We start from the raw sequence: 57,671 nt of genomic DNA, 5'->3' as shown, positions 1-57,671 counted from the left end.
TTGTTTCATTTGCGGAAAGAAGATTATCGCAAGTGATCGTACACGGTGCAGGAATGTGCACTGGCACTGAGGTCAGGAATGATCTAATTCTGGAAATCTATGGTCACGTTCCCTTTTTCATCATATTTGACTGCGTCCTTATCAAGAGTCAGTGCGTCGATCGCATCGAGGTATGCCTTGATGGATGGATACTGCGGTTTATAGTTTGCGATGATTTCCTTTGCTGCCTTTGCGTCATCGGAGAGCAGGGCATCTGCGAGGAAGAGTTCAACTTTTGCGGCATTCACGCACATCCGGTTCGGATCTGCGATCTGGAAATCGATGCCGTGAAGAGTACCGGTTCCTCCGCCTGCGGAAATCTGAACACCCGGCATTACACATGTGATATCGCCGAAATCGGAGGAGCCTGTGCTCCAGCCGTCATAGTCGAAGACAACCTTCTTTCTTCCGCAGAGTGCCACGCAGCAGTCTTCAGCCAGTTTCATAAATGCCGGATCATGATACTCCGGTGCATATCCCGGGCGGTCACTCAGCTCGACGCCTGCGCCCATAGCTAATGCGGCACCTGTCAGTGCACGGTTCATCTTGATATTTTCACGTTTGATCGCTTCCAGGGATTTTCCGCGAACATAGCTTTCGATCTTCATCTCATCCGGGATGATGTTTACAGCACAGTTTGCACCCATTAAGATCGGATGAAAACGGATGGTATCTTTTTCCTGGAAGGTTTCGCGCAGGTCATTGCAGGCCTGCAGACCGAGCATAGCGGCATATTCTGCATTGACTCCCATATGAGGAGCTCCGCCGGCGTGAGCGGATTTTCCCTTGTAACGGATATTTTTCGCCATGCAGCCGTTCATTCCGAGCTGTGCGTGGAAGTCGAGATCCGTGTCTCCGTCCTCATTGACACCGGTTCCCTTTGTCATTCCGTGGACCATCATTGCCATATCGACACCGTCCAGGAGACCGCGGTACATGAACTCGGTCTTGCCGCCGTTGTATTTTATGATCCCTTTCTGGCGGAGCTCCTCGCGGAAGGCCAGCTGGATCATTTCCTCGGCCGGTACAGCGACGAGACGGATCGATCCGCATAAACCGTCCAGCGCGTGCGGCTGCTTTAATGCGGCAGCGATACCTAAAAGGGCAGCAGACTGTGCATTGTGTCCGCAGCAGTGTGTCATGCCGTTTACGGACTCCGGATGATTGGCGATGTCGAGTGCATCAAGTTCGCCAAAGATCGCAACCTTCGGACCAGGTTTCCCGGTCTCCACATCGGTGTAGAATCCCGGAATATTCCCGGCTTTTACAAGTGTGTATCCAAGTGCCTCATATTTTTCTACAAGATAGTCATGGGCCTGCCATTCGGTGTAACCGGTCTGCGGATGTGCCCAGATCCAGCGCTCTGCGTCGAGAATGAGCTGTCTTACAGTGTCTACGTTGTTTACGATCAGTTGTTGTCTGTCTGTCATGGGAAATACCTCCTGAGTATGTAATATTGAAGGAAAACGGTCACAGATCGGGATGCGAAACCGTTCCTGAATGTAAAATATCGGAAAAACCCGGTCATAGTGCGCGGTGGGAAATATCCGGGTATTGGAACGCCGGAAGATGCCTCCTGCTAAGCACGTGTCTGTTTTAAAAGTGTGATCAGTGCATCGGTGTGTTCCTTTGTGGTTGCCCAGCTTGTGGCGATCCGGATCACTGTGTGCGTATCATCGTATTTTTCCCAGAAACTGAATTCTGCGGATCCTTCAAGGTCGTGGAGGATTTCGTCCTCCAGAATGATAAAGATCTGGTTTGTCGGAGTCTCAAGGAAAAACTGATAACCATTTTCTTTTAATACGTTTTTGATCGAGTCTGCATAGTTGAGAGCAGATTCACCGATATGAAGATAGAGATCATCGGTAAACAGGACATCAAACTGGATCCCCAGGATACGGCCTTTTGCGAACAGGGCACCGTGCTGTTTAACGATCGTAAAAAAATGCGGGATCAGTGCCGGATCGGGGATCACGACAGCTTCGCCAAAGAGAGCACCGCATTTTGTCCCACCGATGTAGAAGACATCGCAGAGTCTTGCGAGATCTTTTAATGAAATGGTATTTTCCGGAGCAGCCAGTGCATATGCCAGTCTTGCACCGTCCACATAAAGCGGAAGATGGTATCTGCGGCAGGCCTCGCTGAGAGCAGTCAGTTCTTCCAGGGAATACAGCGTCCCGTATTCAGTCGGCTGTGAGATATAGACCATGCCGGGCATGACCATGTGCTCATGGTTTTCATCGGATAAGAAGGTATCCATATAAGAGGAGATCTGTGTGGCTGAGATCTTTCCGTATGTATGGGGCAGCGGGAGAACCTTATGTCCGCCAAACTCGATAGCGCCGGCCTCATGGACCGCAATATGTCCGGTCTCCGCACAAAGGACTCCCTGATAGGAACGTAGAAGTGCATCGATTACCGTGGCATTTGTCTGGGTACCGCCGACGAGAAAGTAGACACCTGCATCCGGCGCATCGCAGGCTTTGCGGATCTTATCTCTCGCGGAGGCGGAAAACTCATCGAGACCGTATCCGGAGGTCTGCATCATATTTGTGGAGAGAAGTGCATCCATGATCAAAGGATGAGCCCCCTCCATGTAGTCACAGGTAAATTTTAGTTTTTCATTTGCCATGTCATAAACCTGACCTTTCGCGTTGTCTGACTCTATTATACAGATGACATATTGATGTGTCAATGCAGGAAAGTAAGGGAAAGAATCTGAAAACAGGGACCTCTGGATCACACATAATTCGATGAGGGAGAAAATAGAGTGTTATGAAAAACAAAACTTTGGGAGAACAGTGCATGAAGCGGAATCTGATAGAGCCGGTTCTTGGTTTCTGCCTGCTTGGAATAGTGATCCTGGCAGTAAAATATGGGAGCATTCATGTGACAGGGAGCACCGATGCCTACATAAAAGAGATGCCGGTGGTAGTGATTGATGCCGGACATGGAGGAACAGATCCGGGGAAAGTCGGTGTTGACGGAAGCCTGGAGAAAGACATCAACCTGGCTGTTGCAAAACGGTTAAAAACATATTTAGAGCAGGATGATATCAGGGTTATCATGACAAGGGAAACGGATACAGGACTTTATTCAGATACGGATAGCCGGAAAAAAATGGCAGATATGAAAAAAAGGTGCGAGATCATTGAAGAGAGCGGCGCGGATCTTGTGGTCAGCATCCATCAGAACAGTTATCATGAAGAATCCGTGTCCGGCGGCCAGGTATTTTATTACCGGGATTCAGCAAAAGGCAAAGCGCTGGCGGAAATCCTGCAGAAAAGGTTCAGCTATGTCCTTGGAGAACAGAACCGGAGACTTCCGAAGGCAAATGGCAATTATTATCTTCTTCTGCATGTGAAATGTCCGATCGTGATCGTGGAGTGCGGGTTTCTGAGCAACCGAAAGGAAGCAGGACTTTTGAACAGCGGGGAATATCAGGATAAGCTGGCATATACGATCCATATGGGAGTGGCGGAGTATCTGAATGGCAGAAAATGATCATGGGAAACTGCACAAATAGTGAAATACTGATCAGGACGAAAATATGAAAAGGAACATTTCCGGCGTGCCTCTGCATTGGAAGGATAAAAAACCGCCGGAAATGCGAGAATTTCCGGCGGAGCATTTTTATAAAAATTATTCGAGTACGAGTGTACCGTCACCTTCGGCGCGGATCGCAGATTTGAAGAACTCTTCAAATGCCTTTTCCATGTAAGCCATATCCTTGGAACCGGCAGTCTCATACGGAGAGTGCATCGCTAACTGCGGAAGTCCGATATCCACTGTGTTTAAGGAAACCTGTGCATTGGAGATGTTTCCGAGAGTGGAACCGCCGAGAATATCGGAACGATTTAAGAACTCCTGATACGGAACACCTGCGCGCTCGCAGAGGCAGCGCATAACTGCAGCGGAAACAGCGTCTGTTGTGTATTTCTGGTTTGCACTGTGTTTGATCACAAGACCGCCGTTTAAGTATGTGCGGTTTGTCGGGTCTGTCTTATCCGCGTAGTTCGGATGTACAGCATGTCCGTTATCCGCAGATACCATGAAGCTGGAAGCAAGGGAAGTGAGATACTCTTCTTCTGTTCTTCCAAGGCTGCGGTTAATGCGGCGAAGGATGTCATAAAGGAATGTGGAGCCGGCGCCCTGTTTTGTGCCGCTTCCAACTTCCTCATTATCAAATACGGCAACGACCGGAATGCAGCGGTCGCTCTCACTGTTTAACAGAGCCATCGTGGATGTGAATGCACACTGAAGGTCGTCAAGACGCGGAGCGGAGATGAACTCGCCGTCGCAGCCCCAGATCGTACCTTCCATGCGGTTGTAGAGGAAAAGATCCATTCCCTTGATCTGATCAACGGAAACACCGGCTTCCTCGGCGATCATTTCTTTAAATGCCTTGCCGGAATTGCTCATACGGTATAACGGGAGCATGTCCTTCTGGATGTTGTATTTATAACCGTCGTTTACTTCCCTGTTCATGTGGATCGCGAGGTTCGGGATCATGAGAAGATCGCGGTCAACATTGATCAGCTTTGTTGTGAGACGATTACCATCTTTTACGATGATACGGCCTGCAACGGAGAGTGGTCTGTCAAACCACGGAGCGCAGAGCATTCCGCCGTATTTTTCAACATTTAATTTTACATACTGGTTTTCAACATTCATCTCGGAGGACTCTTTGATCTTTAAAGTCGGGGAGTCGCTGTGGCTTGCCGCGATATGGAAGCCTGAATAATCTTTGCGGGATACCTTGAATGCGATGATCGCGGACTGGTTGCGGGTTACAAAATATTTGCCGCCCTCAGCAAGGTTCCAGGTATTTCCCTCAGCGAGGCACTCAAAGCCTGCTTCAGTCAGGTAGTTTGCCAGCTCATGAACAGCATGGAAACCAGTCGGACTCTTTTTGATAAAAGAAAATAATTCTTCGTTCAGATTCTGAATCATGTTTTTGTTACTCCTTTCGATAATAACCCCTGTAAGTCATACTATCTTATTATACAGGAAAAATACGGGATAGGCAAGTTTGCGCTATGCTGTGCGCAAGTGATGAAACAGGCGGGTACCGTTTTACAGCAGCTGACAGCCGTGTTCGCTATATCGAAAAACCAATTCGAAATAGCCCCGTTCCTGTAACTGTGACGGTGTGAATAGTTAAATTCTGACGATTTTATGAAGATTGAGAAAAAACGCGGAAAAGATACCTTTATTTGTATTTTCATGTTAGAATATGGAAATAGGAAATATGGTGAAAAGCACCAGAGAAACGAGGGGAACAAATGGATTGGAAAAAAATCAGACGGGCAATCTGTGGGGCAGCTGCGGCCGTCGCTGTATGCTTTACGGCAGCAGGAATGAACACAAAACCGGTATATGCGGCAGATATGGGAGCTGTGTACGGAATATTTGAGCATGGAGTCGGCTGGAGCGCATACCACGGAGACCAGACGGCGGAACGTGCCGGAAACGGGACTTATGTGACGGCGATCCGGGCGAGTCTTTCCGGACAGCCGGAGGGAATGAGCGGAACACTTTCTTATCAGGTAAATTTAAGCGGTTCCGGCTGGCTTTCCTGGCAGGAAAATATGGCGGAGACCGGAACGATCGAGACGGGGATGCCGCTCGAGGCGATCCGGATGGAGCTCACAGGGCAGTTAAAAGATCATTATGATGTTTATTACTCAGTATTCCAGAATGGGTCATGGACAGCTCCGGTAAAAAATGGTGAGACTGCCGGAACAGAAGGACAGGGACTTCGCGTGGACGGAATCTGGGTTACTGTGACAGAAAAAGATGCAGCAGCTCCGGAGGGACCGAAGAATGGAGGAATTGATCCAACAAGACCGATGGTGGCGCTGACTTTCGATGACGGACCATCCAAATATACAGAGCGTATTCTGAATTCGCTGGAGGCGAATGGCGGAAGAGCAACGTTCTTTATGGTTGGAAATCGTGTGGCTTCTTATGCATCCACGGTAAAGCGCATGTCGGATCTCGGATGTGAGACGAACAGCCATACCTGGGCGCATACATATCTCACAAATATGTCCGAAGGTCAGATCTTGCAGAGCTTAAACCAGACCCGTGATGCGATCGTTGCAGCAGGCGGAAATGCACCGAAAGGAGTTCGCCCGCCGGGAGGAAAGATCAATGATGCGAGCAAAGCAGTTCTTGCGAAGGCAGGAATGCCGTCGATCGTATGGTCGGTAGATACTCTGGACTGGAAGACGAGAAATGCCCAGAAGACGATCGATACCGTTTTAAGCCAGGTCAAAGATGGAGATATCGTTTTGATGCATGATCTCTATGAGCAGAGCGCGATCGCAGCGGAGACGCTGATCCCGGAGCTTACAAAGAGAGGTTACCAGCTCGTGACTGTCAGCGAGATGGCGGAGCTTCGCGGCGGAATGGCAGCAGGACATTCCTATGGACATTTCCGCTAAGGGGGAACTTGCACGGATAAAAAATGATTGCACAGCAAATAAAAATGTGATATTCTGTTATCGAACAAATAAATATCGTTCTTCGGGGCGGGGTGAAATTCCCCACCGGCGGTATAGTCCGCGACCTGCGCTGAGCAGCTGATTTGGTGAAATTCCAAAACCGACAGTATAGTCTGGATGAGAGAAGAAATTGTATGACAGGAATAGTAGATACAGGTCCCGGACTTTTTTAATTGTCCGGGATCTTTTTTGTATAACAACGAGAACGTGCCGGGGCACATTCCGATGAATTTTTTCCTGCACAGCAATTCCTTGTTACGATACCGTGTCCCTATCCGGTATTTCTGCAGAAGAACAACACGTACAAGGAGGATCATTATGAACCAGAACAAAGTATTAAGTGTCAGAAACATCGTGCTGATCGCCATGTTCAGCGCACTCGCAGCCGTATTGGAGACGATCCAGGTGGCAGTTCCGTTTGCACCGCCGTTTTATAAACTGGATTTCGCAGAGCTCCCGGTACTGATCGGTGGTTTCGCCATGGGACCGGCACAGGCGGCACTCATTGCGATCGTGAAGAATCTTTTAAAACTGCTCTTAAACGGAACAAGCACTTACTATGTCGGTGAGCTTGGAAACATCATCGGAAGCTGTATGTTCTCCGTGCCGGCAGCTCTGATCTACCGCAGACATAAGACGAAAAAGACAGCGATGATCGCTCTTGTTGTCGGTGTATTCTGTGCAGTTATCGGTGCAGTATTTGTAAACTGTGCGATCACTCTTCCGTTCTACGCAAAAGTTGCTTTCGGCGGAATCGAGAATATCATCGCGATGGGAACAAAGATCAACCCGGCGATCACAAACCTTTACACATTCGCTCTTTTCGCAATCATCCCGTTTAACATTGTAAAATGCGGACTGAATGCGATCGTGACGGCGCTTGTATACAAGCATGTCAGTGCGATCATTCATTCCGGGATCCACAGAGAGAAGAAAACTGAAACGATTCAGTAGGTCTGCGCATTTACTGCGCTGACTGTAAGAAAACATTGGTTTGAAGGCACTGAATGGAGAAAAAACAATGGTAAGGTACTATAATGAACTGACAAGACTGGAAATGGAACAGGTCGATAAAGATGAGACGGTAGTCATGATCCCGGTAGGGGCATTGGAGCAGCATGGAAACCAGTGTCCGCTTGGCACGGACGAGATCATTGCAGAGGGAACAGCGAGACGGATCAAGGAAGCGCTGGACCGGGAGATCCCGGACTATCCGATGCTCATTTTCCCGCTGATTCCGGTGGGACTCAGCACGGAACACATCAATTTCTGCGGCTCCGTGACATTGAAACCGGACACATTCTACCACGTTTTGTATGACATCTGCAAAGGGCTGGCTCATCATGGTTTTAAAAAGATCGCGATCTTAAACTGCCACGGCGGAAATTCTCCGATCATCCAGGTGCTGAGCAGAGAACTTCGAAGTGAGCTTGGAATTGCCGTATTTATCATCAACTGCGGTGCATTTTTTGGCAATCAGGCGGTGAAAGATACTGTGACACCTGGAAATGTCTGGGATTTCCATGGAGGAGAGATGGAGACATCGATGGTCCTCGCGGAACGGCCGGAGACGGTAAAACTGGAGACCTCTGAGGCGGGGATCCCGAAGAAATTTATGGGAAACAAGACGTTCACTGTTTACGGACCGATCACACTCGGCTGGGTATCGGAAGAGTGGGAAACCGAGGATGGAAAGCCGATCGGGATCGGCGGAGACCCGAGCGGGGCAACGGCAGAGAAAGGCAATCAGATCTACGACAGTTTTGTGGAGTCGATCCTTTCCGGACTGAAAGAGATAAGAAGATGGAAGGATGTTACTTTTCACGGATAGGAATTTTCTGAACTGAAAATTCCGTATGATACCGTTATGGTCGCGGATTTTGCCGATTTGGAATGCGAAGCATCGGTAAAATCCTGTTACAGTGCGCGGGCATGGAGTGCCCGTGTACTGTAACGGAAAGATTGACGGAGAGCCAGTAAATCCGCCGGAAATCTGTTGCAACCATAACATCCATGTGCTAAACTGAATACGCAATTAAACAAAGTAAGGTGCTGCGTTTTGTGCAGCACCTTTATCATTAGAAAAAACTGGGATCATGCAGAAATACTGCGAATTTCAAGGCGCAGGGCAGTTCTGAGAGCGTGGGGAAAGAGACTCCGGCTCCAAACATTATTGATAAGAGAATCGAGAGTGCATAATATGAATACAAAAGTAGTTCGCATCAGAGAAGAAGAAAAGACAAGAGAAGCACTGGAAAAAAATCCGGGGCTTCTGGAGGCGGCAGAGATCTTAAGAAACGGCGGTCTTGTAGCATTTCCAACCGAGACTGTTTACGGTCTCGGCGCGAATGCGTTAAATGAGGAAGCGGCAAAGAAAATCTATGCGGCAAAAGGACGTCCATCCGACAATCCGCTGATCGCCCATATTTCCTGTATGGAGGAACTCCCGGCGATCGTAAAGGAAATCCCGGAAGCCGGGCGGAAACTGGCGGAAAAATACTGGCCGGGCCCGCTGACCATGATCTTTCCGAAAAAAGACATTGTGCCTTACGGAACGACCGGCGGTCTTGACACCGTTGCGGTCCGCATGCCGTCTGACCCGGTGGCAAACTGCCTGATCCATCTGGCGGGAGTTCCGGTCGCGGCGCCGAGTGCCAATACATCCGGAAGACCGAGCCCGACAAAGGCGGAACATGTCATCGAAGATATGGACGGAAAGATCGAGATGGTGATCGACGGCGGTGCCGTCGGGATCGGCGTGGAGTCCACGATCGTGGATGTGTCGAGTGAGGTTCCGACACTTTTAAGACCGGGTGCGATCACGATCGAGATGCTCCGTGAGACACTGGGGCAGGTCGATATCGATCCGGTGATCCTGGGACCGGTGAGCGGAGATATTAAGCCGAAAGCGCCGGGAATGAAGTATCGCCATTATGCCCCGAAGGCGGACATGACGCTGGTTGAGGGCGATATGGACAAGGTCGTGGCTTATATCAATGAGCAGACAAAGAAGGCGGAGGCCGAGGGAAAGAAAGTCGGCATCATCTGCACCGAGGAGAGCCGGGATCTGTATCCGGATGGAAATCTTGAGGTGATCGGAAGCAGAGAACATGAGGAGACAGTTGCCCACAACCTGTTTGCGGTGCTGCGTGACTTTGATGCGCGCAAGGTAGACTGCATCTTCTCAGAGAGCTTTTCCAAGGACCAGCTTGGCCAGGCGATCATGAACCGCCTGTGCAAGGCAGCGGGATATCATATTATAAATGTGTAAAAATCCATGGAACAGTTACATCGTGATACAATAACAGATCATCACAGAGATGGAGGAGAAACCATGTCAGAGAAGAGAGACGGATATATTACCTGGGACGAATATTTCATGGGAGTTGCGAAGCTTTCCGCAATGCGATCCAAAGATCCGAATACGCAGGTAGGTGCCTGCATCGTGAGTCAGGACAATAAGATCCTGTCCATGGGCTACAACGGATTTCCGAAAGGCTGTTCCGATGATGAATTCCCGTGGGATAAGATGGATGAGGACCCGTACAACAGAAAGTATTTCTATGTGACGCACAGTGAACTGAACGCGATCTTAAATTACCGCGGCGGCAGTCTGGAAGGAAGCAAACTCTATGTGACCCTGTTCCCGTGCAATGAGTGTGCGAAAGCGATCATCCAGGCCGGTATCCAGACGATCGTTTACGAGAGCGACAAGTACGCGAACGATGCGTCCACACGGGCGTCCAAGAGAATGTTAAATGCAGCTGGCGTGCGGTATTATCAGTATAACCCGACAGGACGCAAGATTGAGTACCGGGTATAACGGAGGAATCAATGAAATTTTTGCTGGCGGCGATCAACGCCAAATATATCCACTCAAATCCTGGTGTATACAGTCTGCGCGCGTTTGCGCGGACAAAGATCCCGGGAGCGGATATCGAGATCGGAGAATATACCATCAACCATCAGATGGATTTAATTTTACAGGATATCTACAGGAGAAAGCCGGATTTTATCGGCTTTTCCTGCTATATATGGAACATTTCCTATATCATGGAGATCGTCCGGGACGTAAAGAAAGTGCTGCCGGAGGCGGAGATCTGGCTTGGCGGTCCGGAGGTGTCCTATGATGCGAAAAAAGTGCTGACGCGTGAGCCGGATGTTCGCGGTATCATGCGCGGGGAAGGCGAGCTGACGTTCACAGAGCTTGTGCGTGCTTATCTTCAGAGAGAAAAAACGTCCGTACCGGACGGATATACAGGTGAAAGCTTTAGGGGACAGGCAAAGGAGAAAACTTCCGGCTGTGCGGAAAATACCCGGATGCCGGAGAATGCCGAAGGAGAAAATGCGCATTCAGATCGTCTGGACTTAAGTCAGATTCCGGGAATTACTTATCGCGCAGCAAATGGCGAGATCGAGGGACATGGTCCGCAGCGTCTTCTCAGTCTCGATGAGATCCCATTCTACTATGATGATATGGCAGGATTCGAGAACAGGATCGTCTACTATGAGAGCAGCCGCGGGTGTCCGTTTTCCTGCAGTTACTGTCTTTCTTCCATCGATAAGACGGTGCGCTTCCGGAGTCTCGATCTGGTACTCCCGGAACTGCAGTTTTTCCTGGACCATAAGGTCCCTCAGGTCAAGTTTGTGGACCGCACCTTCAACTGCAAAAGAGAACACACGCTGGGGATCTGGCGGTACCTTGTGGAGCATGATAACGGGGTCACGAACTTCCACTTCGAGGTTTCCGCGGATATATTTGACGAGGAGGAGCTGGAACTGATCGGAAAGATGCGCCCGGGTCTGATCCAGCTGGAGATCGGTGTCCAGTCTACAAATCCGGACACGATCCGGGAGATCCACAGGCACATGGATCTGGTAAAACTGAAACGGGCGGTGGACCGTGTTTACGATTACCGGAATACCCACCAGCACCTTGATCTGATCGCGGGACTTCCCTATGAGAACTATGAATCGTTTATGCGCTCATTTGACGACGTTTACCGGATGCGTCCGGATCAGCTCCAGATGGGGTTCTTAAAGGTGTTAAAAGGATCCTACATGGAGGAGCAGGTTGCGGCATATGATCTGAAATACCGGGGAATCCCGCCATATGAAGTGCTTTCCACAAAGTGGCTTCCTTACAGCGATGTGATCCGTCTGAAAGGCGTGGAGGACATGGTCGAGGTCTACTATAACAGCGGCCAGTTCCCGGCGACGATGAAGCTGCTGGAGAAAAGATTCCAGAGACCATCGGAGATTTTTGTGAATCTGGCGGAATACTATGAGAAGAACGGCCTTACCGGGATCAGCCACAGCAGACTGGCCAGGTATGAGATCCTGTACCGGTTCCTGGAAGAGGATATGAGGGAAGAAGAGCGGGATCATGTTACGGCTGCAAAGGTCCCGGAAACCGGACAGCCGTCCTTAGCGGACTTCCGTGACAGTTTAATGTATGACCTCTATGTCCGCGAAAACATCAAGAGCCGTCCGTCCTTTGCCAGCGACCAGTCTCCGTACAAAAAGGAAGTCCGCGAATTCTTCATGGCGGAGGAAGAAAATCCAAAATGGCTCACGGATTACGCTGGCTTTGATTCGAGGCAGATGGCGAAAATGGCTCATCTGGAACATATGGAAGATGGGACGTTTGTACTGTTTGATTATAAAAAGCGGGATCCGCTGTCTGGGAATGCGGGAGCGGTGCGTTTTGTATACAAGGATGGAGAAGAGACATGGCAGATGAAATGATAAATTCTTATGTCGCACTGGATCTTGAGACGACAGGGATCGGTGCACGCCATGAAAAGATCACGGAGATCGGTATGGTGAAGGTGATAGATGGCGAGGCAGTGGACACCTATCATACGATGGTAAACCCGCACCGGGAGATCCCGGGGAGGATCGTGGAGCTGACGGGGATCACGGATGATATGGTGAAGGATGCACCGGGGATCGATGAGATCCTGGATGAGGTCTTAAACTTCACGGAAGATCTCCCGCTCCTTGGTCATCAGATCATTTTCGACTACGGTTTCCTTGTTCAGGCTGCGGTAAACCAGAAGCGGAAATTCGAGAAATATGGGGTTGATACGCTGAAGCTCTGCCGCTATCTGATGCCGGGAGCGGAAAAGAAAAATCTGGGTGCTGCCTGCGCATATTTTGGCGTTCATCAGGACACGGCACACCGTGCGCTTTCCGACGCTTATGCCGCCCATGATCTCTACCAGGAATTAAAAAGAAGGTTCGGAAAAGAGCGCCCGGAACTCTTCACCGCAAAAATGCTGCAATATAAGGCAAAAAAGGAACGGACGGCGTCTAAAAGGCAAAAAGAACACTTGCAGGATTTACTAAAATATCATAGAATAGACATAACTGTCGAGATCGATCACATGTCCGGAAATGAAATCTCCCGGATGATCGACAAGATCATTTTCCAGTATGGAAGAATACCGGAAAATGCGAAAAAACAGGGATAGATTTCGGGAACGCTGGAAGAATGACTATTAAACGGCATGACAGCTGATGAGAGCTGTGAGATGCGGACCGGAATGGAAAGCAAGAAGAGGTGAATGGTTTGTTTAACATGAATAATAAAAAAACAAGAAAGATTTTCTCTACCATCGTGATCGTGCTGGTCGTACTTGCAATGGTAGTGCCGATGATTCTCGGTTCCCTTCTTTCTATCTTTTAATATGATGAGAAAAGACCTGGGATATATCAGGCAGCAGAAAGATATCAGCGAGGAAAAAAGAATGAAAAAAAATGTGTGGATCGCAGGTGTGACGGCGTTACTGAGCGCCGGACTTGTCTGGATCGCCCCGGTTTCCACACTGGCAGATGAGCGGATCCCGGATGGGGTCACCGTTGGAGCCGTCAGCCTTTCCGGACTTACGGAAGCGGAAGCCGAAAAGCAGATCGAAAGTTATGTAAATGAAAAACTAAATCAGGATATCACACTTGTGGTAAATGGCGCGGAGGCGAAATCCGATGCGAAGACGCTTGGCGTTGCCTGGGATAATCAGGATGAGGTGGCGAAAGCGATCCAGGGGACAGAGCTGAAGGGAAATCTTGTAAAAAGGTATATGAAAAAGAAAGACCTTGAGGTAAATCCGCTGAAGATCGAGCTGGATCTCTCAGTGGATCAGGATAAGATCTCTTCTTTCGTATCCGCGAACTGTGATTCTGCGGTGGCGGATGCTGTCGACGCAACGATCACGAGAAAGAACGGAAAGTTTGAGATCACACCTTCAAAAGAAGGTGTGACAGTAGATATGGACGCAACGAGAGCGGCCCTTAATGAGGCGCTGAACAGTGAGGACACAGGCGCGATCCGTGTGGAGGCGTCCGTTACTGTGGATAAGCCGAAGGTGACGGAGGAAGATCTCGCAACGATCAAGGATGTTCTCGGAACTTTTTCCACGAGCTTTGCGACCAGCGGTGCTTCCCGATCCACAAACCTTGCAGTAGGTTCGGGAAAGATCAACGGACATGTGCTGATGCCGGGAGAGGTTCTTTCCGGGTATGAGTGTATGCATCCGTTCACACTGGAAAACGGATATAAGACGGCGACTGCTTATGAGAATGGCCGGTCTGTTGACAGTATCGGCGGCGGTGTCTGCCAGATCTCTACAACTCTCTACAACGCGGCTTTATACGCGGAGCTGGAGATCGTTCAGCGCCAGAATCATTCCATGTCGGTCAGCTATGTAAAACCGTCTATGGATGCGGCGATTGCCGGAACTTACAAAGACCTGAAGGTGAAGAATCCTTATGATACCCCGATCTATATCGAGGGATACACACAGGGAAAGACACTGACGTTCATGATCTACGGAAAAGAGACGAGACCGTCGAACCGCACTCTGGCATTTGAGTCAGAGACACTTCAGACTGTGCCGTCACCAACCCAGGAGATCCAGGATCCGAGCCTTCCGGCCGGAAAGCGCGTGAAAGTGGAATCCGGGCATACGGGATTAAAGTCGAAATTATATAAGTGCGTATATGTGGATGGACAGCTGCAGGAACGTACCCTGTTGAACTCTGACACATACAATGCGTCAAAAACAGTTTACCGTGTAGGAACGGGAGCTGCTGAGACAGCAGCACCGGCACCGACCGAGACGGCAGCGCCAACTGAGACGGCAGCGCCGACCGAGACAGGGGCGCCGGCACCGGTTGAGACAGAGGCGCCGGAAACACAGGCACCTGCTGAAACTGCCGGACTGCAGCCGGGCGAAAATTATGGCCCTGGAATGGGTGAGAACGCGGCTTAGGCCGCATAGAAGAGAGACCGGAATCATGAGAAAAATTGAGCGCGAACCCAACGGAGCGGGGATCTTCAGACCGGGACAGGATCTGGTAGTCGCAGGGACGATCGGAAAAAACGGTGTGAAGGCGGCTCTGTCGGCAAAAGAAAAAGAGATATCGGCCCGATTCCCGGAATGGTTTGTCAAGCGGATCCGGGAGCAGGCAGATAAAAAGTTAGAACTGACTCCGGAGATGTTCGATGCCTGCGGCGCAGGAGAATGGGAAGAAATTTCGGAGGGCGGCATACTGGCCGCCCTTTGGACTATCTCAGGAGCGTATGAGCAGGGAATTTCCTTTGAACTGAGGAAAATCCCGGTCGCACAGGAAACAATCGAGATCTGTGAACTTTTTGACCTGAATCCATACCGGCTCGCATCGGGAGAATGCCTTCTGATGGCGGTGGAAAACGGTGGGGATGCCGTGAGGAGCTTAAGCGAGGCGGGGATCCCGTCCGCAGTGATCGGAAAAGTGGAAAAAGGTATCGCGAGAAAGATGACCGGGATCGGAACAACAGGATTTCTGGAACGCCCGGCACAGGATGAAATCTATAAGATCACAGGAGAATGTGTATGACAGTGATCTGACTGGGAGAAAGCTTTCCTGCCTGGACAGCCGGTCGGAATATGGATTTACCTGTAATCGCTGCTATGACTTTGTAAGAAACTGCTGCCCATAAGAGAATGCCGGCGGCAGATTTCTCAGGTGAAAGTACTGAACAGATATGTAACAAGGAGGATTTATCATGCGTGAAAAAATTTTGGCGATCATTGAAAAGAACAGCCGAATTGATCTGAAAGATCTGGCCGCCCTTTTGGGCGAGAGTGAAGCAGCCGTCGCGAATGAGATCGCGGACATGGAAAAAGAAAATATTATCTGTGGATATCACACCATGATCAACTGGGATAACACCGGAAACGAGAAAGTGATCGCATTGATCGAAGTGAAAGTAACTCCGCAGAGAGGAATGGGATTTGACAAGATCGCGGAGCGTATTTACCAGTACAGCGAAGTGAATTCCGTATATCTGATGTCCGGTGCGTTTGATTTCACCGTGATCATCGAAGGAAAGACCATGCGTGAGGTCGCTCAGTTTGTATCTGAAAAACTGTCCCCGATGGATTCCGTCCTCAGCACAGCGACCCATTTTGTACTCAAGAAATATAAGGACCACGGCACGATCATGTATGAGAAGCCGGGGGATGAAAGGATGATGATTACACCGTGAGAAACCCGTTATCTGATAAAATCGTAACGATCCCGCCGTCCGGGATCCGTAAATTCTTTGATATTGTAAGTGAGATGAAAGATGCAATCTCCTTAGGCGTCGGCGAGCCGGATTTTGATACTCCGTGGCATATCCGTGAAGAGGGCATTTATTCTCTGGAAAAAGGACGTACCTTCTATACATCCAACGCAGGCTTAAAAGATCTGAAGATCGAGATCTGCAACTATTTAAAGAGACGTTTTGACGTAGAATATGACTATAACAAAGAGGTCATGGTAACCGTCGGCGGAAGTGAAGCGATCGATATCGCGCTTCGCGCGATGTTAAATCCGGGAGACGAAGTTCTGATCCCGCAGCCGAGCTATGTGTCCTACACTCCGTGTACGATCCTGGCGGACGGTGTTCCGGTTACGATCCAGCTTGAGGAGAAGGACAAGTTCCGCCTGACAAAAGAAAAACTCCTGGAAAAGATCACACCGAAGACGAAAGTCCTGGTGCTTCCGTTCCCGAACAACCCGACCGGTTCCATTATGGAGGCGGAAGATCTGGCGGAGATCGCGAAGGTCTGCGTGGAGAAAGACCTGTTTGTTATCTCCGATGAGATCTACTCCGAGCTTACCTACAAGGGACAGCACTGCACGATCGCCGCATTCCCGGGAATGAAGGAGCGTACCGTTCTGATCAACGGTTTCTCGAAATCCTTCGCGATGACCGGATGGCGTCTCGGCTATGCATGTGCGCCGGAGATCATCCTGAAACAGATGTTAAAGATCCACCAGTTTGCGATCATGTGTGCGCCGACAACAAGCCAGTATGCTGCGGTTGAGGCGCTGAGAAACGGTGACCATGATGTGATCGAGATGCGTGAGGCATATGACCAGAGAAGACGTTACCTTGTAAAGGCACTTCGCGATATGGGATTTGACTGCTATGAGCCGCAGGGCGCGTTCTATGTATTCCCGAGCATCAAGAAATTCGGTATGACCTCCGATGAGTTTGCTTTAAAGCTTCTTGAGGAGGAGAAGGTTGCCGTTGTTCCGGGTACTGCGTTCGGCGACTGCGGAGAAGGATATCTGAGAATCTCTTATGCGTACTCCTTAAATGATCTGAAACGTGCGCTTGAGAGAATGGAGCGTTTCGTAAAGAGACACCTGAACGAAGAGAAATAAAAAGAATTGTGACTGTGCGGATACTGGACAGTCATGGAAAACGGAGCTTCCCCGGCTTGATCATGAAGGTGGTCGGGCCGGGAAATTTCTTGTTTACGCGAATAACGAGCCGAAGCACATTCTTTTTATATGACAGGAGACCACAACATGAACATCGTATTATACGAGCCGGAAATGCCGGCCAACACAGGAAATATCGGGCGAACCTGCGTGGCGACGAACACGAAGCTGCACCTGATTGAGCCGCTGGGATTTAAGCTCAGCGAAAAACATCTGGTCCGTGCCGGACTGGACTACTGGGACAAGCTGGATGTGACGGTGTACAGTGATTATCAGGATTTCTTAAAGAAGAATCCGGGAGCAAAGATCTACATGGCGACCACCAAAGGCGAACATGTATACACGGATGTTCCGTATGATCCGGACGCCTATATCATGTTCGGACCGGAGAGCCGCGGGATCCCGGAGGAGATCCTTGTGGAGAACCGTGAAAACTGTATCCGGATCCCGATGTGGGGAGATATCAGGTCCTTAAATCTTTCAAATTCCGTGGCGATCGTGCTCTATGAGGCGCTCAGACAGAACGGGTTTGAGAAGATGACGATGGAAGGACATCTGCATCATCTGCACTGGAAAGAGTAGAAATTCTGCGGATTCCGTCGGAAGGTGAGACACCGGAAGGATCCGTACAGCCTGGAAAAGGAAAAAGGGGAAAGAGGAAAACAATCATGATGAATGAAAAATGGGAAGAACAGTTTCGCGAACAGATCCATGATTTCGTGGAGACAATTGAAAAATTTGACAAAGGCGAGATCGACCGGAAGGCATACAAGGGAATCTCCGGAGGATTCGGAAGCTATGCGCAGCGGGATCCTTCCAAACATATGCTGCGTCTCAGAATGGCAGGCGGAAACCTGACGGAAAAGCGCCTGGAATTCCTTACAGAGGCGGTAAAGGATTACGGTGTGGAGCTCATGAAGCTTACGACATGTGAGACTGTCCAGCTTCACAATTTAAAGGCGGAGCAGGTTCCGGTCCTCATGGAAAAAGCAATTGATGCCGAGATCTACAGCCGGGGCGGCGGCGGAGACAATCCGAGAAATATCATGATGAGCCCGCTCTCCGGAGTACAGAAAGGGGAAGCTTTCGATGTAAAGCCGTATGCGGAGGCAGCGGCAGAGTATCTGCTCTCCATCGCTGGTGAAATCCATATGCCGAGAAAGATGAAAGTGGCGTTCTGCAACGGCGCTGACGATTCTGTACACAGTGCATTCCGTGATATGGGATTCATGGCAAATCCGGACGGAACATTCACACTCCGGATCGCCGGCGGACTCGGCGGCGGCTATAAGATGGGAGTCCTCGTAGATGAACATGTCCAGGCGACAGAGATCCTTTACTATATCCGCGCCATGATCGAGACATTCTGCCAGCACGGCAATTATGAGAACCGCGCGAAAGCCCGCACCCGTTTCATGCAGGAGACACTGGGAGTTGACGGATTAAAGACGGCGTTTCTTGAGAACGTGCAGAAAATGAAAGAAAAAGGCGGTCTGGACCTCCATGTGGAAGAAAAAACGGTTACGAAAAAAGGTTCCGGAGAAATCTCTGATAAGCGCGTCATTGCCCAGAAACAGCCGGGGCTCTACGCAGTCGCTTATCATCCGATCGGAGGATGTCTCCCGGCTGGAAAACCGGCAGAGCTTCTCGCACTTTTAAAGGAGATCCCGGATGCAGAGTGCCGGATCGCACCGCATGAGACGATCTATATCATCAACCTGACTGCAGACGAGGCAAAGAAGGTTCTCGCAGCAACGGCTGACGGAGCCCAGACAGCCTTTGAGAACAGTGTTGCATGTATCGGCGCATCAATCTGCCAGCAGGGCGTCAGAGACAGCCAGGCGGCGCTCAGCGCGGCTGTAGCGGCTGTCAGAGAGGCAGGAATCCCGGACGGCGCTCTTCCGAAGATCTGTATTTCCGGATGTCCGTCCAGCTGTTCCGCGCATCAGGCGGCGGCGCTCGGTTTCCAGGGCGCAGCAAAGACCGTAGACGGAAAGCCGGAGTCTGCGTTTAAGATGTTCGTCGGTGGAAGCGATAAACTCGGTGCGGCAAAATTCGGCGAGGCCGGAGCCGTGATCCTGGAGCGTGATCTTCCGAAGCTTCTCGTGGAGCTTGGAAAAGCAGCGGCAGCATCTAACATGAACTGGGAGACCTGGATCGCTGGTCATGGGGATGAATTCCGGGCGATTGTGGAAAAGTACGCGTAAAAGACTGCGTGCTGTGGAAAGACGGAATCCTTATAAATATAAAAATGTCGGCAGTTTTAATCTACTGCCGACATTTTTTGCAGAAAACGTGGATTTTTGTTCGCAGCCGGGAAGGCTCTGAACAATTATGGATCGGTCAGGACAGGCTCTTACATCTCGATCAACTGAAACGGCACCTGTCTTGCGCGCAGCATCTGCGCTTCGCGGCGATGGCAGGTGAAGATGATGATCTGACCGCCGTAGGCGGAGGCAAGCCATTCGAGAGCTGTTTTCAGGCGATCATCATCGTACTGGGTAAAGCTGTCGTCGAAGATCAGCGGAAAACCTCCGGATTCGGAGCCGGACCCCGTGAGAAGCTTTGCGGCGGCAAGGCGCAGGGCGAGATAGACCTGGTCCATGGTTCCGCTACTGACGTTTTCGAGCGGGACGAGCTTTGTCTTCGTGTTCAGGAAGACGTTCAGATTCTCGTCGATGCTCATGCTGTCGTAGATCCCGCCGGTGATGCCGGTGATATACTGGGACGCCTCTTTGTTCAGATAGAGTCCGAAAGAATCCCGGATCGTGGAGGAGAGGTCTGCCATGGTTTCCTGGGCGAGGTCGATGGCGACGATCTCATCGTGGATGCGGTCATTCTCCGCGAGAGTCCGCTTTAACGCTTTCGCTTTATTTTTGCAGTTGCTCAAGTGTTCCAGCTTTTTTTCCAACTCCCACTGGGTCCGCTGCTGTTTCTCGATCATCTCGCTGCAGCCGGCCTGTTTTGTCTGGAGATTACTCAGATCTTCCAGAAATTTCCGGATCTCCGCCTCGGACTGGGCGACCATATCACAGAGCTTCGAAAATTCGCCCATCCGCGCGCGGAATGCGTTCATGGCATCTTCGGACACTGCGGAATCTCCGAGATGTCTCGCAAGAAGAGCGCCAAGTTCCGCCGAGGTGCTGTCGCACATTTTGTGATATTCTTTATCTTTCTGACGGAAGATCAGGGAGATGATAAAAAAGATCACAGCCGCCGCCACAGAAGCTCCGCAGACAGGGAGATATGCGGTGAGATTGAAATATCCAAGAGCCGCCGCTGCCCCGAGTCCTGCGATCCCGAGAACGGCCGTAAGCGCGGACAGGACTTTTCTGGACTTCTTGCTGCACTCCATATTCAGCATATTGTATTCACTGTATAATTTTTCTGCATTGGAGGACATCGCATCCACGGAAGCCTGGTCTGTAAAACCATTGTCTGCCAGGACTTTCTTTCCGTTTGCGAGTTTCTCGTCCAGATCCTTTTTCTGTGTCTGGGTATTTTCGATCAGTCCATTGACCTGGGTCCGCATATTCTGGTAGGAGGCGAGCTGGTTCTCGTATTCCGGGCCGGCGATCTCAGATTCAATATTCCGGATCTCAGCGAGAAGAGAGGTGAATTCCCGGCTTGCCTCCGGGATCAGCCCGGCTTCGAGTGAACGTTTCTGGTTCCGCAGAAATGCGGTGGCTTTTGTGATATTTAAGGAAATATTGCCGGTGGTGTTCATGTTGGCAATATAATTCTTAAGTTCCGTCACCATTCCGTCCTCGGTGGCGCTCTTCAGCTGGCCGATGCTGATCGTGTTATTGTACATGGTCTCAGTGAGCCCGTTTAAGAGCCTGGAGATAAACTCCGGACTTGCGTTCTCCTCAAGACCTTTTGTCTCATTGATGATCTTTAAAGACTTATTTTCTTTCCGGAACCGCCGCTCGATGCGGTAGATGGTCCCATCTTTTTCCAGTCTCAGCCAGCCTTCGTAGGTCCCGCTGTTTTCCCACGGTTCGTACTTTGTATACAGGTCATTCTTTGCCGCCCGTCCCCGCCCGCGCTCGATCCCGAAGAGTATGCCGCGGATAAAGGTGTGGAGCGTGGATTTTCCGGCTTCGTTCTTTCCGTAGATAATGTTGATCCCGTCGTTGAAGGAGATGGTCCGGTCATGAAATTTTCCGAACCCGTCGATATGTAATTCGAGTAATCTCATGGCTGACTCCTTTCGTCTTTTGTCATAAGCAGGGCGTGGATCCCGTAATAAAGCGCTTTTTTCTCCACAGGACTCATATCTTCCTTCATGAGCGCCTGGATATAAAAGCCGATCATGTCGCTCGGATGTTCCGCGAACAATGCGTGGAAATCATACTGCGGTTCCGATTCATCCAGGATCTCGATGATATTCCACTGACCGGAGAGAAGATCCAGGTCAAAACTGATATCAGGATCCCGCATGCCGCGGATGCGGAAACGATAGATATTGCCCGCGCCGCGCTTGCGGATCTCGTCGGCGATGATCTGGGAGAGCTCGGTGTTGGTCGTCTGAGGAGTTACATTGACCACTAACGGGATATACTGGGCCTGGCAGACTTCCTTAAACTGCAGGGAGGTCACATGACCGCTCGCGTTGTCGATTTCCCCGACAAAATATCCGTGCGGTCCGGTCTCCGTCATGTCGAGCGGTTCCGGGGAACCTGCGTAGGCCATGCGGTTTTCCAGGAGAACCTCCGGCTTGTGGATATGCCCAAGGGCGATATAGGAGAACGGGGATGCAGCCAGTGCATTCCGGTCAAAAGGAACATGCTTTGCATCACCGCCATGGAGCATGAGGATCCGGGTACGTCGGGATGCCGGAAGAGAGATGTTGTCGGCCTTTGCCTCGGTGATCTCGGCAGTGTGATAGCTGAATCCGTAAACTTCTGTGTTCAGCTCCTCAAAATAGACGGAAGAGAGGTCCTCGTCCATCAGAAATGTCACGTTCGGCGCCCAGGTAAAGCTGAGGAGTGCGGAACTCTTCCGGATCCGGTCATGGTTTCCGGCAATGATGACAACTCTGGTCCCGGGGATCGTAGAGAACAGATAGTTGACTTCCTTTAAGTCGCGGGCCAGCGGCTGGCGGTGGAACAGATCGCCGGAGATCAGAAGGAGATCGGCGCGGGAGTCTCTCGCGTCCTCAATGATTCCCTGGAATGTCAGTCGGATCGCCTGTTCCCGCTTTTTGCCCCAGGGCTTATCACTGTCCGGGATCATGCCCCAGTGGATATCGGCGGTGTGGATAAATTTCATAGGTTCCTCCCAGTGTAAAAGATCAGGAAAAATCGAAAAGGAGCGCAACAGATCGTCTGTGCGCTCCCTGCGGCTGCCATGCATCGAAAGGACGCGGCGGGCTGCTGTTTTTCCTTATAACTCGCAGTTATTAACGGTACGCGGGAACGGGATCACGTCACGGATATTGCCCATTCCTGTGAGGTACATCACGCAGCGCTCGAAGCCGAGACCGAAACCGGAGTGGCGGACACTGCCGTATTTTCTGAGGTCGAGATAGAAGCCGTAGTCTTCCGGTTTTAATCCGAGCTCATTCATGCGGGCGAGAAGCTTGTCGTAATCGTCCTCACGCTGGCTTCCGCCGATGATCTCGCCGATACCCGGAACGAGGCAGTCCACAGCGGCAACTGTCTTTCCATCCGGATTTAACTTCATGTAGAACGCCTTGATCTCCTTCGGGTAGTCGGTAACGAATACCGGTTTCTTGAAGATCTTCTCAGTCAGATAGCGCTCATGCTCTGTCTGGAGATCGCAGCCCCAGAATACCTTGTAATCGAACTCGTCGTTGTGCTCTTCGAGGAGCTTGACAGCCTCTGTGTAGGTAACACGGCCGAATTCGGAATTTAATACGTTGTTTAAACGGTCGAGAAGTCCCTTGTCGACGAACTGGTTGAAGAAGTTCATCTCAGACGGAGCGTTCTCAAGAACGTAGCGGATGACATATTTTAACATGCCCTCTGCGACAGTCATATTGTCGTCAAGATCAGCAAATGCCATCTCCGGCTCGATCATCCAGAACTCGGCAGCATGACGGGTCGTGTTGGAATTCTCAGCACGGAAGGTCGGTCCGAAGGTATAAACATTGCGGAATGCCATTGCGTAGGTCTCAGCGTTTAACTGTCCGCTTACGGTAAGGCTTGTATGCTTTCCAAAAAAGTCCTCGCTGTAATCAACTGCGCCGTCCTCAGTCTTCGGGACGTTATCGAGATCGAGAGTTGTTACCTGGAACATCTCGCCTGCGCCTTCACAGTCACTGGATGTGATCAGAGGTGTGTGGACATAGACGAAGCCCTGCTCCTGGAAGTACTGGTGGATCGCGTAGGCGATCAGGGAACGCACACGGAATACAGCCTGGAAGGTGTTGGTACGCGCACGAAGGTGCGGGATCGTACGAAGGTATTCGAAGGTGTGACGCTTTTTCTGGAGCGGGTAATCCGCGCTGGAAGCGCCTTCAACAACAACCTCTGTCGCCTGGATCTCGAACGGCTGCTTTGCCTCCGGTGTTGCAACGAGAGTACCTTTTACGATGATGGAAGCGCCGACGTTTAACTTGGAAACTTCAGCGAAGTTTGCCATTGTATCATGGTAAACGATCTGTAAGGTATCGAAGCTTGTACCATCGTTTAATACGATAAAGCCGAATGCCTTGGAGTCACGGATGCTGCGGATCCAGCCACCGACGGTGATCTCCTTGTCTAAATATTTCTCACGCTCTTTAAAGAGCTCTTTGACTGTTGTCAACTGCATGATTGTTTCTCCTTCTAAATACATCTCCTGTAACAGTGTGTTACATAGTCTCTTCTTTTTAAATGCAATCTGCTACTAGTATAGCGTATTTTGTGTGTGGATTCAAGGAAAAATGGGCATAAGACGGTTTTTTATCGCTTTTATTGTCTGGTAGGGGAAGAATTTTGGAGTGGAAATTTGTGACAAGACATCATCAGAATGATGGGTACTGCTGGAATTGGATCAAATGAAACGAAAAGATACTGCATGACAGGAAAAACATGGTCATACAGTATCTTTGGCGTTCAATATGATATTTGTGTAAGGAAATCCGGATTATTTACGAGAATTGATCCGGAATTACACTTTTTGCTTTTTCCAACATTTCCTGCAACATCGTTTGCCATCCTGTTGGATCCAGATAAATGTCACCGCTACCGTCATCATTTTTATAGCGGGATAGCAGATCGTAATTATGGTTATGAGAAGGGATGACGATATCGACATGAAGCTTCATCATTTCACGAAGCTGATTTACATAATCAGCCTGGAGATGAGCAGGAAGCCGGTTTTCTTCCAATTCTTCATAAGTAAGGCCATTTAATCCGAGTCCTCCGTGCATTGCAGCGATCACTGGTTTTCCATGGTGGGAGGTATGGATCACAAAAGTCGTTGTTCCAGGGGTGTGTCCTGCACAAAGCTTAAACTCGATCTTTACATTTCCCATTTCAAATGGTTTGGAATAATCATAATATTCGCTGATCGTAAACGGCGGGATCTCTCCACAGATGAGGTCGGGACGTTCGGTAAAGAAGAATGCATCGTTTTCGCTGATCCACACCTTTGCTTTCGTGTATTCCTGAAGAAATCTGGTAGCAGCCACATGATCGAAATGGCCATGGGAAAGAAAAATATGTTTGATATCTTCCGGATGAAATCCCAGTTTTCGAATTCCGTCAAAAACAAGATAGACACTTTCTTTGAAGGCCGGATCGATCAGGATCAGACCATCGCCGGTGTCGATCAGATAGGTGGAGACATAGGTGTTTCCGACAAAATAAATATTGTCAGTAACCTGAAATGGCTCATGGTAGAGGATCCATGGATTGCTTGTAAAATAAGCAGCTTTTTCAGCGAGCGCCTTCATGCGAGCAGCGCGTTCAGCAGTAGATTCAATCATAATTTAAAGTCCTTTCAAGTAATTTTTTTTAGTAGATCATATTGAGAACAAATGGTGCCCATACGGCAAATGCAATTGTCATGATTACACAAGGAATCCAGCCAATCTTGATAAAATCTTTCATGTTAAAATCGCAGACACCGTATACATATCCCTCTGCAGTTCCAGCCATCGGTGTTCCAAAGCAGATAATGGAGCCACAGGCAACGCCGGCAACAAGGAGACGGGGATCAATCCCCAGATTGATCGCCATGGTTGCTGCGATCGGGGAGAAGATCGCGATAACAGCAGCATTGCTCATGAATTGTGTAATAAACATAGAAACAAAGCAGAAGATTGTCGCGAGGATGATCGGGTTTGTCAGGTTCGGGAATGCGTTGCTGAACAGATTGGAGATCCATTCACCGGTACCTGAAGCAGTGATTGCGTTGGAGAGCGGAAGTGTTCCGGCAACAAGAAAGATTACCCCCCAGCTTACAGAATTAAATGCGTCTTTCTGAGAAATTAATTTTAGGCCGACAGCCAGAGCTGCGAATGTTGTGGATACGAGATATACCGGAACGATCTTTGTTGCAGTGGCAATGACCATCAGGACAACGTTTGCAAGGAAAATGAATGTAGCCAGTTTTTCTTGAAGAGGGGTATATGGAGTTTTGGTCGAGTAATCAATTTCTTCTGTAAGCGTTTCCTGAGCACGAGCAGAGGCCTCTTTATCAACGACAAACTTCTTACAGATGACGATATAGTAAACAAGCAGGAAGAAGAACATTGGAAGCTTGATCCATGTAAAATCCATAAGACCGTACTGGACTTCAGAACCTGCGTCTGTAATGTACTGATTAAAAAGAAGCAGGTAGGTAATGGAACTTCCGATCGGAAAACATTGTACACAGACCCAGGTGCAGAGATCAGCAGCGGATTTGAATACACGTTTTTCGCTGAGTCCGGAATCTTTGCAGAGTTCCATGATGATCGGAGTTAATGCTGCAATCGTAGCAGTAGCGGTTGTTGCAAGTCCCATAACGGTGATTCCTGCAATGATCATAAGAAAGACCTTTAACGGACTTCCTTTTGTGTTTTTCTGAATAAATACGCGGATGCGGTAGGTGAAACTTGTTTTTGCAAAAACAGCGCCGATAATGAAAAGACCAATCCATGTGATAACTGTTGTGTTGGACAGGCCGGACCATGCAGTCTTTGCGTCGAGGATGCCGGTTCCCTGAAGAAGAACAGGTACCATTAAAGCTGTGAAGCCAAGTGGCAGCAATTCAAAAAAGAATGAAATACTCATAAGGGCAATGATCCCCAATACAATAGCAATTTGCGTTGTCATACAATTCCCTCCTGTATGAAAAGTAGAAACATTTGTTTTTCGCCTTGCTCCTGTCTGCAGCCAGAGATAAGGTCTTTGGTTCATCATTATGCACAGAATGATCATGGAAATATCGTAGCATCAAAACAAAATAAATAAAAGAATATATTTTTTTATACTATAAGAAAAAACTTATGGTACAATAAAAAGAGAAATACAAACTGAAAATTTGAAAACAAAAAATCAGGAGAGAATAAAAACAATGACGATGACACAACTTGTATATTTTGTTGCAGTTGCGGAAGAACTGAATATTACGAGAATCGCAGAGCAGTTTCATGTGTCCCAACCGGCAGTTTCATCGGCAATCCGGGATCTGGAAAAAGAATTCCGCGTTTCGCTCTTTGAAAGACATCACAATGATCTGTTCCTGACATCGACAGGAAATATCGCTTATCAACAGGCGAAACGTCTGGTGGAGCATTATGAAGAGTTTCGGACAAGTATTGAGAAGCTGCAGATGGACAAGTCTGTTTCCCTTGCAATCGCTCCGAATGTTGCAGCCATTCATTTGTCGAAATTGTTTCCCTATATGCAGGAGCAGCTTCCGGGTGTGACGATCAACATGCAGGAAAATTTTATCGTAAATATGACACAGCTTCTGAAAAATAATCTGTTGGATGCGGCCTGTTTTTCCTGCCGGGAGGAGATGAGGGATCCGGCTCTCACATATATCCCTGTTGGAAAACTTTCATTGGCGTTATGTGCATCATCGACATTTTTCAAACTGGATAGTCAAATTATATCACCGAAGAAACTGGAAGGAATTCCGATGGTCTTTCAATTTAAATCCTCTCAGCTGAATACTTTTATCCTGGAATACTTCGCTGGATATCATGTAATCCCAAATGTGATTTTTTATGCGAATCAGCTTACAACAATAACTTCTTTTGTGCGAGAGGGGCTTGCAGTCGGATTTTTGCCTCCGGAAATTATTGAGAAGGATCCAGACATTGTACAGTATCATCTTCCGGAAGCAGAAAATCTGGAGAATGTGGAAATAAATTTTGTTTACAAGAAAAAAACTCTGATGGTGGAAGAGCTTCTTCGCATCTTCCGCACATACTTTAATATGGTTCAAAAGAACAGAAAAATGGAGAAAGATAAATAAAAAGTACATCAATCGCCCATAAAATAAAATGTTTTTGTGGAATTTTGGCTGCGAGCCCATTATAATAGAGAAAAACATCACACGGGAGGGCAAATGAATGAATATTTATGATCAGATCAAAACGATGACCGATGAGATGGCCGGGGATCTTGTGGCACAGAGACGTGACTTTCATAAGTACGCGGAGCCGGGCTGGTTTGAGATGAGGACATCGTCCATTATTGCACGGAAACTGACAGAGCTCGGATATGAAGTGCTTGTCGGAGATCAGGTCTGCAAAAAGGATTCCAGAATGGGCGTTCCGTCTGAGGAAAAGTTAGAGGAACAATATGAGCGTGCCGTTGCCCAGGGAGCGGATCCGGAGTTTGTTAAGTACACAAAGGGAGGAATGACCGGTGTGATCGGAATCCTGCGCTGCGGCGAGGGCCCGACGGTTGCCATGCGGTTTGATATCGATGCCCTCGGCGTATTCGAGGAGCATGATCCGAGCCACAGACCGGCGAAAGAGGGATTTAACTCCGTAAATGAAGGCTTCATGCATGCCTGCGGACATGATGGACATGCCACCATTGGTCTTGGTGTGGCGAAAGTCCTGATGTCTATTAAGGATCAGCTCCATGGAACCGTGAAACTGATCTTCCAGCCGGCGGAAGAGGGTGTCCGCGGCGCGAAATCCATCGTTGATAACGGACATCTTGACGGTGTGGATTACCTGATCGGCTCTCATGTGACAAATAAGAAAGAGGACGATCCGGCAGTGGTAATTCCGGGAAGCTATGGCTCTCTCGCAACGACAAAATATGATGTGATCTTCCACGGAAAATCTGCCCATGCGGGCGGATCACCGGAGGTTGGACGGAATGTCATGCTGGCAGTGGGAACGGCGATCTTAAACCTTTATGCGATTCCGCGTCACTCCGGCGGCGTGTCCAGAGTAAATGTGGGAACCGTTGTTGCCGGAAGCGGACGGAATGTTATCGCGGACGAGGCGAAGATGGAGATCGAGGTTCGCGGTGAGACCACCGAGATCAACGAGTACATGAAAAATTACGCAGTGAACATTATCGAGAGCGCGGCAAAAATGCACGGATGCACCTGCGAGATGAAGCTTATGGGCGCGGCAAACTCCCTGACGAGCAGTGAGGCGCTGATGGAGCGGGTGAAGAGAGTCTGCGAGGAAGATCTCCATCTGCCAGTTGCGAAGGAAATGAGCAGCAAAAACGGCGGCAGCGAGGATGTCTCCTATATGATGAACCGCGTCCAGGAACAGGGCGGACAGGCGACCTTCATGCGAGTCCTCACCCACGAAGCCGGCCCGGGTCACAGCCGTATCTTCGATATCGACGAACAGGTTCTTCCGAATGCAGTAAAGATCTTCTGCGGTGTGGTTTATGACATTATGCACTAATGGGTGAGAGTCCCGAACACGCCCGGATAATGGGAAGTGTAGAGCCGAACAGCAAGGGTGTCCATTGTGAGGTGGAATCTGAAGGAAGCTGTCGGCAAATCTCCGGTCCGACGGACAAAAATCACATATGAGGCTAGGCTATGAGAGATAAGTTGGCTGAAAGTAACGAAGTCTAATAACTATCCTCATCGGGAAGCGTTCAAAAAAACTCCGTCTCATCCGCATGACTCGATCGCGGATGAGACGGAGTTTTTGTTATGCCTGAATGAGCTTTGGATGGCTGATACCGAAGGCAGACCGGTTTTTATGAGAGACCGATCACAACGGCAAGGATTACAGCGATGGATCCGAATGCAAACAGGACAGCCTGGAATTTGATCTGGAATTTTGCCCATTTGCCCCAGTCGAGCTTTGCCGCAGCCAGCGCGCCTAAGAGACAGCCGGAGGTCGGAACGATGAAGTTTGTGAAGGCGTCACCAAGCTGGTACGCAACAACAGCAACCTGTCTCTCGACACCGACAAGATCGGCGAGAGGAGCCATGATCGGCATGGTAAGGGCAGCCTGTCCGGAACCGGATACAACGAAGAAGTTGAACACGGACTGGAAGATATACATAAACCATGCGGAGATCACCGGCGGGAAATTCTGCATTCCGTCACTGATGCTGTGAAGGATCGTATTTAAGACTGTACCGTCGGTTGCGCTTGTGCCGCCAAGGATGATGATGATACCCTGCGCCATTCCGACACACATTGCAGCGCCTAAAAGATCGGCAGCACCGTGGTCGAAGGATTTTGCGATATCATTTACTTTCATGTCATTCAGCTTGAATACAACGCCGATGATACCGGAAACGAGACCCATCACGAAGAACTGGGAAGCGATCTCCGGGATATAGTAGCCCTTGCTTACAACGCCCCAGATCGTCCATACCATGCAGGCAGCGACCGTGAAGAGAACAAGCTTGTGGCCGAGAGTGAACGGCGGCATCTCTTTGCCGTTCTTTGCGAATTCTTTTCTGTATTCTTCGTCAGATTCATACGCAACGGAGAGCTGCGGATCTTTCTTGATCTTTACTGCGTAGCGCATTGTGAAGACGATCGTAAGTCCTGTGAAGAAGATCCATAACGGGATACGGAACCATGCACCGGACATGACCGGAATACCGGCAACACCCTGGGCAACAGCCAGTCCGAACGGATTCTGCCAGGAAGAACCGAAGCCGATCTGTGTAGATACGTAGGAGCACATAATTCCGACAACTGCGTCATATCCCATTGCGATAAACATCGGTACGAGGATCATAACGAACGGGATTGCCTCCTCACCCATACCGAAGACTGCGCCTCCGAGGGAGAACAGGACTACGAGGATCGGGATCAGAAGGATCTCTCGTCCGTTTGTCAAAGCGATGACCCGCATAATGCCGCTTTCTATCGCTCCTGTCCGGAGAACGATACCGAAGGCACCGCCTACGACCAGAATGAAGGCGATGATTCCGACAGCGGTACCATTCTTATCGCCGACGGTCATACCTTCGAATACATAGTTTAAAATTCCCTGACCGCCAAAGTCTTCGGTTCCGAAGATCGGAGCTGCTTTGGTCACCTTGTTTCCGTTTTCATCCAGAATATACTGGAAGCTTTCTGGATCCAGAACGGTTCTTGTTTTTTCCACGCCGTTCTGCATATACGTGATTTCTTTTGTGTCGTATTTACCCAACGGGATAAATACGGTGAGCAGAGCCGCGAACAGAATGACACCAAAAATGATGATGTAAGTGTGCGGCATCTGGAAGCCCTTTTTTTTCTCCATGGCTTATCCCCCCATAATTGTATTCTCTACCTGTGAAATCCCCCGCACAGGTAGTGTATCTACTATATTAACATAGATTCTGTGATACGTCATCACTCTTTTCCTTTAATCCTGCATATTAATAGGTTTATACAATTTTGAATCGGCATTTTTGGTACTTATGTAACCAAGCAGAAACATAGGTATTGTATTGCTTATCGTACAAAAAGAAAAAAATGTCAGAATATACACAAAATTGGGATTGAAAGGATGAAAAGTTTGTTCACATCTTCTAAAAAGTATGCTATAATAGAGTCACCATCTAAGAAACTAGTGTATGGGACAAAAAGAGCAGCAAGAGGTGATATCATGGTAAAAAAAGAGATGATAGCGATGCTGTTGGCAGGAGGACAGGGAAGCCGTCTCGGTGTGTTAACACAGAAAGTGGCAAAACCGGCCGTCTCCTTCGGCGGAAAGTACAGAATTATTGATTTCCCGCTCAGCAACTGCATCAACTCTGGTGTTGATACTGTGGGAGTATTGACCCAGTACCAGCCCTTACGTTTAAACGCGCACATTGGAATTGGTATTCCGTGGGACTTAGACCGCAACGTCGGCGGCGTTACGGTTCTTCCACCTTACGAGAGAAGCAAAGGCAGCGACTGGTATACTGGAACCGCAAATGCGATCTACCAGAATCTGGAGTACATGGAGTCCTACAATCCGGAATACGTTCTGATCCTTTCCGGTGACCACATCTACAAAATGGATTATGAGGTCATGCTGGAATATCACAAAGCGAATAATGCGGATGTCACGATTGCCGCTATGCCGGTACCGATCGAGGAAGCAAGCCGTTTCGGAATCCTGATCACGGATGACAACAACCGGATCACGGAATTTGAGGAAAAACCGAAGAATCCGAGAAGCAACCTCGCTTCCATGGGTATTTATATCTTCAGCTGGAAGGCATTAAAGGAAGCTCTTATCAAGCTTTCGGAAGAGCCGGGCTGTGACTTTGGAAAGCATGTGATCCCGTACTGCTTCGAGCAGGGCAAACGGATCTTTGCATATGAGTACAATGGCTACTGGAAAGATGTCGGAACTCTCGGTTCCTACTGGGAAGCAAATATGGAGCTCATCGACATTATTCCGGAATTCAACCTGTATGAGGAATACTGGAAGATCTACACAAAGAGTGACCGTATCCCGCCGCAGTATATCTCTTCTGACGCGAAGATCACAAAATGTATCATCGGAGAGGGTTCTGAGATCTACGGTGAGGTGACGAATTCCGTTATCGGATCCGGAGTTGTGATCGAGGAGGGCGCCGTGGTCAAGGATTCGATCATCATGCAGGACAGTGTGATCGGAAAAGGTGCTGTGGTCGAAAAGTCCATCATTGCAGAGGACGTAAAGGTCGGAGCTGGGGCACACCTTGGCGTCGGCGAATACGCACCGAGCAAATACGACCAGAAGGTTTACCAGTTTGATCTTGTTACGGTCGGCGAACATTCCGTAATTCCGGAAAACGTAAAGATCGGCAAGAATACAGCAATTTCAGGCGCGACGGCTGCGGAAGATTATCCGAATGGCGAGCTTGAGAGTGGCGGCTACATTATAAAGGCAGGTGGAATCGTATGAGAGCAATCGGTATTGTTTTAGCAGGCGGAAACAGCAAGCGGATGCGCGAACTTTCCAATAAGAGAGCGATCGCGGCGATGCCGATCGCGGGCAGTTTCCGAAGCGTGGATTTTGCGTTAAGCAATATGAGCAACTCTCATATCCAGAGCGTTGCCGTACTGACACAGTATAATTCCCGCTCCTTAAATGAACATTTAAGCTCTTCCAAATGGTGGGATTTCGGAAGAAAACAGGGCGGAATGTATGTATTCACTCCGACGATCACGGCGGAGCACAGCGACTGGTACCGCGGAACAGCAGACGCGCTCTACCAGAATCTGGACTTTTTAAAGAGAAGCCACGAACCATATGTAGTGATCGCTGCCGGAGACGGTATCTATAAGCTGGACTACAATAAGGTTCTGGAATATCATATCGAAAAGAAAGCCGATATCACGGTTGTCTGCAAGGACATGCCGGGCGATGTGGATGTGACCCGCTTCGGTATGGTGAAGACGAACGCGGACGGACGGATCGTTGAGTTTGAGGAGAAGCCGATGGTGGCTGATTCCCACACGATCTCCTGCGGTATTTATGTTGTCCGCCGCCGTCAGCTGATCGAGCTTATCGAGCGCTGCGCGAACGAGGACAGATATGACTTCGTACAGGACATTCTGGTACGCTACAAGGGCCTCAAGCGGATCTATGCGTACAAGCTGAATACATACTGGAACAACATCGCATCCGTCGATGCTTACTACCAGACCAATATGGACTTCTTAAAACCGGAAGTGCGCAGCTACTTCTTTAAGGAGTATCCGGATATCTATTCCAAGGTGGATGATCTTCCGCCGGCAAAATACAATCCGGGTGCGTCCGTGAAGAACAGCCTGGTATCCAGCGGCTGTATCTTAAACGGAACGGTAGAGAATTCAGTTCTGTTTAAGAAGGTCTATATCGGAAACAACTGTATCATCAAGAATTCGATCATCTTAAATGACGTGTATATTGGGGATAATACCGTTATCGAGAACTGCATCGTTGAGAGCCGTGATACGATCCGGGCGAATACGACGTATATCGGAAAGCCGGACGATGTGAAGATCGTGATCGAGAAGAACGAGAGATATACCCTGTAAAAAGGGTGCCGCAGTTCGGAGACGGGATATTCCGGACGGTGCGGCAAAGGCAGAAAGACAGGCATTCAAATATTGACTGGCCGGTGATTACATAAAATCTGCGGGGAGCGCAGATGGGGGAGGTTATTATGCAGGTAACAGATGTACGTGTGAGAAGAATTGAGAAAGAGGGAAAGATGAAGGCGATCGTGTCCATCACACTGGACAACGAGTTCGTGATCCACGATATCAAGGTCATTGAAGGGGAGAAAGGCCTGTTTATCGCGATGCCGAGCAGAAAAGCTGCTGACGGCGAATACCGCGATATCGCCCATCCGATCAATTCCGGAACACGGGACATGATCCAGAGAGTGATCCTCGACAAGTACGAGACAACCACACTGGAGGAAGCGCAGGCAGTTTAGTTCTTCGGGAAACTTGTCCGGAGTGATTTCCTGGCGCAGGTCCTGCAAAAAAATATAGCCGCAGAGAGCGGCTTGTGAATGGGGAAATAGAAAGTCCGCCGAATCGTGAAAAGGTTCGGCGGACTTTTTTCGCGTATTATGATTTCTTATACAATTACATAAGTCCCGGGATCAGAAGCGGAACATATACGATCATGAAGAATACGATGATCAGTCCGATCAGGTACGGGATAACAGATTTGGAGATCCGCTCGATCGGAAGTCCCGTGATACCGGAAGCAACGAACAGGTTGATGGCAACCGGCGGTGTGATCATACCGATGGCGATACCAACTACGAACAGGATCCCGAAATGTACGGTGCTGATGCCCATGGCCTTGACAAGCGGCAGGAACACCGGGGAAAGAATGATGATCGCGGAGGAGGTCTCCATGAAGACTCCGGCGAGCAGGATGATCAGGGAGATCAGGAACATGATCACATACTTGTTTGTGGAGATTCCCAATACTCCGCTTGCGATCGCCTCCGGGATCTTGTAGTTTGCGAGAACCCAGCCGAACGGACCGCTGCATGCGATGATGATCATGATGACTGCGGATGTTTTTGCACTTCCCTTCATGATCTCAACGAGACCCTTGAAATCAAGGTCGCGGTAGATAAAGAAGGAGACGAAGATCGCGTAGATAACCGCTACGGCAGCCGCCTCAGACGGTGTGAAGTAACCGGAGAAGATTCCGCCGAGAATGATGAGCGGCATTAAGATTCCCCAGATCGCTTCCTTGAAGGTGCGGAGCACATTTCCTACGGAGAAAGGCTTTCCCTTCGGGTAGTTAAACTTGCGTGCCTGGTAGAGGGAGATCGCAACGAGGATCACACCCATCAAAGCACCCGGGATGAAACCGTTGCGGAACAGGGTGTTGACACTGTCCTCAGAGATAACGGCGTAAAGGACCATCGGAACGGACGGCGGGATAACGACACCAATCGTTCCGGCAGCTGCGATCAGGGCAGCCGCGGAGTCTTCACGATAACCACGTTTCTTTAACTCCGGGATCAGAGTCGCGCCGACAGCTGCTGTTGTAGCGGCACCGGAACCGGAGATCGCTGCGAAGAACATACCTGCAAGGACGGATACGATGGAAAGACCGCCCTTTAACATACCGAGCAGAGACTCAGCAAACTCAACGAGCACCTTGGAAACCTTACCTTTTGCGAGAAGATCACCGGCAAAGATGAAGAACGGAACCGCGATCAGGGAGAAGGAATCGGTGCTGGCGAACATACGCTGCACGAGGATCAGGAGCTTTACATCGCCTTTTAAGAGAACGAGGAGAGCTGCGGCTGCGATCGCGAATGCGACCGGAACACCGATCAGGAGCAGAACGATAAAGGAAATAAATAATAATGCTGCCATTTTATGCCTCCTCCTTTCCGAATAAGAGTCCGAGAACTGCATCTACTGCATGGACGAACATGAGGCCGCATCCGACCGGGATGCAGAGGTAAATGTATTTCATGGGAAGACGCATCGCTGCGGACAGCTGATTTCCCTGTTTTCCGAAGTATTTCATTCCATAGATGATCACAACAACGAAGAGGATGCAGCAGATCACATGGACGAGAAGTTTTAAGATCTTACTGAATGCGGCCGGAACCATATCCTGGATGAAGGTGATGGAGATATGGCCGCTGTGTTTGTATACACAGCTTGCACCTAAGAATGAGGACCAGACTAAAAGATAACGGGTTGCTTCCTCACTCCAGGAGAGAGCGGTAAATGCCATACGGCAGACGATCTGGGCGCCGGTGATGATGACCATGGCGCCGAGCATGACAACGATGATGTAGGAACATAAGGTGTCCAGGACATCGCTGAGTTTATGAAAACCTTTAACGAAAGCCAATGGTGTTTCCTCCTTTTTAAATCCTGAGCGGTTACTGCTCACGACAGGCGTTTTCCGCAGCCATGCGTCTGTAAGGGGACGCCGGCGGCAGGTCCTGCAGGTGTGGAAAATGCTTATCGTGAACAGTAACCATGAAATGTGTTTAAGATGGGACCGGCTGCACAGGAGATCCTGGGCAGCCGGGTCAGATCACATGCTGAAATTCCGACTGCGAAAGCAGTGCCAGCGGATATCAGCACAAAAAGTTACGATCCAGAAACCGGGATTACTTTAAAGCATCCTGGATTCTTGTGATGTAGTCAGCGTAATCCGGATATGCATCGTATACGCTCTGAACAGCAGCACGGAAGCTGTCAACATCCGGGTTTTCTACGACTTCCATACCATGATCCTTGATCTCCTGGAGCTGGTCAGCTTCCTGATCAGCAACCCACTGACGCTCGTACTCAGCAGCTTCCTGAGCGGATTCCTCGAAGATCGTCTGAACATCTTCCGGTAAGGATTTGAAGAGGTCATTGCTCATTGTGATGATCGCTGTGGAGTAGGAATGACGGTCAAGTGTTACATATTTCTGGGACTCCCAGAGTTTGTAGGAGTAGATAACGTTGATCGGGTTCTCCTCGCCGTCGATGGTGCCCTGCTGAAGAGCTGTTAAAGCGTCGGACCATGCCATCGGAACTGCGTTTACACCAAGAGCTTTGAATGTTGCTGTGTAAACATCGTTCTCCATGACACGGAGCTTTAAGCCTGCAACGTCTGCTGCGTTTGTGATCGGTTTCTTGCTGTTTGTGATGTTACGGAAACCACGCTCTGCGTAAGCAAGTCCCTTTAAGTCTGCATCTTCAAGAGTTGCAAGGAGCTCTTTACCGATCTCGCCGTCCAGGATCTTGTAAGCTTCTTCGTTGTTTGCGAACAGGAACGGCATATCAAGAACGCCCATAGCGCTGGAGAAGTTTACGAACGGACCGCTTGTGATGATACCCATATCAAGAGTACCCATCTGCATGCTCTCAAGCATGGTACGCTCATCGCCGAGAGCTCCGTTCGGATGGATCTCGATCTCGTAGGCGCCGTTTGTGCGCTCTTTTACGAGCTCAGCGAATTTCTCAGCACATACCTGGAAACTGTCCTGCTCGTTTACGGTCGTACCAAGCTTTATTACGGTTGCGTCTGTGTTTGAAGTCGCTTCCTTGCTTTCAGCAGCGGAAGAATCAGCGGCAGCGGCTGTTGTCTCAGCGGCAGCAGCAGTTGTCTCTGTGGAATTGCTGGAAGAGCCACAGCCTACCATGGAAAGAACCATAGCGCCTGCCATAACGGCGGATAATAATTTTGCACTTTTTTTCATAATGACCTCCTGAAATCTTTTAAGAATAGATTGATTATAAGTATATATCTTAACTGCCCCTCGCAGATAAGAAACTAAGGAATTGATGGTGGTGTTGGCAAAGTGCGCGAAAGGAAATTGCTCCGCACTGCGTGCTCCCGCAATCTCCGCCGGCATTCGTAATCTGGGCTTTCGCCCTGCTTACTCATGCTGGCTTGGTTGTCAAATGTCTGAACATCCTTGCGTGCGAGCACGCAGTCTGTTCAGCCGCTTGACAACGCTTTCGGGGCAAAAAAAAACTCCTGTCTCTTATTTTTTAAGAGACAGAAGCGAAACTTCTGCGGTACCACTCTTATTGCTGTCAAAAAAACAGCCTCTCGATCCCGTCGTTTTTCAAATATGAAAAATTAACAGGCAACACGTTAACGGGTGTAAACCGAACCAGCCTACTTGGAACACTTTCAGTGGTTAGCTCCGGGAGGATTGTCTGTAACGCGGTGTCTGCAGCTTTTCACCAGCCAGCTGCTCTCTGAAAGGCCTTCGTTAAGAGCGTTCCCATCATCGCAGGAAATATTTGAAACTGACCTTTATTATAGTCACAGATTTTCAAAAGTCAAGAGAATTAAAAAAAATAAATCGCGTATTGTGAGAAAAATATGATATGATAGATCGTATAGTAAATTTATTTCATAGGAGATATTCCAACAGGTTATTATAAAGAATGGAGGAGGAGAATGAAACCGACCGTCAGTATAATTGTTCCTGTCTACAATGCGGAAAAATTTCTGAACCGCTGTGTGGACAGTATTCTCGGACAGGAATATAGAGATTTTGAACTGATCCTCGTAGATGATGGGAGCAGAGATATGTCAGGCTCGATCTGTGATGCGTATGCGAAGACGGATGAGCGTGTGGTGGTGATCCACAAAGAAAATTCCGGGGTTTCAGACACGAGAAATCAGGGAATTGAAAGGGCAAAGGGAACATATCTCCAGTTTGTGGACAGTGATGACTGGCTGACGCCGGATGCGACAAAGCTTATGGTCCGGGCGGCAGAGGAACATGGCTGTGATATGGTGATCTCCGATTTTTACCGCGTCGTTGGGGATATGGTATCCAGAAAAGGGGACATCGAGTCAGACTGCGTGATCGACCGGGAGGAATTCGCGTCCTTTATGATGGAGAATCCGGCGGATTATTACTATGGAGTGCTGTGGAATAAGCTGTACCGGCGCGATCTCGTAAACCGCTTCGGGATCCGGATGGATGCGGAGATCAGCTGGTGTGAGGATTTCATGTTCAATCTGGAATATGTCCGCTATGCAGAGACATTCTATGCGCTGAGGACACCGGTGTATTATTATGTAAAGACAAAAGGTTCGCTGGTGAACCAGAAGATCAGCATCACGAAGACTGTGAAGATGAAGCTTATGATGTTTGAGTACTACAACAACTTTTATAAGCATGTGCTGGACGAAGAGGATTATGAGAAAAACCGGCTTCAGGTGTACCATTTTCTGGTGGACGCAGCGAAGGACGGCTTTGTTTTTCCGGCATCGATCCCCGGAAACCGGAAGCTCGGAGAGGAGCGGAGCAGTGCGCTGCAGGAGGTGATCTCCGATGATGGGATCATTGTGGATAAATACCGGGACCGGAAACTTCTGGAGAGATATCTGGAGTCGGCGGCATTGAAGCATGATATGACAATGGAGGAACTTTCCCTGCTTTTATATCTGAAGGATGCAAGCCATGAACTGAGCAGAAAGAATCTTGCGGATCTTATGGATCTTAGCCGCGGAGACCTCGCGGTGGCGGTCCAGCGGTTGTCCGCGAAAAAGATGGTGGAGGTAACGGAGCTTCCGAGAAGGCGGGGAACAGAACGAAAGATCCGACTGGAACTTCTTCCGGCATCAGAAGTTGTGATCCCGGATCTTGAGGCGGCGGAGAACGATTACTATCAGGCGAAGTTTGGAAATTTTACAGAGGAAGAGATCAGACAGTATACGCTGCTGGCACGGAAAGTGCGGGAGAACGAGAGGAGTATTTTGCAGCGGGGATAGGAGAAGGCGCATTCGCGAGAAGCTGCGGACTGCGTCAGGCGGTCGTATTGGTGTGGAAATACAACGGATAAACATCAAAAATATGGAGATAAAGATGGAAAAAGAAAAAACTTGCAAAATCGTATTCAGTGACATCGACGGCACGCTGCTGACGTCGGACGGACAGATCACGGAGGGGACGAAGGAGATGATCCTGAATCTTGAGAAGAAGGGAATCCCGTTTATCCTGACTTCCGCGCGGTCACCGGAAGGCGTGCGGGTCATTAAGAGAATGCTGGGGAATCATGCACCGATCATTGCGTTCTGCGGTGGACTGATCCTCGATAACGACGGAAATGAGATCTACAGTAAGATGATTCCGTTAAAACGGGCACTGGAACTGAAGGCGATGCTGGATAAGGATTTTCCGGCTGTTGCCTGCAATACCTTCGGCGGCGAGAAGTGGATCGTGGATGACCGGGACGATTGGAGAGAGCAGCGGGAAGAGAAAATCGTGGGATTTCCGGCTGAAATTGGAGCTATTAAAGATATATTTGAAAAAGAAGGCGGAATTCATAAATTTCTTCTCATGGGAGATCCGGACGTGATGACAAAGCTGGCGGCGGTTCTGGCGAGAGATTTCTCCGACCTCCAGTCTGCGGCCTCCAACCCGGAATATCTGGAGATCACGGCAGCGGGCGTGGAAAAGTCGGAAGGTTTGAAGACGCTCTGTGGAAAACTCGGAATTTCCCCGGAAGAGGCAGCGGCCTTCGGTGACGGCGAGAGTGATCTTTCCATGATGCGTGCGGCAGGATTTGGCGCGGCGATGGGAAATGCGCCGGAGAATGTGCGGAGACGGGCACCGATGGTGATCGGGAAGAATGATGAGGAAGGGCTGCTGAAGAGGCTGAAGGAGATATTTAAGGACTGAGAAAAATTGAAGAAATAATTAAAAAAACAGACCCATTTGATACAAATCCAGAAATCAAATGAGCCTGTTTTTTAACCGAATCAAGTAAGTCCCCTGCTTCAATTGCGAAAAGCAATAAGTAGTGGGTGGGGACTTGCTTGTATCAGGAGGAGTGCAAGCTCCTTCTGATAAACTGCGGAGCAGTTATTCGGTTATGAGCAAGTAGCGAAGCGGATTGCGAATATCCGCTTGACTTACCAATATCCGAGCGACAGAAGATGTTTCAAAAACTCAACCGTATTACTTCTGTTTCTTCACCGCATTCCTCACCGCATCCGTTGTCCACTGACAAAGCTCAGCGATCTTGAAATCCTGATACCGTCTCATAGTCGTGAGGATCCTATCCCCGATGGGCTTGATATAGCTGTCATCAATGACATCCAGACCGATCATGATCGCCAGTGCGTTCAGTACCGGGGCTGCGGTACAGTCCGCATCCTGACCTTCCATGGCGATGATGTGGCAGGTCTCCTTAAAGTCCATATTTCCGAACCAGAGGGCAATAACTTCGGCGGCTGCGTTCGGATAGGCGTGAATCCAGTTGTACTCTTTGTAGCGCTCCTCACAGGCCGCCCATACCGGCTCCCAGGAAGAATTTTCCTTGCAGAGATCCAGCGCATGCTTTACGACTGCGTAGTATTCGCTCTTATGCGGGATCATGTCCACCGCTTTCTCAACAACGGTCCGGATATGGTCCTCCGTGAAAGCGAGGGAGGTGAGCAGGGCGTTGAAGATCCCGCCCAGCATGCCATTGTTGGAGTGGGAGACGATCGAATCGTCCGCGGCGAGTCTCGCTGCGAGTTTCGGGTTTCCGGGTGCTAACATTCCGTGAAGCGGAGTGCGCATCTGTGCACCGATCCAGTCGTAGAAGTAGTTGTTTATTGTGCCGCTCTCCGGCGGAAGAAGCCCGCGGCGGAGATTTTCGATGGCCGTCTTCTCGGCGGAATATCCGTCGGAGATCAGCTCCAGCCATTTGTAGGCAACGTCGGCAGGCGTGATATCATAGCCTTTTTCGATGAATCCGTCGAGATAGGCGATCTCGTAGGTGATATCATCATTGTATGTCTCCGGACGGCGGAGATATCCGTAGACCTCGCCGAAGCGTTTGCGGATCTGTTCCGTGGTATAACCTTCGATCTGGGTTCCAAGGCAGCCGCCGATGAGCTGTCCCATCCATCCTGCGGTGACTTTCTTTGCAAAGTCATCGGAAAAGACGTCATAGGGCGCTGCAGGGCCGAAATCAGCCTCTTTTTCTACATCCGCGAAGGTGCAGTAGGTGTTGTAGTTCCAGTAAGGGGAGGTGGGATCCTTCGGCGCTTCATTCAGTGCGTGGAAGATCTTCGCGGTAGCCACCTGAATCGCGGCTCCGTCCTTTTCCTCGGACGCCTTCAGGCCTTCCTCCATGAATTTCTCAGCTTCCGTCACATCATATCCCCGGTTGTGCATGCTCTGCACCGCGGCGATCACCACGTCGCAGGGGGCTTTGGATCCCGGAACCTTATTGTCCCAGTCGTGGAAAAGCTGTTTGTCGGAGGCGCGGCCGGCTTCCGTGTAGGCCATCCAGTCCGCCTCATTGTCGTCGTGAAGCTCCGGCGGAACGGCGTCCGCCGTCAGCTTATGTTCAAATTCCCATGCTTTCATAAAGAATCTCCTTCATTTCAGCTGTAAATGTTCCTTCCCGGTTCTGTCGCAGATAAGAAGTGCGGCACGGCAGGGAAGAAAACACAGTGTTAAAAATGATTTATATAGAAATGTTTTGCCTGTAATTATAACAGTTCAGAATTTCAAAATAATTCCATCAACTTTTCTTTTTCCCCGACATACTTCTCTTCGAATAAATTCCGATCGCGATCATCGTAACCACGTAAGGAATCGTCTGAATAAGCTGGGATGGCAGATTTAACATCTGAAGCCGTACGGCCAGTGAATCTGCCATACCGAAGATCAGTACCGAGCAGGCGATCTTCCATGGAATACCGAGACCCATGGATTCCGCCGCCATTCCGATCCATCCGCGTCCGGCGATCATGTCTCTTGAGAAGAAGGAAACATAACCCATGGACATGTATGCTCCGCCGATCCCGGCGAGACAGCCGGCGATGAGAAGGGCGATGTACTTATATTTCATGACGTTTAAGCCTACGGATTTTGCGGCACTCTCATTCTCACCGACAGCGCGGATCCGCAGCCCGATGGTAGTCTTCCAGAAAAAGACTGTGAGGACGACCACGAGGATCAGCCCGAGATAAGTCAGAACATTATGTCCGGAGATAATGGCACCGAGAACCGGGATGTCTTTGATAAGCGGAATCCTGATCTCCGGCATCACCGGACTCTTTAAACTCTGGGTGGAACCTTTATTTGCGGTCAGATAGTAGGTCGTAAAGACCGTGAGACCGCCGGATAAGGTATTCAGGGCGATTCCGGCGAGAACCGGGTTTGTATTCAGGATCAGCGTAAAGTAACCGAACACGAAAGCCAGCACCACGCCGACTGCCATTGCGAATATCACGCCGCCAAGAGCGCTGTGGGTAAAGTAACCGCCGACAGGTCCCGCAAGGGCACAGCTTAACATGATTCCCTCAGTTCCGATGGGATCGATGCCGCCTTTCACGAAGACCATGCAGGCCATGGCCGCGAACAGGATCGGAGTCATCACACGGATCGAGGTAAAGAGGAAGTCAGGGGAAAGAATCACACTCCAGATATTCATGCCTGTACCTCCTTTTTCGCTGCAGCTTCGAATTCTTTTGTCTCTTTGATGATGAGTTTCTTCTTATATCCGCTGAGGATCGCGGTGGCGGAGATCAGAAGGACCATGACTGCCTGAATGATGTTTACGATCTCAAACGGGATATCGGAATTTCTGGACATGATATCCGCGCCGATCCGCAGGTAAGATAAAAACAGTGCTGCGAACGGGACATACTGTACCTTCCGTCTGGCGACGATGGCGATCAGAACACCGTCCCAGCCATAGCCCGGGAGTGCGGAATACTGGAAGCGCTGGTACATGCCGAAAAGCTCCGCAGCGCCGCCGAGTCCCGCCAGCATACCACCCAGAATCTGGGTCAGGATGATTATGAGGCCGGAGTTGATGCCCGCGTAGTTTGCCATATTGAAGTTTTCGCCCACAAGGTTTGCCTTAAAGCCGAAGGGTGTCCGGTTTACGATGACCCAGATCACAAGGACAGTCACAAGGGCGATGATCGTACCGGAGTTGATACGCGTGCCGGTGATGATCTTGCTTAAAGCGCATCCTTCCGGAAATTTGTAGGAATAGTTGGAGTTCTGGGTCGGATCATAGAAGAAGGTGGTGATGATCCAGAGCCCGACGTACAGGCAGGTGTAATTGAGCATCAGGGAAGTTACAAGCTCATTGGAGCCGGTCTTTACTTTCATGATGCCCGGGATAAAGCAGATAAATCCGCCTGCGACCGCCGCAGCCGCCATGGCCACGATCAGTGCCGTTTTTCCGGAAAGTCCAAGTCCCAGGGAAGCCGCACAGGCAGCAACGGCGCCGATAAAGAACGCGCCTTCCATGGACAGATTGAAAAGCCCCGGTTTGAAGAGGATGATGACCGCAAGTCCTGTAAACATTAACGGTGTCATACCTTCGATGACGTTTCCGAAACGGCGGACGGAGGTCAGCGGTCCGAAAATAAAGTCTCCGAGAGCGGAGAGGGGCTGGCTGCTGATCAGGAGAATGATCGCGAAGACGATGATCAGGGAGATCAGGATGGCGATCATGGTCCGCAGCATTTCTACATAAGATGAGAGAGGTTTTTTCTGTTTCATGATTCCGATACCTCCTGATGTTTCAGCCCGAGCATGTAGTTTCCGAGCTCGAACTCATCTACTTTTTTCGCGTCCTCGAAGTAGGCGGCAGCCTGTCCGCCGCACATGACGAGAATGCTGTCGGAGAGCTCCATGATCTCGTTTAAGTCCGCGGAGATCAGGATAACGCCCTTTCCGGCATCGCGCTGTTCAATGATCTTTTTCCAGATAAACTCGTTGGCACCCACATCGATGCCCCGGGTCGGCTGGTTGGCGATCAGAAGCTTCGGGTCAGAGGAAAATTCCCTTGCGACTACGACCTTCTGCATATTTCCGCCGGACAGCATACCGATCGGCTGATCGTCATTCTGGCAGAGGACGCCGAAGTCGCTGATAAGTTTATCTGCCCGTTCATGGATATTTTTATAATTGAGAAGTCCGTGTTTTTTTAACAGCGGGCTGTCGATGATGTCTGCGATCATGTTGCCCCAGAGGCTGATGTTTCCGGCCGCTCCGGTTTTGATACGGTCCTCGGGGATATAGGAAATTCCGTCATCGCGGATCGTGCGGATGGATTTTCCAAGGATTTCTTTCCCGTCAAAGAGGATACTGCCTTTGACACCGGAGTAGAAACCGAAGATCGCCTCGGCGAGTTCATTCTGTCCGTTTCCCTCAACTCCCGCGATACCTAAGATCTGGCCCTTTTTCAGTGAAAAGGAGACATGGTCCAGGAGCTTTCGTCCTTCTTTATTTTCATAGGTCAGATCAGTGACTTTTAAGAGCGTGTCACCGAATTCTGCCGGCTTTTTATTCATTTTCAGGATGACATCGCGGCCCACCATGAAGCGGGAGATGTCTTCTTCTGTCGCGTTGGCGACCGGAATCGATCCCACTGTCCGTCCGTTGCGGAGGACTGTGATATTGTCGCAGATCTGCATGACTTCGCGGATCTTGTGGGAGATGAAGATGATCGTGTGATCATTTTTCTTTAGTAAAAGAAGCTGTTCAAAGAGTTCGTCTGTCTCCTGTGGCGTCAAAACTGCGGTCGGCTCATCTAAGATCAGGAGCTTCGCCCCGCGGAGCAGGACTTTTAAGATCTCGACCTTCTGTTTCTGGCTGACGGAGAGCTCTCCAACGACAGCCATCGGATCGATCTTTAAGTTGTACTTTTTGGCGGTTTCCTCCACCGCCCGGATCGCTTTTTCCTTGTCGATCATGATCCCGTTTTTCGGTTCCATGCCGAGGATCACGTTCTCATATACCCGTAGAGAATCCACGAGCATGAAGTGCTGATGCACCATTCCAATTCCGAGACGGATCGTGTCAGCGGCACTTTTTGGCTGGATCTTGTTTCCCTCGAAGATGATATCGCCCTCAGTGGCGTCCTCGTCACCGAACAGGATCTTCATCAGGGTACTTTTTCCGGCACCGTTCTCACCCATCAGGGCATGGATCTCACCTTCCCGGACAGAAAAGCTGACATCCCTGTTGGCCATGACACCGTTGGGGTAGATCTTTGTGATATGTTCCATTTTCAGGATCTCTTTGCCCATACGGATCCTCCTTTCTTATAAAAGCCAAGGGGACTTGTTGACAAGTCCCCTGATGTACTCGATATTCTGGGAAAATCAATGGCCTTGGAAAGATTCCCCAGATGGTTTACATAAAATATCGCAGCAGGTTTTGAGTGGATCTGCCGGATAAAATTACGGAGCTACAGAGTCGATGAGAACCTGAACTTCGTTCTGGTCAGCATCGCCGAGAGCAGTCGGGATCTCGATTTTTCCGTCGAGAACTTCCTGTTTCTTCTCCTCGATCGTCTTTTTGATCTCGTCCGGAACGTTCTTCTGGAAGTACTCGTTGTCAGCAAGACCCGCACCGTTTTCCTTTAAACCAAGGAATTCACATTTGCCGTAAGGAACCGTTCCCTCTTCTTCCATTTCAGCCATTCTCACGAGGGAATCGCCGACATTCTTTAATACGGAAGAAAGGATCACGTTTGCCTTTGCCTCATCGGAACCGGAGAACAGCATTGCCTGATCAGAGTCAACGCCGATGATGTATTTGCCCATCTCAGCAGCAGCCTCTACGCAGCCAAGTCCGGCCTGCTCAGCAGCCGGGAAGATAATATCAACGCCCTGATTGTACTGGGCGATAGCTGTCTCTTTACCCTTTGCGGTATCATCCCAGGAACCGATGTAGGAAACGTATACCTTGATATCCGGGTCAACAGATTTTGCGCCTGCGATGTATCCAACAAGGAAGTCAGTAATGATCGGGTGCTCGGAACCGCCGACGAAACCGATCTTCTTGTCTTCATTTGCGTTTGGCATGTCTTTGGATTCTGTTACAAGTGCTGCGAGAACGCCGGCAAGGTAGCTGCCCTCGTTCTGTTTGTAGCTGATCGCGTAAAGGTTCGGCCACTTGCCCTCTTCCATATCAGAGTCGAACATAACGAATTTCTGATCCGGGAATTCTTCCGCAACCTGCTCGATGACCTCAGCGGAGGAAGATCCGTTGGAAATGATAACATCGTATTTTCCTTCCTCAGCGAGATCCTGGAATGTCGGCTCCCACTTTGTCTGGTCACGGCCGATCTCGATCACCTTTACTTCGCAGCCAAGATCAGATGCGATCTTTTCCATACCTGCGTTTGCGGAGTCGTTGAAGGACTTGTCTCCTAACTGACCGGTGCAGACGAATACGAAGGACGGCTTCTTTGCGTCTGTTTCTGCGGCAGCAGCGGTTGTCTCAGCACCAGCGGCATCTCCTGCGGCGGCAGTTGTTGCAGCTGTCTCGGTCTTTCCACCGCACGCGGTGAGCAGCAGTCCGGCTGCTAAGAATAATGCGGTAGCTTTCATTGTTCTTTTCATGATATCCTCCTGTTTTCCGTTCTCTGCGGAGTAGATTCTCGCCTGAGAACATTGCAGCGGCGATCATCTGACAAGTCCGCGGATCCATGAAAATAAGCTGCGATTCGCCGGTAAGGCGTTGCCGCTGAAGGATCGCACAGAGAGAAAAGTCCGAAATCGTCACCATTTGTAATTTTTTATGGGTATACTATACCAAAATTGTACATTTCAGACAATGAATATGAGAAAAAAAGTGAAAGATTGTTAAAAAAAAGACAAAAATGATCCGGGTTGTGGGTATTAACAAGATTGACAAAATCTCAGACGGCTATACAATGGTAAAAAAGGAGCTGAGAAGGACAATGAAAAGTAAGATCCTGATGGGCGGAGGGCTGCTGTTAGTTGTAGCGGCTCTTCTTCTCACAATTTACAACATAAGAGAATCGGACCAGGCCGGAAAGGCAGCAGAGGAGATGGTGGTTCAGATGGAATCGCTGGAGGCCGGTCTTCCGGAGCGGCTGGAACCGGAGAGCGAGGAACTTGTTCCGGAGTATAAAAAGCATCCGGAGATGGAGATGCCGGTCGTGGAGGTAAACGGCCAGGAATGCATCGGGACGATCGAGATCCCGCTGCTTGACCTGAAACTGCCGGTGATCAGTGAGTGGAGTTATGCGAAGCTGAAAAAAGCGCCGTGCCGCTACAGTGGATCCGCGTACCAGAATAACCTGATTATTGCCGGACATAATTACCGCACGCATTTTTCCGGCATCAAGCGCCTGGATCCGGGCGATGAGGTGATCTTTACAGATGCGGACGGCAATGTATTTTCTTATGAAGTGGATACGATCGAGACAGTCGGCGGAACCGACATCGAAAAAATGGAATCCGGCGACTGGGACCTGACGCTGTTTACGTGTACGACAGGAGGAAAGGCGCGGGCGGCGGTGAGATGTAAGGAGAAATAGAAGAATCATTCGAAAAACAGGGAAAGTCTCTTGAGAAAAAGAGTATTTTCCCTGTTTTTATCGGATGAATCGGCCTATTTTTTGTAGAAACAGTTCCCACCAACGATCTTATAGGACGAATAGCTGCTGACGGAGGCCCGCTTCGCCGATTTAAAATAGAGATAATCTCCAATATTGTTGGAGCCGGACAGAGCGTCTTTTGCGGCTTTCAGAGCCGTTTTTGACGGACTTTTTGAGAGGTAACGGTCCAGAAGTCCGGACGTTGCTCCCGGAAACTGACCATCAGCGTAGATCACACTGGAGATCGTTTTGCCCCATTCTTTTGTTTTGACACGGTTGACGATACAGCTTGCAACAGCGAGCTGTGCGTCGTAGGAACCATCTCCCGTTTCCATTGCGGTACAGGCTGCCAGCAGATAGACCTCATCATCTGTTGCAGGGATCACATAAGATGGCGCTGCGGCGGACTGGCCGGAGGAATTTAATGCAGCAGATTCCTCCTTCGCATCAACAGCAGCTCCCGGGATCGGAATGATCGATACATATTTTCCGGAAAGATAGCCGGTCGTGTCAGCGGACAGCTGGATCTGCACCCAGCCATTATCTTCGCTTAAAACCGGAAAGGTATCTCCGGCAGCGGCCTGTTTGAGAATATCGGACGTCGTGGATGGAGTTTCCCGGATATTTAAGGTCGTTGCGGTGATCTTTGCGTTTATGAGACCGAGCTCTTTTGCAAGTGGTTCAATATCATTTCCATAGAGAAGATAGTCATCTTTCATCCAGCCCTCAAGCTTTCCGGAACGTACTTTTGTCCAGCCGCTTTTTCGCTCGAGAACAGTTCCGCCAGCTCCGCGGTAGCACTTTCCGATAATGTCCCCTTCTGTGGACGGTTTTGTGCGCATATTTAACGGGTCGCTGTTTACATTTGCGACAGCCATATTGTCATAGGCGGATGCGGCGTGGGATGGAAAAGCAGAGTGGGAGACGGAAAACAATAAAACGGACGCGGCAATGGCCGCTTTGATAAAGACTGCTTTTGAAATAGATGGAATCAATTGCTGTAATTTTTTCATGCCGGTTTCCTCATAGTTGTCAGATGCATCGCAGTAATTGCGAAATATGTTTCAAATATTACAAAAATATTACAGAAATAATATAGCAAAAATGAAGAAAAATGTCAAGTTTTCGAGAAATCCGGGCAAGATCCGCGATCACAATGGTATTATACGGAAATTCCTATCCATGAAAAGTAATATAAAAAATTATGTTTCACAGGGAGAAAGTCTGCCGGTCCGAAAAAACGTATAATAAAAAACTGCCGGGGCGAGATGCCTCAGCAGTTCCATTGATATTTTTTCAGATCTACATGCATGGGATCTTTAAGTTCCACGCCCTCCTGTTGCAGGAGAAATCCCTGTTCCAGCCAGCCGGGGACAAGGCGGCCGGCATGGTTGACAACACGGTGGCAGGGAAAATCACCATAGTTTGACGCGTGAGAGAGAACTCTCGCCACAAGCCGCGAATTTTTGTCCCGGCCGATCAGGCGGGCAATCTGTCCGTAAGTAGCGACATTTCCCTCGGGGATTTCTTCCACAACGGACAGAACTTCATATGCAAAATCTTCGGTAAAACGAGTCGATGATAGCATAAGAACCTCCAGATGGCAAAACATTATCGGAGTCGGTTTCTCAAGCAGCGAAGATATTCCGAAGGCTATGCTTCCGGCGCCTCCTTCTGCTCCTCCCACATCTTCACAGGCATGCCGTTGACTTCCACGTTGTCCTCGACCGCTATCACAAGGCAGCGGCGGCCGCTGATGAATTTTGTCTCGACAAGATCAAGGCGGTCCGGGTTGACTTTGATGTCAACGTCCGGTGTCTTTACGGCAAATTTTCCGGTTCCTGTGATCGCAGGAACGAGGATCGCGGTGTTTTCCCCGGCGGCATCCTCATAGACCTTATCGAAATGTTCCAGACGTTCCGGCTCCACGCCGCTCTTTTCGAGGAGATCTTTGACCTCCGGCTTTGTGAGAGTCAGCGGGACCTCGTCCTCCTTATGTTCCTCCGCAAGCTCCGTGAGATTTTCATGGATCTGTCGGACAGTCTCGTAGTCACATTCCTCGCCGAGCGTATCAGTTAAGATCTCCTGGAATGCCTCTTTCTGTGATTTGAAGGAGATCGGAGTCGGAGCGCCGAGGCAGGCGTCAATGAACTCGGAGTGGAGTTCTTCCGGATTTTTGGAGAAATACAGAACTCCATGGATATCGCTGCTGCGGTCATTGAAAGCCGGGAACAGGAATCCGGTCATCGGAGCCTGGACCCACCAGTCACGCGGGCGCTCCTCGATCGCATTTGTCGCCTCATTGTAGGAAAGTCCCGGTTCTGAGAGCTTTACCGGGCAGATGCAGCAGAGAATGTGGTTGTAGACTTCCTCGGATGCATCGAACATTTCCTCATTGTCGGAAGCTTTTCCCGGAACATCGTAGGCACTGTGGATCAGGATGATGTAATAATTCTCTCCGTACTCGTAATTCTCGATCACTTTGTTATAGAAAGCATCTACAGTCTCATCATCAGCGATCTTTTCGTCGCGAAGCTTCATGAGAAGCGCGTGGGCGCTGTCCGGGCCTTCATCGTGGATCGAGTATTCCAGGTTGTGGAGATTCTTGCCGATCCCGCCGGAGAGTGCCTTCTTGAAGATCTCATAATATTTGAAGATCTCTTCCTCGGAGAGTGCAAAGAATGCCTCTTTCAAGGTTGTCTTGATCTGTTTTTCAGCGTCAACATAGCATCCGCAGATGCGGGTGATCGCATTATTGTCTTTTTTAAATTGCTTTTTAATTTCTGAAATTTCACGTTTATTCATAATGTATACCCTTTTCAATTCAAATTGAATTTGTGCAGAAACTGCTCCGAACTGAGAAATATACCGGATGCTCATCGCTCTCAATCAGTGGAAATTGTATCCGACATAAATCCCCGGTTAAAGTGTAAACCGGGGAGAAACATGAGCCAAAAGGGCAGTATCCCTTTTGGTATTAAAATTTTCTGTTCTGTGGCAATCCCTGCGCTTATTTATTCAGGAGCTTTTCCGCATAATACATTGCCGCCACATGCACCGCCTGCACGAGTCCGCCTTCCGCCATCAGCTTTTTCGTTTCCTCAGCGGACATGACAACGATCTCGAGATCCTCGGTGGCGTCCAGATGCTGGCTGCTGACTTTTTTGCAGTCCGTGATCAGATAGCAGTGGGCGAAATTGCTGATGCATGCCGCATTTGGTGCGACCTTGCATAGAAATACCGGTTTGCTCCCGGCGTAGCCTGTCTCCTCGAAGAGTTCTCTCACGGCTCCGGCGCCCGGATCGGCGTCCGTCGGCTCCATACAGCCTGCCGGAAGTTCCAGAAGGATCTGTCTTGTTCCATGGCGGTACTGGCGCACGAAAACGAAATCCCCGTCCACAGTGACAGCGACCACAACGACAAAATCCGGCACAGTATTTACATAAAACGGAGAGATCTTTGTACCGTCCGGCAGTGCACAGTCATCGGCATGAAGATCGATCCAGCGGTCTTTTACGATCGTCCGTGATCCGTTGCAGATCCATGGTTTGATAGACATAGCTTTTTCCTCCATTATAATGCGATCAGGCTCTCATCATCCGGGACATAGATATTTCCGCTGTAATAGCGTTTTCCCTCACTCTTATAAAGACGTTCCCTTCCGGCAACATTGCTGTCCTCCGTGTGCCAGAGAACGAGGTTCGGGATCCCGAGAGACTCCGCAAGTTCACAGGCGTCCTTCACGGTGCTGTGATGCTTTTCATACGGCTTCCAGATATCGCGCTCCGCATAGAGGCAGAACGCCTCGTGGAGCAGCCAGTCACTGCCGCGCACATACTGTTCACAGTCCGGATTGTACGGCTCATCTCCGACGCAGGTGAGTTTTCTTCCATTATTTAATGTCAGCGTAAAGCCGAACTGTTTTAATTTCGTGGAGTGGATATCGAAGAACGTCACATCATAGCTTAAAATATGGCGCGTCTCCCCGTCCTTCACTTCCTCCAGATGGATCCGGTCACCGATCATGTTGTAAAACTTATCCTGGATCGTCAGGCGGCAGAGTGTTTTGATCGTCTCGATCAACTCTGCGTGGCAGTAAATGTGGGCGTCCCCGATATACTGGTCCTTTTTCATCTTTGTTGCGATCATGCGGATCATCCAGACGATGCCGAGTACATGGTCTGTGTGGGCGTGGGTCACGAAAATGTGGTGGATCCGCTCTAAGGGAACCTGCATGTTGTCCAGGATCTTTAAGATCCCGTTTCCGCCGCCGGCATCCACCATAAAATATTCGTCCCCGTCGCGGAGCGCAAAGCATGTATTATAAAGGTTGGTAACCGTGGCATTTCCGGTACCAAAAACGTAGAGAAGCTCGCTGTCCATGAAAATCTCCTTTTCTTCCTGCTCATAAGTGCCGTGCCGTCCAGATCGGCGATCATCACTGTCTGCATCGGCCGGACACCAGATTCTTTGGTTGAGTTTTGAATATGAATATGTTACTATAAAATAAATGGAAAAGCAATTCCCGGGCGGTTAAATTTTTAACCTGTAAGGTGGAAGAAGAGTATGAAAAGCTCCGCAAAAACCAGAAAAAAGCTGTTGTTTTTCATGGCCGAAAGTTTCTAAAATGAAAATTCTCTACCATACAGTAATTAGTGCAGAGTTGGCCGATTTGGAATGCGAATCATCGGCAAAATTCCGCTGCGGAGCACAGACGGAGGTGCTGTGTACTGTAACAGGATTTAAATATCCGGGAAATTGCAGGGAGGAAAACAGAGACAATGAGAGATTTGGACTATCTGAAGCTGCTTGCAAAAGAGTATCCGACCGTGAAAGCGGCCTCCAGTGAGATCATCAACCTGATGGCGATCCGCGGACTTCCGAAAGGAACCGAGTATTTCTTTAGCGACCTGCACGGGGAATACGAAGCGTTTATTCACCTGCTCCGCAGTGCGTCCGGTATTATCCGCGAGAAGATCTCGGAGACCTTCGGGTATGTGATCTCGGACGAAGAGGAGATCGCTCTTGCAAACCTGATCTACTATCCGGAGCGGAATATCCGGAAGATCCAGAAAGCGGGAAAATTTACAGAAGACTGGCAGAGAATTACGATCTACCGTCTGGTGCGCATCTGTAAAGAGGTTTCCTCGAAATTTACGAGATCGAAAGTTCGTAAAAAAATGCCGCCGGCATTCGCTTATATCATCGATGAGCTCCTTCATGTGGACTACAATGATGATAATAAGAAAGTTTACTATGACGAGATCATCCACTCCATCATCGACATCGAGATGGGTGACCAGTTCATCATGGCACTCTGCAACCTGATCCAGAACCTGACAGTGGACAGCCTTCACATTATCGGTGATATCTTTGACCGTGGACCGCGCGCGGACATTATCATGAATGAGCTCATGCACTTCCACGACGTGGATATCCAGTGGGGCAACCATGATATCTCCTGGATGGGTGCGGCGACCGGCAACCTGGCGTGCATCTGCAACGTGCTCCGGATTGCGATCCGTTACAATGGATTCGATGTCCTGGAGGATGGATATGGGATCAACCTTCGCCCCTTATCCATGTTTGCGGCGAAAGTTTATAAGGATGATCCGTGTGAGCGGTTCATGCCGAAGATCCTGGATGAAAATATCTACGACGCAGTAGATCCGGGTCTTGCTGCGAAGATGCACAAAGCGATCACAGTGATCCAGTTCAAGGTGGAAGGTCAGATCACGAAACGCCATCCGGACTATCAGATCAATGACCGGATCCATCTGGAACATATCAACTTTGAAAAAGGAACAGTAAATATCCGCGGAAAAGATTACAAGATGCTGGATATGAACTTCCCGACGATCGATCCGAAGGATCCGTTAAAATTCACAAAGGAAGAGCAGGAGCTGATCTACAATCTGGCGCTCTCGTTCCACCACAGTGAGACACTTCACCGTCATATCCGTTTCGTATATTCCCATGGCGCAATGTACAAGAGGTGCAACGGAAACCTGCTGTACCATGGCTGCATCCCGATGAAAGAGGACGGTACCTTCGAGGAGCTGAAGCTGAAAGGGATCATCTATTCCGGAAAACGTCTGCTCGACTATATCGAGGACGCGGTGAAGATGGCATATTTCCTGCCAGAGGATGACCCGACGAAAGACTGGTACCGTGACTTTATGTGGTATTTATGGTGCGGTCCGAAGTCCCCGGTATACGGAAAGGACAATATGGCAACCTTTGAGAACTACTTTGTCGCTGACAAGGCAGCTGCAAAGGAAAATATGAACCCGTATTATAAACTGAGTGAAAAAGAGGAATTCTGTAATAAGATTCTCAAGGAGTTCGGACTTCCGGTGGAAGGTTCCCACATTATCAATGGACATGTACCGGTAAAATTAAAGGATGGTGAGAGCCCGATCAAGGGAAACGGAAAACTCTTCGTCATCGACGGCGGACTTTCCAAGTCCTACCAGCCAAAGACGGGGATCGCAGGTTATACCCTGATCTTCAATTCCCATCATCTGGCGCTTGCGGAGCACAAACCGTTTGACAGGGATCATGAAAATACACCGAAGGTCACGATCGTAGAGAAAATGAAAAAACGTGTGATGGTCGCGGATACCGATACCGGAAAAGAACTTGCGGCAAAGATCGCGGACCTGAAGGAACTTGTGGCAGCATACAGAGGCGGCATCATTAAAGAAAAACTGGAGTAGAATTGCATGAACAAGGACGAATTTTTAAGACGCTTAGAGGACGCGCTTTCGGGTGAAGTCCCGGCGTCCGTGATCCGCGAGAACCTAAATTATTATGCGGATTATCTTTCCCAGGAACTCGGGAAAGGACGTACCATGGACGAGATCATAGAGGAGATCGGCGAGCCGAATATCGTGGCGCGCACGATCATCAATTCCGCGGAGGCTGCGGGAGAGACCGGAGATGGTCATGGAAGCTTTGAGGATGCGTCCCCGCGGGACGATGACAGAAGAAGCACTTATAGCCAGGGAAGTTATCAGAACGGCTCCGCGCCGAATATCCATTATTTCGATCTGAATAAGTGGTACTGGAAATTGGCCCTTGTTGTGATCCTGTTTCTTGTGATCTCCGTGGTGTTCAGCATTATGGGCGGCGTGTTCTATCTCCTGATCCGGTTTTCAGGACCGATCCTGATGTGCCTGATCATTTACTGGATCGTTAAGAATTTCCGGGGAAGATAGCAAAGTAAATATAATGAACAGGCAGTCGGAGCTGTGAGCTGCAGATGCAGGCACGGAAAACGGTGGACCGATTCATGAATTTAAAGCCGGAAATGTCTGAAAAGCCTTGATTTTACTGAAAGAATCAACAGATTACAGGATGTTACAATTGAAATAAGTTATGTAAACAGGTGCGGCGTTCTCTGTTGGGAGCGCCGCATTTTTGCCACAAAACTGGTGATTTTCGCCTAAATTATTAAGAGTTTATGAATTCCTTTGTTTTTATTGACAAAAGAGGCCATAGGAAATATAATTTGTTTGTAACAAAACGTAACATATTTGTAACAAACCTTACAAACTATGAAAGCTTTAAAATAAGAGGATTTCAATGACAAATAAACTTTTCAGAACTTTAAAGATCACCTGTTTATGTATGGCTTTAACCGCAGCGCTTCCGATCGTTTCCTTCGCGGATGAGCAGACTGCAGTGAATGAAAATAAAAAAGTAGTAACGATCATCCACCTCGATGAAAACGGAAATCCGTTAGAAAAGGACAAGCAGACAGAGACAACGACAGAGAGTTCTGAAGAGAATACCGATACAGCTTCCGAAGAGAAAAACACAGACGATACTGCAGCTGACAGTGCGGAGGCAGAAGAGGCAGACGCAGATGAGGAAAATGCGGATGACGAGGAAGTATTAGAGGCAGAGGTCGATGTTGAGGATGACCTCCGCTCCGAGATTGTTACATATGCACTTCAGTTTGTAGGAAACCGTTACAAATACGGTGGAACAAATCCGAATACCGGTGTTGACTGTTCCGGATTTACTTCCTATGTAATGCGTCACGCAGCAGGCGTAGAGCTCCCGCATTCTTCCGGCGGACAGTCCCGTATGGGTCGTGTGGTAAGCAGCTCCGAGATGCGCCCGGGTGATATTATCAGCTATGGTTCCGGAAAGAGGATCAACCACGTTGCCCTCTATATCGGAAATGGACAGATCGTACATGCCTCCACAGAGAAGACCGGAATTAAGGTTTCCAGATGGAACTACCGTACACCAGTGAGGATCGTGAATGTACTTGGTGACTAACCTGAAATTGGATAAAGGATAAAAAGGATTAAAAAAGTGCCCTTTGCAGCAGATTTTTGAGGATTGCTGCTGAGGGCACTTTTGCGTACTATCTTCTCTGGCGGTTTCCGGCATGAAGGATGATCTTAAACACGCCGGCCTGTTCCAACGTCTTTGCCACAAGGAAAAAGATCAGGGAGTCCACAGGCCACTGGATCAGGTTCTTGATGGCGCGGGCCGGCAGGATCGCTAAAAATCCTTTTCCGTTTAAAAGCGTCAGCCAGTAGGTTCCGAGGATGATGTTGCAGAGAATGATCACCACGAGCTTTGCTGTAAGGATCCGCGGCAGGGAAAGGTTCTTTTTATAGAAGAACAGGCCGTAGATAAATGCCGCAAGCATCGCGTTGAACGTAAAGCCCGGCATAAATCCGCCGTCCGGCTTTAACATAAACTTGATCACATCCATAGCGCCGCCGAATAATCCGCCGACGACCGGGCCGAACAGATAATCCACCAGCATATTTGGGATCGAACCGAAGCCGATCTTTAAGTTTGGTGTGATCTTAAAAGAGTAGTATCCAAGTACAACGGATAGTGCGCCGAACATGGCGCAGGTAGTGATGGTGGTGACCTTCTTAAATTCACGGGATGATTCAAAGATCCTGGAAAAGAGGTCGCTTGAGCTTTTTTGCATAAAAAAATACCTCCTTTGCAGATTCTCGGACCACAACAGGAGATAATCGAACGGTCACAGACACAAAAGGTATCTGCAAACTATCTTCTGATGCAGCGGGATGCGATATGTGCACCGCGGGAAATTCCCTTCGTCCTGCCAGCAACTCCCTGTCTGGCGGGCACTTGACGCGCACACGTCTACTCTGCATGTTTGTTTGATTTTCAGGGCGGTTGGCGCTCTGATGCCATTACAGTATCATGAAATGGGAAGATTGTAAAGAAGAACTTTGACGGGTCGGGGAAAATGGGATAAGTCACCAGAAATGACGATTGTAATGGAGAGACTGTGAGTGCGGATATGAAAAAAGGTGAGAAATGGGGATTTTTCTCACCTCTAAAAACTTAAACTACGGTGTCTGGAGGGAACCGTCAAAGTTTCTTGTCTGTGTCCATGTGGTTACCGGATGTGCCGGCGGGTATTTCTTAGCGGCTTCTTCGTCGATCTCTACGCCGAGACCCGGAAGATCATTTCCGTATACAAAGCCGTCATTTCCGTACTCCGGCATGTTTTTAAATACTTCATGCAGCGCTTCATCCGCGTCGTGGCCTTTACTCTGCTGAAGGAAGTCATATGTCCGGACTCCGCTCCACTCCTGAAGACCAAAGTTCGGGATCGCAAGATCAATATTGATAAGCGCGGAAGCTGCAACCGGAGACAGATCCGGCGGGCAGTG

Annotated in this window: 49 protein-coding genes, 2 riboswitches and 1 other annotated feature (1 of these 52 running past the window's edge); of the genes, 25 read left to right on the top strand and 24 right to left on the bottom strand. The window is 49.4% G+C overall.

The annotated features are described in order from the left end of the window. Positions 1-83: 83 nt before the first annotated feature. Together V2546_RS01255 and V2546_RS01250 are read right to left on the bottom strand one after the other, a co-directional pair. On the bottom strand, positions 84-1,469 hold the full coding sequence (locus V2546_RS01255) for an amidohydrolase (RefSeq protein ID WP_118606282.1): 1,386 nt from the start codon (positions 1,467-1,469) through the stop codon (positions 84-86). A 149-nt stretch (positions 1,470-1,618) separates the two neighbouring features. Further along, the gene (locus tag V2546_RS01250) at positions 1,619-2,671 is read right to left on the bottom strand and encodes a beta-eliminating lyase-related protein (RefSeq protein ID WP_329751341.1); all 1,053 of its coding nucleotides are present in this window, start codon (positions 2,669-2,671) and stop codon (positions 1,619-1,621) included. 143 nt (positions 2,672-2,814) lie between these two features. Here V2546_RS01250 and V2546_RS01245 point away from each other — a divergent pair, with 143 nt between their 5' ends. Continuing rightward, on the top strand, positions 2,815-3,543 hold the full coding sequence (locus tag V2546_RS01245) for an N-acetylmuramoyl-L-alanine amidase (protein ID WP_346011283.1): 729 nt from the start codon (positions 2,815-2,817) through the stop codon (positions 3,541-3,543). 138 nt (positions 3,544-3,681) lie between these two features. Here V2546_RS01245 and V2546_RS01240 read toward each other — a convergent pair whose 3' ends face one another. Continuing rightward, the gene (locus V2546_RS01240; protein ID WP_118297297.1) at positions 3,682-4,992 is read right to left on the bottom strand and encodes a M18 family aminopeptidase; all 1,311 of its coding nucleotides are present in this window, start codon (positions 4,990-4,992) and stop codon (positions 3,682-3,684) included. A 332-nt stretch (positions 4,993-5,324) separates the two neighbouring features. Between V2546_RS01240 and V2546_RS01235 the strand changes: the two genes are divergently transcribed. The 13 genes from V2546_RS01235 to V2546_RS01175 all read left to right on the top strand — a co-directional run bounded on the left by V2546_RS01235 (position 5,325) and on the right by V2546_RS01175 (position 19,516). Continuing rightward, a complete protein-coding gene (locus V2546_RS01235; protein ID WP_329751340.1) occupies positions 5,325-6,488 on the top strand; it encodes a polysaccharide deacetylase family protein in 1,164 nt (387 codons plus the stop codon). Between the two features lie 74 nt (positions 6,489-6,562). Then, positions 6,563-6,681, top strand: a riboswitch (FMN riboswitch). Between the two features lie 185 nt (positions 6,682-6,866). Beyond that, positions 6,867-7,502: an ECF transporter S component gene (locus V2546_RS01230; protein WP_118533411.1), complete on the top strand. Its 636-nt coding sequence runs from the start codon at positions 6,867-6,869 to the stop codon at positions 7,500-7,502. 67 nt (positions 7,503-7,569) lie between these two features. Then, positions 7,570-8,379 (top strand): creatininase family protein, encoded by an 810-nt coding sequence (locus V2546_RS01225; protein WP_118321883.1) that lies wholly within the window; start codon positions 7,570-7,572, stop codon positions 8,377-8,379. A gap of 369 nt (positions 8,380-8,748) precedes the next feature. Beyond that, a complete protein-coding gene (locus tag V2546_RS01220) occupies positions 8,749-9,819 on the top strand; it encodes an L-threonylcarbamoyladenylate synthase (RefSeq protein ID WP_118533413.1) in 1,071 nt (356 codons plus the stop codon). Between the two features lie 63 nt (positions 9,820-9,882). Beyond that, the gene (locus tag V2546_RS01215; protein ID WP_118297292.1) at positions 9,883-10,371 is read left to right on the top strand and encodes a deoxycytidylate deaminase; all 489 of its coding nucleotides are present in this window, start codon (positions 9,883-9,885) and stop codon (positions 10,369-10,371) included. A gap of 11 nt (positions 10,372-10,382) precedes the next feature. Next, complete coding sequence (locus V2546_RS01210) at positions 10,383-12,296, top strand: B12-binding domain-containing radical SAM protein (protein WP_329751339.1); 1,914 nt, start codon at positions 10,383-10,385, stop codon at positions 12,294-12,296. Beyond that, on the top strand, positions 12,281-13,024 hold the full coding sequence (locus V2546_RS01205) for a 3'-5' exonuclease (RefSeq protein ID WP_486463541.1): 744 nt from the start codon (positions 12,281-12,283) through the stop codon (positions 13,022-13,024). Before V2546_RS01210 ends, V2546_RS01205 begins: the two co-directional genes overlap by 16 nt. Before the next feature lie 276 nt (positions 13,025-13,300). After that, positions 13,301-14,821 (top strand): VanW family protein, encoded by a 1,521-nt coding sequence (locus V2546_RS01200; protein ID WP_329751338.1) that lies wholly within the window; start codon positions 13,301-13,303, stop codon positions 14,819-14,821. 25 nt (positions 14,822-14,846) lie between these two features. Then, positions 14,847-15,428 (top strand): AIR synthase-related protein, encoded by a 582-nt coding sequence (locus V2546_RS01195; protein ID WP_329751337.1) that lies wholly within the window; start codon positions 14,847-14,849, stop codon positions 15,426-15,428. 169 nt (positions 15,429-15,597) lie between these two features. Further along, complete coding sequence (locus tag V2546_RS01190) at positions 15,598-16,080, top strand: Lrp/AsnC family transcriptional regulator (RefSeq protein ID WP_118533419.1); 483 nt, start codon at positions 15,598-15,600, stop codon at positions 16,078-16,080. Beyond that, positions 16,077-17,249, top strand: coding sequence for an aminotransferase class I/II-fold pyridoxal phosphate-dependent enzyme (locus V2546_RS01185; RefSeq protein WP_118533421.1), 1,173 nt, complete (start codon positions 16,077-16,079; stop codon positions 17,247-17,249). Before V2546_RS01190 ends, V2546_RS01185 begins: the two co-directional genes overlap by 4 nt. 147 nt (positions 17,250-17,396) lie before the next feature. Continuing rightward, positions 17,397-17,891 (top strand): tRNA (uridine(34)/cytosine(34)/5-carboxymethylaminomethyluridine(34)-2'-O)-methyltransferase TrmL, encoded by a 495-nt coding sequence (gene trmL, locus V2546_RS01180; RefSeq protein ID WP_118297287.1) that lies wholly within the window; start codon positions 17,397-17,399, stop codon positions 17,889-17,891. Positions 17,892-17,977: 86 nt separating this feature from the next. Beyond that, the gene (locus V2546_RS01175; protein WP_329751336.1) at positions 17,978-19,516 is read left to right on the top strand and encodes a nitrite/sulfite reductase; all 1,539 of its coding nucleotides are present in this window, start codon (positions 17,978-17,980) and stop codon (positions 19,514-19,516) included. A 149-nt stretch (positions 19,517-19,665) separates the two neighbouring features. Here the strand turns inward: V2546_RS01175 and V2546_RS01170 are convergent, their stop codons facing one another. The 5 genes from V2546_RS01170 to V2546_RS01150 form a co-directional block, all read right to left on the bottom strand. After that, positions 19,666-21,510, bottom strand: a complete 1,845-nt coding sequence (locus tag V2546_RS01170) for an AAA family ATPase (protein ID WP_329751335.1) — start codon at positions 21,508-21,510, stop codon at positions 19,666-19,668. Then, positions 21,507-22,583, bottom strand: a complete 1,077-nt coding sequence (locus tag V2546_RS01165; protein WP_118533427.1) for a metallophosphoesterase family protein — start codon at positions 22,581-22,583, stop codon at positions 21,507-21,509. Before V2546_RS01165 ends, V2546_RS01170 begins: the two co-directional genes overlap by 4 nt. Positions 22,584-22,697: 114 nt before the next feature. Beyond that, positions 22,698-24,089, bottom strand: coding sequence for an asparagine--tRNA ligase (gene asnS, locus V2546_RS01160; RefSeq protein WP_118321889.1), 1,392 nt, complete (start codon positions 24,087-24,089; stop codon positions 22,698-22,700). Between the two features lie 319 nt (positions 24,090-24,408). Further along, positions 24,409-25,248: an MBL fold metallo-hydrolase gene (locus tag V2546_RS01155; protein ID WP_215703457.1), complete on the bottom strand. Its 840-nt coding sequence runs from the start codon at positions 25,246-25,248 to the stop codon at positions 24,409-24,411. Positions 25,249-25,276: 28 nt separating this feature from the next. After that, positions 25,277-26,581 (bottom strand): SLC13 family permease, encoded by a 1,305-nt coding sequence (locus V2546_RS01150; protein ID WP_329751334.1) that lies wholly within the window; start codon positions 26,579-26,581, stop codon positions 25,277-25,279. A gap of 241 nt (positions 26,582-26,822) precedes the next feature. Here V2546_RS01150 and V2546_RS01145 point away from each other — a divergent pair, with 241 nt between their 5' ends. Together V2546_RS01145 and V2546_RS01140 are read left to right on the top strand one after the other, a co-directional pair. Beyond that, positions 26,823-27,731, top strand: a complete 909-nt coding sequence (locus V2546_RS01145) for a LysR family transcriptional regulator (protein WP_329751333.1) — start codon at positions 26,823-26,825, stop codon at positions 27,729-27,731. Between the two features lie 97 nt (positions 27,732-27,828). Beyond that, on the top strand, positions 27,829-29,139 hold the full coding sequence (locus V2546_RS01140; protein ID WP_329751332.1) for an amidohydrolase: 1,311 nt from the start codon (positions 27,829-27,831) through the stop codon (positions 29,137-29,139). A 304-nt stretch (positions 29,140-29,443) separates the two neighbouring features. Here V2546_RS01140 and yfcC read toward each other — a convergent pair whose 3' ends face one another. Continuing rightward, entirely contained in the window at positions 29,444-30,955 is a 1,512-nt protein-coding gene (gene yfcC / locus V2546_RS01135; RefSeq protein ID WP_329751331.1) for a putative basic amino acid antiporter YfcC, read from the bottom strand. Positions 30,956-31,303: 348 nt separating this feature from the next. Between yfcC and V2546_RS01130 the strand changes: the two genes are divergently transcribed. The 3 genes from V2546_RS01130 (at position 31,304) to spoVG (ending at position 34,100) form a co-directional block, all read left to right on the top strand. Continuing rightward, a complete protein-coding gene (locus V2546_RS01130) occupies positions 31,304-32,578 on the top strand; it encodes a glucose-1-phosphate adenylyltransferase (protein WP_021905186.1) in 1,275 nt (424 codons plus the stop codon). Further along, positions 32,575-33,696 carry a glucose-1-phosphate adenylyltransferase subunit GlgD gene (gene glgD, locus V2546_RS01125; RefSeq protein ID WP_329751330.1) on the top strand — a complete coding sequence of 374 codons (1,122 nt, stop codon included), beginning with the start codon at positions 32,575-32,577 and terminating at the stop codon, positions 33,694-33,696. The genes V2546_RS01130 and glgD overlap by 4 nt, the downstream gene beginning before the upstream one ends. A gap of 128 nt (positions 33,697-33,824) precedes the next feature. Continuing rightward, a complete protein-coding gene (spoVG, locus tag V2546_RS01120; RefSeq protein ID WP_015553023.1) occupies positions 33,825-34,100 on the top strand; it encodes a septation regulator SpoVG in 276 nt (91 codons plus the stop codon). A gap of 154 nt (positions 34,101-34,254) precedes the next feature. On the opposite strand, the gene V2546_RS01115 is transcribed toward spoVG, so the two are convergent. The 3 genes from V2546_RS01115 to V2546_RS01105 all read right to left on the bottom strand — a co-directional run bounded on the left by V2546_RS01115 (position 34,255) and on the right by V2546_RS01105 (position 37,349). Next, positions 34,255-35,514, bottom strand: coding sequence for a TRAP transporter large permease (locus V2546_RS01115; protein WP_118531140.1), 1,260 nt, complete (start codon positions 35,512-35,514; stop codon positions 34,255-34,257). Between the two features lies 1 nt (position 35,515). After that, a complete protein-coding gene (locus V2546_RS01110; RefSeq protein ID WP_118651365.1) occupies positions 35,516-36,004 on the bottom strand; it encodes a TRAP transporter small permease in 489 nt (162 codons plus the stop codon). A gap of 265 nt (positions 36,005-36,269) precedes the next feature. Then, positions 36,270-37,349 carry a TRAP transporter substrate-binding protein gene (locus V2546_RS01105; protein WP_329751328.1) on the bottom strand — a complete coding sequence of 360 codons (1,080 nt, stop codon included), beginning with the start codon at positions 37,347-37,349 and terminating at the stop codon, positions 36,270-36,272. A 295-nt stretch (positions 37,350-37,644) separates the two neighbouring features. Next, positions 37,645-37,899: a binding site (T-box leader), on the bottom strand. A gap of 163 nt (positions 37,900-38,062) precedes the next feature. On the opposite strand from V2546_RS01105, the gene V2546_RS01100 reads away from it, so the two are divergent. Next, a complete protein-coding gene (locus V2546_RS01100) occupies positions 38,063-39,388 on the top strand; it encodes a glycosyltransferase (protein WP_015553026.1) in 1,326 nt (441 codons plus the stop codon). 94 nt (positions 39,389-39,482) lie between these two features. Next, entirely contained in the window at positions 39,483-40,298 is an 816-nt protein-coding gene (locus V2546_RS01095) for a Cof-type HAD-IIB family hydrolase (protein WP_329751327.1), read from the top strand. 279 nt (positions 40,299-40,577) lie between these two features. Here V2546_RS01095 and V2546_RS01090 read toward each other — a convergent pair whose 3' ends face one another. The 5 genes from V2546_RS01090 to V2546_RS01070 all read right to left on the bottom strand — a co-directional run bounded on the left by V2546_RS01090 (position 40,578) and on the right by V2546_RS01070 (position 46,987). Continuing rightward, positions 40,578-41,978: an ADP-ribosylglycohydrolase family protein gene (locus V2546_RS01090; RefSeq protein ID WP_329751326.1), complete on the bottom strand. Its 1,401-nt coding sequence runs from the start codon at positions 41,976-41,978 to the stop codon at positions 40,578-40,580. Between the two features lie 157 nt (positions 41,979-42,135). Next, positions 42,136-43,050, bottom strand: coding sequence for an ABC transporter permease (locus V2546_RS01085; RefSeq protein WP_329751325.1), 915 nt, complete (start codon positions 43,048-43,050; stop codon positions 42,136-42,138). Further along, positions 43,047-44,135 carry an ABC transporter permease gene (locus V2546_RS01080; RefSeq protein WP_215703466.1) on the bottom strand — a complete coding sequence of 363 codons (1,089 nt, stop codon included), beginning with the start codon at positions 44,133-44,135 and terminating at the stop codon, positions 43,047-43,049. Before V2546_RS01080 ends, V2546_RS01085 begins: the two co-directional genes overlap by 4 nt. Further along, entirely contained in the window at positions 44,132-45,667 is a 1,536-nt protein-coding gene (locus V2546_RS01075) for an ABC transporter ATP-binding protein (protein WP_329751324.1), read from the bottom strand. Before V2546_RS01075 ends, V2546_RS01080 begins: the two co-directional genes overlap by 4 nt. A 153-nt stretch (positions 45,668-45,820) precedes the next feature. Then, complete coding sequence (locus tag V2546_RS01070) at positions 45,821-46,987, bottom strand: BMP family ABC transporter substrate-binding protein (protein WP_329751323.1); 1,167 nt, start codon at positions 46,985-46,987, stop codon at positions 45,821-45,823. Between the two features lie 341 nt (positions 46,988-47,328). On the opposite strand from V2546_RS01070, the gene V2546_RS01065 reads away from it, so the two are divergent. Next, a complete protein-coding gene (locus V2546_RS01065; protein WP_329751322.1) occupies positions 47,329-47,931 on the top strand; it encodes a sortase in 603 nt (200 codons plus the stop codon). 74 nt (positions 47,932-48,005) lie between these two features. Here the strand turns inward: V2546_RS01065 and V2546_RS01060 are convergent, their stop codons facing one another. The 5 genes from V2546_RS01060 to V2546_RS01040 all read right to left on the bottom strand — a co-directional run bounded on the left by V2546_RS01060 (position 48,006) and on the right by V2546_RS01040 (position 52,374). Continuing rightward, on the bottom strand, positions 48,006-49,004 hold the full coding sequence (locus V2546_RS01060; protein WP_329751321.1) for an SH3 domain-containing protein: 999 nt from the start codon (positions 49,002-49,004) through the stop codon (positions 48,006-48,008). 260 nt (positions 49,005-49,264) lie between these two features. Then, positions 49,265-49,579 carry an MGMT family protein gene (locus V2546_RS01055; protein ID WP_118531122.1) on the bottom strand — a complete coding sequence of 105 codons (315 nt, stop codon included), beginning with the start codon at positions 49,577-49,579 and terminating at the stop codon, positions 49,265-49,267. 65 nt (positions 49,580-49,644) lie between these two features. Then, a complete protein-coding gene (locus V2546_RS01050) occupies positions 49,645-50,796 on the bottom strand; it encodes a DUF4317 domain-containing protein (protein ID WP_329751320.1) in 1,152 nt (383 codons plus the stop codon). Between the two features lie 205 nt (positions 50,797-51,001). Beyond that, positions 51,002-51,550, bottom strand: a complete 549-nt coding sequence (locus V2546_RS01045) for an NUDIX hydrolase (RefSeq protein WP_118531118.1) — start codon at positions 51,548-51,550, stop codon at positions 51,002-51,004. 14 nt (positions 51,551-51,564) lie between these two features. Then, on the bottom strand, positions 51,565-52,374 hold the full coding sequence (locus V2546_RS01040) for an MBL fold metallo-hydrolase (RefSeq protein ID WP_118297270.1): 810 nt from the start codon (positions 52,372-52,374) through the stop codon (positions 51,565-51,567). A gap of 398 nt (positions 52,375-52,772) precedes the next feature. Here V2546_RS01040 and V2546_RS01035 point away from each other — a divergent pair, with 398 nt between their 5' ends. The 3 genes from V2546_RS01035 to V2546_RS01025 all read left to right on the top strand — a co-directional run bounded on the left by V2546_RS01035 (position 52,773) and on the right by V2546_RS01025 (position 56,283). Beyond that, on the top strand, positions 52,773-54,710 hold the full coding sequence (locus tag V2546_RS01035) for a fructose-1,6-bisphosphatase (protein WP_329751319.1): 1,938 nt from the start codon (positions 52,773-52,775) through the stop codon (positions 54,708-54,710). Positions 54,711-54,716: 6 nt separating this feature from the next. Further along, positions 54,717-55,211, top strand: coding sequence for a DUF1700 domain-containing protein (locus tag V2546_RS01030; protein WP_329751318.1), 495 nt, complete (start codon positions 54,717-54,719; stop codon positions 55,209-55,211). A gap of 367 nt (positions 55,212-55,578) precedes the next feature. Continuing rightward, complete coding sequence (locus tag V2546_RS01025; protein WP_118531110.1) at positions 55,579-56,283, top strand: C40 family peptidase; 705 nt, start codon at positions 55,579-55,581, stop codon at positions 56,281-56,283. An 88-nt stretch (positions 56,284-56,371) separates the two neighbouring features. Here the strand turns inward: V2546_RS01025 and V2546_RS01020 are convergent, their stop codons facing one another. Next, on the bottom strand, positions 56,372-56,956 hold the full coding sequence (locus V2546_RS01020; protein ID WP_329751317.1) for a folate family ECF transporter S component: 585 nt from the start codon (positions 56,954-56,956) through the stop codon (positions 56,372-56,374). A gap of 91 nt (positions 56,957-57,047) precedes the next feature. Continuing rightward, positions 57,048-57,145, bottom strand: a riboswitch (THF riboswitch). A gap of 199 nt (positions 57,146-57,344) precedes the next feature. Further along, positions 57,345-57,671: the 3' portion of an enolase C-terminal domain-like protein gene (locus V2546_RS01015; RefSeq protein WP_329751316.1), read on the bottom strand. It continues 927 nt past the right edge of the window; the window shows 327 of its 1,254 coding nt (coding positions 928-1,254); the start codon falls outside the window, past its right edge — the gene reads right to left on this strand; it ends in the stop codon at positions 57,345-57,347.

This window comes from Clostridium sp. CM74B_53 (assembly GCF_036318045.1).
Lineage (GTDB): Bacteria > Bacillota > Clostridia > Lachnospirales > Lachnospiraceae > Pilosibacter.
Note: the sequence above shows the minus strand (reverse complement) of the source record. Positions and strands in the feature narration are given on the sequence as shown.

Excerpts from the sequence above, each read along its gene's own strand:
- V2546_RS01225 (WP_118321883.1), top strand. The coding sequence starts at position 7,570 with ATGGTAAGGTACTATAATGAACTGACAAGACTGGAAATGGAACAGGTC.
- V2546_RS01080 (WP_215703466.1), bottom strand. The coding sequence starts at position 44,135 with ATGAAACAGAAAAAACCTCTCTCATCTTATGTAGAAATGCTGCGGACC.
- V2546_RS01100 (WP_015553026.1), top strand. The coding sequence starts at position 38,063 with ATGAAACCGACCGTCAGTATAATTGTTCCTGTCTACAATGCGGAAAAA.
- V2546_RS01215 (WP_118297292.1), top strand. The coding sequence starts at position 9,883 with ATGTCAGAGAAGAGAGACGGATATATTACCTGGGACGAATATTTCATG.
- V2546_RS01050 (WP_329751320.1), bottom strand. The coding sequence starts at position 50,796 with ATGAATAAACGTGAAATTTCAGAAATTAAAAAGCAATTTAAAAAAGAC.
- V2546_RS01205 (WP_486463541.1), top strand. The coding sequence starts at position 12,281 with ATGGCAGATGAAATGATAAATTCTTATGTCGCACTGGATCTTGAGACG.
- asnS (WP_118321889.1), bottom strand. The coding sequence starts at position 24,089 with ATGCAGTTGACAACAGTCAAAGAGCTCTTTAAAGAGCGTGAGAAATAT.
- V2546_RS01190 (WP_118533419.1), top strand. The coding sequence starts at position 15,598 with ATGCGTGAAAAAATTTTGGCGATCATTGAAAAGAACAGCCGAATTGAT.
- trmL (WP_118297287.1), top strand. The coding sequence starts at position 17,397 with ATGAACATCGTATTATACGAGCCGGAAATGCCGGCCAACACAGGAAAT.
- V2546_RS01235 (WP_329751340.1), top strand. The coding sequence starts at position 5,325 with ATGGATTGGAAAAAAATCAGACGGGCAATCTGTGGGGCAGCTGCGGCC.
- V2546_RS01175 (WP_329751336.1), top strand. The coding sequence starts at position 17,978 with ATGATGAATGAAAAATGGGAAGAACAGTTTCGCGAACAGATCCATGAT.
- V2546_RS01130 (WP_021905186.1), top strand. The coding sequence starts at position 31,304 with ATGGTAAAAAAAGAGATGATAGCGATGCTGTTGGCAGGAGGACAGGGA.
- V2546_RS01035 (WP_329751319.1), top strand. The coding sequence starts at position 52,773 with ATGAGAGATTTGGACTATCTGAAGCTGCTTGCAAAAGAGTATCCGACC.
- V2546_RS01090 (WP_329751326.1), bottom strand. The coding sequence starts at position 41,978 with ATGAAAGCATGGGAATTTGAACATAAGCTGACGGCGGACGCCGTTCCG.
- V2546_RS01075 (WP_329751324.1), bottom strand. The coding sequence starts at position 45,667 with ATGGGCAAAGAGATCCTGAAAATGGAACATATCACAAAGATCTACCCC.
- V2546_RS01030 (WP_329751318.1), top strand. The coding sequence starts at position 54,717 with ATGAACAAGGACGAATTTTTAAGACGCTTAGAGGACGCGCTTTCGGGT.
- V2546_RS01220 (WP_118533413.1), top strand. The coding sequence starts at position 8,749 with ATGAATACAAAAGTAGTTCGCATCAGAGAAGAAGAAAAGACAAGAGAA.
- V2546_RS01055 (WP_118531122.1), bottom strand. The coding sequence starts at position 49,579 with ATGCTATCATCGACTCGTTTTACCGAAGATTTTGCATATGAAGTTCTG.
- V2546_RS01245 (WP_346011283.1), top strand. The coding sequence starts at position 2,815 with ATGAAAAACAAAACTTTGGGAGAACAGTGCATGAAGCGGAATCTGATA.
- yfcC (WP_329751331.1), bottom strand. The coding sequence starts at position 30,955 with ATGGAGAAAAAAAAGGGCTTCCAGATGCCGCACACTTACATCATCATT.
- V2546_RS01095 (WP_329751327.1), top strand. The coding sequence starts at position 39,483 with ATGGAAAAAGAAAAAACTTGCAAAATCGTATTCAGTGACATCGACGGC.
- V2546_RS01020 (WP_329751317.1), bottom strand. The coding sequence starts at position 56,956 with ATGCAAAAAAGCTCAAGCGACCTCTTTTCCAGGATCTTTGAATCATCC.
- V2546_RS01085 (WP_329751325.1), bottom strand. The coding sequence starts at position 43,050 with ATGAATATCTGGAGTGTGATTCTTTCCCCTGACTTCCTCTTTACCTCG.
- V2546_RS01025 (WP_118531110.1), top strand. The coding sequence starts at position 55,579 with ATGACAAATAAACTTTTCAGAACTTTAAAGATCACCTGTTTATGTATG.
- V2546_RS01045 (WP_118531118.1), bottom strand. The coding sequence starts at position 51,550 with ATGTCTATCAAACCATGGATCTGCAACGGATCACGGACGATCGTAAAA.
- V2546_RS01200 (WP_329751338.1), top strand. The coding sequence starts at position 13,301 with ATGAAAAAAAATGTGTGGATCGCAGGTGTGACGGCGTTACTGAGCGCC.
- V2546_RS01165 (WP_118533427.1), bottom strand. The coding sequence starts at position 22,583 with ATGAAATTTATCCACACCGCCGATATCCACTGGGGCATGATCCCGGAC.
- V2546_RS01155 (WP_215703457.1), bottom strand. The coding sequence starts at position 25,248 with ATGATTGAATCTACTGCTGAACGCGCTGCTCGCATGAAGGCGCTCGCT.
- V2546_RS01150 (WP_329751334.1), bottom strand. The coding sequence starts at position 26,581 with ATGACAACGCAAATTGCTATTGTATTGGGGATCATTGCCCTTATGAGT.
- V2546_RS01210 (WP_329751339.1), top strand. The coding sequence starts at position 10,383 with ATGAAATTTTTGCTGGCGGCGATCAACGCCAAATATATCCACTCAAAT.
- glgD (WP_329751330.1), top strand. The coding sequence starts at position 32,575 with ATGAGAGCAATCGGTATTGTTTTAGCAGGCGGAAACAGCAAGCGGATG.
- V2546_RS01240 (WP_118297297.1), bottom strand. The coding sequence starts at position 4,992 with ATGATTCAGAATCTGAACGAAGAATTATTTTCTTTTATCAAAAAGAGT.
- V2546_RS01070 (WP_329751323.1), bottom strand. The coding sequence starts at position 46,987 with ATGAAAAGAACAATGAAAGCTACCGCATTATTCTTAGCAGCCGGACTG.
- spoVG (WP_015553023.1), top strand. The coding sequence starts at position 33,825 with ATGCAGGTAACAGATGTACGTGTGAGAAGAATTGAGAAAGAGGGAAAG.
- V2546_RS01145 (WP_329751333.1), top strand. The coding sequence starts at position 26,823 with ATGACGATGACACAACTTGTATATTTTGTTGCAGTTGCGGAAGAACTG.
- V2546_RS01065 (WP_329751322.1), top strand. The coding sequence starts at position 47,329 with ATGAAAAGTAAGATCCTGATGGGCGGAGGGCTGCTGTTAGTTGTAGCG.
- V2546_RS01230 (WP_118533411.1), top strand. The coding sequence starts at position 6,867 with ATGAACCAGAACAAAGTATTAAGTGTCAGAAACATCGTGCTGATCGCC.
- V2546_RS01105 (WP_329751328.1), bottom strand. The coding sequence starts at position 37,349 with ATGAAAAAAAGTGCAAAATTATTATCCGCCGTTATGGCAGGCGCTATG.
- V2546_RS01040 (WP_118297270.1), bottom strand. The coding sequence starts at position 52,374 with ATGGACAGCGAGCTTCTCTACGTTTTTGGTACCGGAAATGCCACGGTT.
- V2546_RS01170 (WP_329751335.1), bottom strand. The coding sequence starts at position 21,510 with ATGAGATTACTCGAATTACATATCGACGGGTTCGGAAAATTTCATGAC.
- V2546_RS01140 (WP_329751332.1), top strand. The coding sequence starts at position 27,829 with ATGAATATTTATGATCAGATCAAAACGATGACCGATGAGATGGCCGGG.
- V2546_RS01195 (WP_329751337.1), top strand. The coding sequence starts at position 14,847 with ATGAGAAAAATTGAGCGCGAACCCAACGGAGCGGGGATCTTCAGACCG.
- V2546_RS01250 (WP_329751341.1), bottom strand. The coding sequence starts at position 2,671 with ATGGCAAATGAAAAACTAAAATTTACCTGTGACTACATGGAGGGGGCT.
- V2546_RS01060 (WP_329751321.1), bottom strand. The coding sequence starts at position 49,004 with ATGAAAAAATTACAGCAATTGATTCCATCTATTTCAAAAGCAGTCTTT.
- V2546_RS01255 (WP_118606282.1), bottom strand. The coding sequence starts at position 1,469 with ATGACAGACAGACAACAACTGATCGTAAACAACGTAGACACTGTAAGA.
- V2546_RS01115 (WP_118531140.1), bottom strand. The coding sequence starts at position 35,514 with ATGGCAGCATTATTATTTATTTCCTTTATCGTTCTGCTCCTGATCGGT.